The organism is Cycloclasticus pugetii PS-1, assembly GCF_000384415.1.
Classification (GTDB): Bacteria; Pseudomonadota; Gammaproteobacteria; order Methylococcales; family Cycloclasticaceae; genus Cycloclasticus; species Cycloclasticus pugetii.
The window spans coordinates 574630-632300 of record NZ_ARVU01000001.1; the positions used below are offsets into that span (position 1 = coordinate 574630).

The 57671-nt window shown below is 43.3% G+C and carries 54 protein-coding genes and 1 other RNA gene (2 of these 55 only partly in view); 36 read left to right on the forward strand and 19 right to left on the reverse strand.

Going from position 1 to position 57671, the window contains the following annotated elements:
* On the forward strand, positions 1-1597 hold the 3' portion of the coding sequence (locus CYCPU_RS0102895; protein ID WP_020161876.1) for a DUF1631 family protein. Its footprint begins 620 nt before the window's first position; the window shows 1597 of its 2217 coding nt (coding positions 621-2217); its start codon lies beyond the left edge, outside the window; it ends in the stop codon at positions 1595-1597.
* 83 nt (positions 1598-1680) lie between these two features.
* Positions 1681-2517, forward strand: a complete 837-nt coding sequence (nadC, locus tag CYCPU_RS0102900) for a carboxylating nicotinate-nucleotide diphosphorylase (protein ID WP_015005383.1) — start codon at positions 1681-1683, stop codon at positions 2515-2517.
* A 1-nt stretch (position 2518) separates the two neighbouring features.
* Here the strand turns inward: nadC and CYCPU_RS0102905 are convergent, their stop codons facing one another.
* The 6 genes from CYCPU_RS0102905 to CYCPU_RS0102930 all read right to left on the reverse strand — a co-directional run bounded on the left by CYCPU_RS0102905 (position 2519) and on the right by CYCPU_RS0102930 (position 7903).
* Positions 2519-2965 carry a universal stress protein gene (locus tag CYCPU_RS0102905; protein WP_015005384.1) on the reverse strand — a complete coding sequence of 149 codons (447 nt, stop codon included), beginning with the start codon at positions 2963-2965 and terminating at the stop codon, positions 2519-2521.
* A 68-nt stretch (positions 2966-3033) separates the two neighbouring features.
* Entirely contained in the window at positions 3034-4416 is a 1383-nt protein-coding gene (locus CYCPU_RS0102910) for an FAD-binding oxidoreductase (protein WP_016389783.1), read from the reverse strand.
* Positions 4416-5003 carry a BON domain-containing protein gene (locus CYCPU_RS0102915; protein WP_020161877.1) on the reverse strand — a complete coding sequence of 196 codons (588 nt, stop codon included), beginning with the start codon at positions 5001-5003 and terminating at the stop codon, positions 4416-4418. The genes CYCPU_RS0102910 and CYCPU_RS0102915 overlap by 1 nt, the downstream gene beginning before the upstream one ends.
* Before the next feature lie 5 nt (positions 5004-5008).
* Positions 5009-5599, reverse strand: coding sequence for a phosphoheptose isomerase (locus CYCPU_RS0102920; RefSeq protein WP_015005387.1), 591 nt, complete (start codon positions 5597-5599; stop codon positions 5009-5011).
* Between the two features lies 1 nt (position 5600).
* A complete protein-coding gene (locus tag CYCPU_RS0102925) occupies positions 5601-5960 on the reverse strand; it encodes a YraN family protein (RefSeq protein ID WP_016389780.1) in 360 nt (119 codons plus the stop codon).
* A complete protein-coding gene (locus tag CYCPU_RS0102930; protein ID WP_020161879.1) occupies positions 5960-7903 on the reverse strand; it encodes a penicillin-binding protein activator in 1944 nt (647 codons plus the stop codon). Before CYCPU_RS0102930 ends, CYCPU_RS0102925 begins: the two co-directional genes overlap by 1 nt.
* Positions 7904-7973: 70 nt before the next feature.
* Here CYCPU_RS0102930 and rsmI point away from each other — a divergent pair, with 70 nt between their 5' ends.
* The 7 genes from rsmI to CYCPU_RS0102960 all read left to right on the forward strand — a co-directional run bounded on the left by rsmI (position 7974) and on the right by CYCPU_RS0102960 (position 16272).
* On the forward strand, positions 7974-8831 hold the full coding sequence (gene rsmI / locus CYCPU_RS0102935) for a 16S rRNA (cytidine(1402)-2'-O)-methyltransferase (protein WP_020161880.1): 858 nt from the start codon (positions 7974-7976) through the stop codon (positions 8829-8831).
* Positions 8832-9073: 242 nt separating this feature from the next.
* Positions 9074-9435: RNase P RNA component class A (gene rnpB, locus CYCPU_RS11865), an RNA gene on the forward strand.
* 141 nt (positions 9436-9576) lie between these two features.
* Entirely contained in the window at positions 9577-10209 is a 633-nt protein-coding gene (locus tag CYCPU_RS0102940) for a TetR/AcrR family transcriptional regulator (protein ID WP_015005392.1), read from the forward strand.
* Positions 10206-11294 (forward strand): efflux RND transporter periplasmic adaptor subunit, encoded by a 1089-nt coding sequence (locus CYCPU_RS0102945; protein ID WP_020161881.1) that lies wholly within the window; start codon positions 10206-10208, stop codon positions 11292-11294. Before CYCPU_RS0102940 ends, CYCPU_RS0102945 begins: the two co-directional genes overlap by 4 nt.
* Entirely contained in the window at positions 11287-14562 is a 3276-nt protein-coding gene (locus CYCPU_RS0102950) for an efflux RND transporter permease subunit (RefSeq protein ID WP_020161882.1), read from the forward strand. The genes CYCPU_RS0102945 and CYCPU_RS0102950 overlap by 8 nt, the downstream gene beginning before the upstream one ends.
* Positions 14562-15851 carry a TolC family protein gene (locus CYCPU_RS0102955; protein WP_020161883.1) on the forward strand — a complete coding sequence of 430 codons (1290 nt, stop codon included), beginning with the start codon at positions 14562-14564 and terminating at the stop codon, positions 15849-15851. Before CYCPU_RS0102950 ends, CYCPU_RS0102955 begins: the two co-directional genes overlap by 1 nt.
* 37 nt (positions 15852-15888) lie before the next feature.
* Positions 15889-16272, forward strand: coding sequence for a DUF2721 domain-containing protein (locus CYCPU_RS0102960; RefSeq protein ID WP_015005396.1), 384 nt, complete (start codon positions 15889-15891; stop codon positions 16270-16272).
* Positions 16273-16301: 29 nt separating this feature from the next.
* Here CYCPU_RS0102960 and can read toward each other — a convergent pair whose 3' ends face one another.
* Positions 16302-16904, reverse strand: coding sequence for a carbonate dehydratase (gene can / locus CYCPU_RS0102965; protein WP_015005397.1), 603 nt, complete (start codon positions 16902-16904; stop codon positions 16302-16304).
* A 159-nt stretch (positions 16905-17063) separates the two neighbouring features.
* Between can and CYCPU_RS0102970 the strand changes: the two genes are divergently transcribed.
* The 4 genes from CYCPU_RS0102970 to CYCPU_RS0102985 are packed head-to-tail and all read left to right on the forward strand — an operon-like array spanning position 17064 to position 18941.
* Positions 17064-17273 (forward strand): dodecin, encoded by a 210-nt coding sequence (locus CYCPU_RS0102970; protein WP_015005398.1) that lies wholly within the window; start codon positions 17064-17066, stop codon positions 17271-17273.
* Between the two features lie 20 nt (positions 17274-17293).
* Positions 17294-18241 carry a DnaJ C-terminal domain-containing protein gene (locus tag CYCPU_RS0102975; RefSeq protein WP_020161884.1) on the forward strand — a complete coding sequence of 316 codons (948 nt, stop codon included), beginning with the start codon at positions 17294-17296 and terminating at the stop codon, positions 18239-18241.
* Positions 18242-18246: 5 nt separating this feature from the next.
* Positions 18247-18561 carry a chaperone modulator CbpM gene (locus tag CYCPU_RS0102980; RefSeq protein WP_020932907.1) on the forward strand — a complete coding sequence of 105 codons (315 nt, stop codon included), beginning with the start codon at positions 18247-18249 and terminating at the stop codon, positions 18559-18561.
* Positions 18558-18941 carry a thiol-disulfide oxidoreductase DCC family protein gene (locus CYCPU_RS0102985; protein ID WP_020161885.1) on the forward strand — a complete coding sequence of 128 codons (384 nt, stop codon included), beginning with the start codon at positions 18558-18560 and terminating at the stop codon, positions 18939-18941. The genes CYCPU_RS0102980 and CYCPU_RS0102985 overlap by 4 nt, the downstream gene beginning before the upstream one ends.
* Positions 18942-19006: 65 nt before the next feature.
* Here CYCPU_RS0102985 and CYCPU_RS0102990 read toward each other — a convergent pair whose 3' ends face one another.
* Together CYCPU_RS0102990 and CYCPU_RS0102995 are read right to left on the reverse strand one after the other, a co-directional pair.
* A complete protein-coding gene (locus tag CYCPU_RS0102990; RefSeq protein WP_020161886.1) occupies positions 19007-19483 on the reverse strand; it encodes a LabA-like NYN domain-containing protein in 477 nt (158 codons plus the stop codon).
* A 253-nt stretch (positions 19484-19736) separates the two neighbouring features.
* Entirely contained in the window at positions 19737-20345 is a 609-nt protein-coding gene (locus tag CYCPU_RS0102995; RefSeq protein WP_026362573.1) for an arylesterase, read from the reverse strand.
* Here CYCPU_RS0102995 and CYCPU_RS0103000 point away from each other — a divergent pair.
* The 4 genes from CYCPU_RS0103000 to CYCPU_RS0103015 are packed head-to-tail and all read left to right on the forward strand — an operon-like array spanning position 20281 to position 24632.
* Positions 20281-21021, forward strand: coding sequence for an ABC transporter ATP-binding protein (locus tag CYCPU_RS0103000; protein ID WP_015005404.1), 741 nt, complete (start codon positions 20281-20283; stop codon positions 21019-21021). The two genes, CYCPU_RS0102995 and CYCPU_RS0103000, sit on opposite strands and share 65 nt — an antisense overlap.
* The gene (locus CYCPU_RS0103005; protein ID WP_020161887.1) at positions 21018-23498 is read left to right on the forward strand and encodes an ABC transporter permease; all 2481 of its coding nucleotides are present in this window, start codon (positions 21018-21020) and stop codon (positions 23496-23498) included. Before CYCPU_RS0103000 ends, CYCPU_RS0103005 begins: the two co-directional genes overlap by 4 nt.
* Before the next feature lie 46 nt (positions 23499-23544).
* Positions 23545-24084: a DUF2058 domain-containing protein gene (locus CYCPU_RS0103010; protein WP_015005406.1), complete on the forward strand. Its 540-nt coding sequence runs from the start codon at positions 23545-23547 to the stop codon at positions 24082-24084.
* Positions 24078-24632, forward strand: a complete 555-nt coding sequence (locus CYCPU_RS0103015) for a DUF1415 domain-containing protein (protein WP_020161888.1) — start codon at positions 24078-24080, stop codon at positions 24630-24632. The genes CYCPU_RS0103010 and CYCPU_RS0103015 overlap by 7 nt, the downstream gene beginning before the upstream one ends.
* A 54-nt stretch (positions 24633-24686) precedes the next feature.
* On the opposite strand, the gene CYCPU_RS0103020 is transcribed toward CYCPU_RS0103015, so the two are convergent.
* Positions 24687-26297 (reverse strand): ABC-F family ATPase, encoded by a 1611-nt coding sequence (locus tag CYCPU_RS0103020; RefSeq protein ID WP_015005408.1) that lies wholly within the window; start codon positions 26295-26297, stop codon positions 24687-24689.
* A gap of 39 nt (positions 26298-26336) precedes the next feature.
* Positions 26337-27665, reverse strand: coding sequence for a DEAD/DEAH box helicase (locus CYCPU_RS0103025; protein WP_016389754.1), 1329 nt, complete (start codon positions 27663-27665; stop codon positions 26337-26339).
* A gap of 334 nt (positions 27666-27999) precedes the next feature.
* Here CYCPU_RS0103025 and cspE point away from each other — a divergent pair, with 334 nt between their 5' ends.
* Both cspE and CYCPU_RS0103035 read left to right on the forward strand, forming a co-directional pair.
* Complete coding sequence (gene cspE, locus CYCPU_RS0103030) at positions 28000-28200, forward strand: transcription antiterminator/RNA stability regulator CspE (protein ID WP_015005410.1); 201 nt, start codon at positions 28000-28002, stop codon at positions 28198-28200.
* A 113-nt stretch (positions 28201-28313) separates the two neighbouring features.
* Positions 28314-29264: an AEC family transporter gene (locus tag CYCPU_RS0103035; RefSeq protein ID WP_020161889.1), complete on the forward strand. Its 951-nt coding sequence runs from the start codon at positions 28314-28316 to the stop codon at positions 29262-29264.
* Here CYCPU_RS0103035 and tatB read toward each other — a convergent pair.
* Complete coding sequence (gene tatB / locus CYCPU_RS11830; protein WP_020161890.1) at positions 29233-29562, reverse strand: Sec-independent protein translocase protein TatB; 330 nt, start codon at positions 29560-29562, stop codon at positions 29233-29235. The two genes, CYCPU_RS0103035 and tatB, sit on opposite strands and share 32 nt — an antisense overlap.
* A gap of 290 nt (positions 29563-29852) precedes the next feature.
* Here tatB and iscA point away from each other — a divergent pair, with 290 nt between their 5' ends.
* The 8 genes from iscA to der all read left to right on the forward strand — a co-directional run bounded on the left by iscA (position 29853) and on the right by der (position 37268).
* Positions 29853-30182 carry an iron-sulfur cluster assembly protein IscA gene (gene iscA / locus CYCPU_RS0103045; protein WP_015005413.1) on the forward strand — a complete coding sequence of 110 codons (330 nt, stop codon included), beginning with the start codon at positions 29853-29855 and terminating at the stop codon, positions 30180-30182.
* Positions 30183-30359: 177 nt separating this feature from the next.
* Complete coding sequence (ndk, locus tag CYCPU_RS0103050) at positions 30360-30791, forward strand: nucleoside-diphosphate kinase (protein WP_015005414.1); 432 nt, start codon at positions 30360-30362, stop codon at positions 30789-30791.
* A 6-nt stretch (positions 30792-30797) separates the two neighbouring features.
* On the forward strand, positions 30798-31877 hold the full coding sequence (locus tag CYCPU_RS0103055; protein ID WP_015005415.1) for a dual-specificity RNA methyltransferase RlmN: 1080 nt from the start codon (positions 30798-30800) through the stop codon (positions 31875-31877).
* The gene (gene pilW, locus CYCPU_RS0103060) at positions 31874-32653 is read left to right on the forward strand and encodes a type IV pilus biogenesis/stability protein PilW (protein WP_020161891.1); all 780 of its coding nucleotides are present in this window, start codon (positions 31874-31876) and stop codon (positions 32651-32653) included. The genes CYCPU_RS0103055 and pilW overlap by 4 nt, the downstream gene beginning before the upstream one ends.
* Positions 32654-32669: 16 nt before the next feature.
* Positions 32670-33935 carry a histidine--tRNA ligase gene (hisS, locus tag CYCPU_RS0103065; RefSeq protein WP_020161892.1) on the forward strand — a complete coding sequence of 422 codons (1266 nt, stop codon included), beginning with the start codon at positions 32670-32672 and terminating at the stop codon, positions 33933-33935.
* 10 nt (positions 33936-33945) lie between these two features.
* A complete protein-coding gene (locus CYCPU_RS0103070) occupies positions 33946-34635 on the forward strand; it encodes a YfgM family protein (RefSeq protein WP_232228556.1) in 690 nt (229 codons plus the stop codon).
* On the forward strand, positions 34632-35858 hold the full coding sequence (bamB, locus tag CYCPU_RS0103075) for an outer membrane protein assembly factor BamB (RefSeq protein ID WP_015005419.1): 1227 nt from the start codon (positions 34632-34634) through the stop codon (positions 35856-35858). The genes CYCPU_RS0103070 and bamB overlap by 4 nt, the downstream gene beginning before the upstream one ends.
* A 3-nt stretch (positions 35859-35861) precedes the next feature.
* Positions 35862-37268: a ribosome biogenesis GTPase Der gene (gene der, locus CYCPU_RS0103080; protein WP_015005420.1), complete on the forward strand. Its 1407-nt coding sequence runs from the start codon at positions 35862-35864 to the stop codon at positions 37266-37268.
* Between the two features lie 280 nt (positions 37269-37548).
* Here der and CYCPU_RS0103090 read toward each other — a convergent pair whose 3' ends face one another.
* Together CYCPU_RS0103090 and xseA are read right to left on the reverse strand one after the other, a co-directional pair.
* Positions 37549-38391: a peptidoglycan DD-metalloendopeptidase family protein gene (locus CYCPU_RS0103090; protein ID WP_016389745.1), complete on the reverse strand. Its 843-nt coding sequence runs from the start codon at positions 38389-38391 to the stop codon at positions 37549-37551.
* On the reverse strand, positions 38378-39724 hold the full coding sequence (gene xseA, locus CYCPU_RS0103095; RefSeq protein WP_020161893.1) for an exodeoxyribonuclease VII large subunit: 1347 nt from the start codon (positions 39722-39724) through the stop codon (positions 38378-38380). The genes CYCPU_RS0103090 and xseA overlap by 14 nt, the downstream gene beginning before the upstream one ends.
* An 85-nt stretch (positions 39725-39809) precedes the next feature.
* Here xseA and guaB point away from each other — a divergent pair, with 85 nt between their 5' ends.
* The 8 genes from guaB to CYCPU_RS0103135 all read left to right on the forward strand — a co-directional run bounded on the left by guaB (position 39810) and on the right by CYCPU_RS0103135 (position 51284).
* A complete protein-coding gene (guaB, locus tag CYCPU_RS0103100; protein WP_015005424.1) occupies positions 39810-41276 on the forward strand; it encodes an IMP dehydrogenase in 1467 nt (488 codons plus the stop codon).
* A gap of 14 nt (positions 41277-41290) precedes the next feature.
* Positions 41291-42880 (forward strand): glutamine-hydrolyzing GMP synthase, encoded by a 1590-nt coding sequence (gene guaA, locus CYCPU_RS0103105; protein ID WP_015005425.1) that lies wholly within the window; start codon positions 41291-41293, stop codon positions 42878-42880.
* Between the two features lie 371 nt (positions 42881-43251).
* Complete coding sequence (locus tag CYCPU_RS0103110) at positions 43252-44355, forward strand: HlyD family secretion protein (RefSeq protein ID WP_015005426.1); 1104 nt, start codon at positions 43252-43254, stop codon at positions 44353-44355.
* Positions 44352-47141: a ribosome-associated ATPase/putative transporter RbbA gene (gene rbbA, locus CYCPU_RS0103115; protein WP_020161894.1), complete on the forward strand. Its 2790-nt coding sequence runs from the start codon at positions 44352-44354 to the stop codon at positions 47139-47141. Before CYCPU_RS0103110 ends, rbbA begins: the two co-directional genes overlap by 4 nt.
* Positions 47142-47144: 3 nt before the next feature.
* Complete coding sequence (locus CYCPU_RS0103120) at positions 47145-48266, forward strand: ABC transporter permease (RefSeq protein ID WP_020161895.1); 1122 nt, start codon at positions 47145-47147, stop codon at positions 48264-48266.
* Between the two features lie 111 nt (positions 48267-48377).
* Positions 48378-49889 carry a diguanylate cyclase domain-containing protein gene (locus CYCPU_RS0103125; protein ID WP_020161896.1) on the forward strand — a complete coding sequence of 504 codons (1512 nt, stop codon included), beginning with the start codon at positions 48378-48380 and terminating at the stop codon, positions 49887-49889.
* A 3-nt stretch (positions 49890-49892) separates the two neighbouring features.
* Entirely contained in the window at positions 49893-50348 is a 456-nt protein-coding gene (tadA, locus tag CYCPU_RS0103130) for a tRNA adenosine(34) deaminase TadA (RefSeq protein WP_015005430.1), read from the forward strand.
* Between the two features lie 93 nt (positions 50349-50441).
* A complete protein-coding gene (locus tag CYCPU_RS0103135; RefSeq protein ID WP_015005431.1) occupies positions 50442-51284 on the forward strand; it encodes an alpha/beta hydrolase in 843 nt (280 codons plus the stop codon).
* Here the strand turns inward: CYCPU_RS0103135 and mltF are convergent.
* The 5 genes from mltF to pyrF all read right to left on the reverse strand — a co-directional run bounded on the left by mltF (position 51270) and on the right by pyrF (position 55776).
* Positions 51270-52691, reverse strand: coding sequence for a membrane-bound lytic murein transglycosylase MltF (gene mltF / locus CYCPU_RS0103140; protein WP_020161897.1), 1422 nt, complete (start codon positions 52689-52691; stop codon positions 51270-51272). The genes CYCPU_RS0103135 and mltF overlap by 15 nt on opposite strands.
* 282 nt (positions 52692-52973) lie before the next feature.
* Positions 52974-54038 (reverse strand): class II fructose-bisphosphate aldolase, encoded by a 1065-nt coding sequence (fba, locus tag CYCPU_RS0103145; protein WP_015005433.1) that lies wholly within the window; start codon positions 54036-54038, stop codon positions 52974-52976.
* A 166-nt stretch (positions 54039-54204) separates the two neighbouring features.
* The gene (locus tag CYCPU_RS0103150; RefSeq protein ID WP_016389738.1) at positions 54205-54528 is read right to left on the reverse strand and encodes a phasin family protein; all 324 of its coding nucleotides are present in this window, start codon (positions 54526-54528) and stop codon (positions 54205-54207) included.
* Positions 54529-54692: 164 nt separating this feature from the next.
* A complete protein-coding gene (locus CYCPU_RS0103155; protein WP_015005434.1) occupies positions 54693-55037 on the reverse strand; it encodes a phasin family protein in 345 nt (114 codons plus the stop codon).
* Complete coding sequence (gene pyrF / locus CYCPU_RS0103160; RefSeq protein WP_020161898.1) at positions 55030-55776, reverse strand: orotidine-5'-phosphate decarboxylase; 747 nt, start codon at positions 55774-55776, stop codon at positions 55030-55032. Before pyrF ends, CYCPU_RS0103155 begins: the two co-directional genes overlap by 8 nt.
* Before the next feature lie 213 nt (positions 55777-55989).
* Here pyrF and CYCPU_RS0103165 point away from each other — a divergent pair, with 213 nt between their 5' ends.
* On the forward strand, positions 55990-57671 hold the 5' portion of the coding sequence (locus CYCPU_RS0103165; RefSeq protein ID WP_020161899.1) for an EAL domain-containing protein. It continues 2746 nt past the right edge of the window; only the first 1682 of its 4428 coding nucleotides appear in the window; it begins with the start codon at positions 55990-55992; the stop codon falls past the right edge of the window.

The following is a 57671-nucleotide window of genomic DNA, read 5'->3' on the forward strand; positions in this document are numbered from 1 at the left end:
GCCAACATTACCGAAACCAAAAATCAAAAATACTAATGCAGCCGTTAAGCGGGCAGCACAATCATTTACTAATGAAAAAGTAGCACATACGAACCACGAGCAGGCGCCGGTCACGGAGCAGCCTATCACGACAGCAAAAGTATCGATGGCTGAAATTGACCCTGCGCTATATACGGGCTTGGTTGAAATGGCGCAGGTGTATCGTTCTCAGCAGGGTGATAGCATGGTGTCCGATGGGTTGACAGTGTCTGGACAGCAACTACCGACAACGGAGCTTGTTGATACACTGACTCATCTTCAAAAAGAAGGCGCAGTGGAGGGTATTGATATAGCTGAAAGTGTTCGCCTAAAAATTGGGGAAAGAATTCAAGTTGATGGTCAGCGCCAACCATATGCAGAACAAGATGACACATTAATTGATGTGGTTGCGATGTTTTTTGATGTGATTTTGCAAGATCGTCAATTGCCCGATACGGTTCGGGCGATGATTGCTCAATTGCAAATTCCTATTTTAAAAGTGGCAATGATAGATAAGGAGTTTTTCGCCAAAAAAAGTCACCCAGCAAGAAAATTTCTAAATGCCATGTCACAAGCAGGCTTGGGTGTGAGCGAAAAGAACCGACAAATTAGAAGTGCTGTGTTTGAAAAAATGGAAGAGTTAGTCGAGCGAGTACTGATGGAGTTCGATAATGACGTGGAGATATTTGCTGAACTTAATGAAGAATTTGATGTATTTATGGAGCAGCAGCAGCGTCAAATAGACGTGATAGAGGAACGCTCTCGCAAAGTGACTAAAAGTACCGAACAGCTTGAGTTAACAAAGCGTCAAGCTGCCTATGAAATTGCTTTGCGACTAAATGGTAAGTCAGTGCCTGAGTTCATTCAGTTATTTTTAGACGACGCATGGAAAGACGTGCTTGTATTAGCCTTATTAAGGCGCGAAAGGGAGCCACAAGAAACGCAGAAATGTATTGAGGTAATTGATAGGCTAGTGGTCAGTGTTGTTGAGCCAGCGGATGACGCGGCTAGAGAATTGATTATAGAGGGGCTGGCTAGGTTGTTGAAAGACATTAAAGTTGGACTGGAAAATATCTCATATGATTTTCATCAATCCGTTCCATTTTTTAAAGAGCTGGAGTCCTGGCATAAACAGTTATTGGTTATGAGGGTCGGCGAACAAGACAATATTCCAGTGGCTGAGAAGGTAGTTATGGTTGAGGTTAACGAAGACTTATGTGACAACCTCGAAGAGGATTTATTGCAAGAGCTTGAAAGCAAAAAAGCACAAATGCCAAACGATAAATTCAGCAAGTTGGCATCTAAAATAGATGTTGGTGATTGGGTTGAGTATACGGGGGAAGATGGTGGTGTTTTACGTGCCAAATTGTCTTGGAAAAGTTCGGTTACTATGCAATGTCTTTTTGTGAATGATTGCGGCGTTAAAGCAATGGATATTAGTCTGGATGATTTAGCAGAAGCGTTTAGGCAAAAACGAATGACTATTATTGGTCAAGAAAGGGCGCCGCTAGTAGACAGGGTGTTAGCGGGAATGAAGAGCCTAATGACATCAAAAAGTGCTGAACCTGGCTTGGCATGAGATTCTTATTAGCATTAAATTATGTGATAATAAAGAGCCTCTAACAAAGAGGCTTTTTTTATTTTTCAGGTGAATGGATTTTTATGCTCGACCCCAAAATAATAGACGAAGATGTTTGTCGGTTTTTAGCAGAAGATGTTGGTAGTGGTGATTTAACCGCACTGGTCATTCCAGAAGAGAAATTAGCTAAAGCAACTATTCTAACGCGTGAAGCCATGTTGGTATGTGGCCAAGCATGGGTGAATGCGGTTTTTAAAAAGCTGGATGAAAAGGTTGTCATCGATTGGCAGTTTAAAGAAGGCGAGCAGGCATATGCTGGTGATACCTTGTGTTACCTATCAGGCTCTGCACGGGCTTTATTAACAGGAGAACGCGCAGCGTTAAATATGTTGCAGACCTTATCGGCAACAGCGTCACTTGCTAAGCAATTTGCGAAAGCAGTTGAAGGTACGTCAGCGACCGTATTAGATACGCGTAAAACAATCCCTGGCTTACGGTTGGCGCAAAAGTATGCAGTTCGCTGTGGCGGAGCGTCTAATCATAGGGTTGGCTTGTACGATGGTATGTTGATAAAGGAAAATCATATTATGGCGGCTGGTTCAATTGCAAAAGCGGTCGCTGCTGCTCGTCTAAGCAGTTCGCTGGTTGATGTTGAGGTAGAGGTTGAAAACTTAGACGAGGTGAAACAAGCACTTGAAGCGAAAGCGGACATCTTGTTATTAGACAACTTCACTTTAGAGCAATTGCGTGAAGCGGTTGAGCTTAATAAAGGCGTTGCGAAACTAGAGGCGTCGGGTAATGTTAATTTATCGACTATCCGAGATATTGCTAAAACAGGTGTGGATTTTATTTCGGTAGGCGCGTTAACAAAAAATATTCAAGCTGTCGACTTATCAATGCGCGTGGACTTAGAAGCCTAAGCTAGTCATTAACCCTAGCGGCTAATACATCACAGGTTGCACCGTGTAGGACGGCATTAGCGGTAGAGCCGAGTAATAAACTAAGTCCACGTCGTCCATGACTTCCCACCACAATAAGGTCGCATGGCAGGTCTTTGCTGAGCTGATGAATCGTATCAGCGGGGCGGCCAATTTGGATTAATTGGTTTTCTTCTGCTAGGTCGATGGAAGCGGCGAGTTTACTGAGTTTCTTTTTTGCTGACGCTTCAATCTCATCTTGAACCGGTAATAAATCAGTTGAGATAGTCCCATCAAATGCCAAATGTGAGGACTCTACAAGGGGTTCAATAACATGAATAGCTGATAATTTGGCGTGGTTTTGTTGAGCAAGCTCGTGCGCTTTTTTTAAAACAAATAAGGAATGTTCGCTGAGGTCTAGGGCTACTAAAATATGTTGGTAAGTCGTCATGGTAATTCCTTACTGTTTGCTTCCTTACTGTAAGAATAAGGGTTAGTCATCTGGTTTGGCAAGCCATTTTATGCGTCTATTGGAAATACCTTATCCGGATTTAATAGATTTTTGGGGTCAAATTGAGCCTTAATTTTTTTCATAATGCCGATAGCTGTGGCTTCTAGTTCTAAATTAATATAATCACGTTTTTCAAGCCCGATACCGTGCTCGCCAGATAGGCTGCCATTAAGTTGTATGACTAATTCAAATACCTCGGCTAAACATTCTTTTGCTCTATCTAGCTGCTCAAGCTGAACGAGAAGATTAACATGAATGTTTCCATTTCCTGCATGACCAAAATTAACAATAGGGATTTGATAATGTTTAGATAGTGCCTGAAGGCCATTAATTAACTTAGGAATATAGCTAACGGGAACAACCACGTCTTCATTTATTTTTTTTGGAGCGACTTTTCGAAGAGATGGAGAAAGGGCTTTTCTAGCAGACCAAAGCTGTTTAACTTGTTCAGCTGTATGGGCAATATGAATGTCGATGAGGCCATCGACCGATGCACTCGCTGCGACTTTATCTGCAATGGCATCCAGCCCAAATTGATCACCATCAACCTCTATCATTAGTAAGGCTTGTGCATTATCAGGTAAATCTAATTGGGCGTCTTCTTTAACCAGTGAAATTGCGGTTCCATCCATAAACTCCAAGGCGCAAGGGGTGATTGGTTGTGCCATGATGCGTGCAATGGCATTAGCCGCGGCTTGAATAGAATCGTAAGTAGCTTGAAGTGTGCGTTTGCTTTCAGCCAAAGGTGTTAGTTTTAGGGTTGCTTGGCTAATAATGGCTAAGGTACCTTCAGAGCCAATAATGAGTCGAGTTAAGTCGTAGCCGACGACGCTTTTTGTGGTGTTTGCGCCGGTTTTTAAGGTTTCTCCACTGCCGGTAATACAGGTTAACCCTAATGTGTTCTCGCGTGGTGTGCCGTATTTCACAGCCCGTGGGCCAGCTGAGTTATAAGCAAGGTTTCCACCAACGGTGCAAATGCTTGCGCTGGTTGGGTCGGGAGGCCAAAAGAAACCATGTTCTGCCGCCGCTTGTTGAATGGCCTGATTAGTTACACCGGGTTCAACAATCATCATGCGGTTATCAGGGTCTATGCTGATGATATTATCCATTTTCTCGGTGGATAAGATAATTGCACCATTCGATGGTACGCTAGCACCTGTTGTGCCGGTTCCGCTGCCACGTGCAGTGATGGCTATATTATGTGTGTTACATAATAGGACGGTATCAATTATTTGTTGATGAGAGCTAGGGAAAACAACAGCAAGGGGTTCTTTGTGTCGTCGGCTGTTATCATAGCCGTAACTCCAACAGTCAGCGGGGTCTAAGAAAAGTGATTTTTCGTGATAAAGCCCGGTTAACTGCTGTAAAAAGTCGTCATTTTTTTTTCTCATTAGTCAGTAATTTCAAACAACTTCACTACACGTTGAACACCGCCTACCCGCCGAACTGTTTCAATGACAGGGGTTACTTCGTGCTGTTTTAGAATACCTAATAAATAAACGACACCGTTTTCAGAAACAATTTTGACGCGAGTGGGATCAAACCCTTTTATTTTATTAAGGCTAAATAAAGCAACTTTAGCTTTGCTGGTAATCAGGCCGTCACTGCTACGAGAGACTAAGGAACTTGGCGCAGCGATTAGAATTTCATTATGTACTTTTCGGACTTTTGGTATTTTGCGCAATCTATTTGCAATATCGTTGCGCAGGCTTTCTGTTGGTGCTTCACCGGTTAGCAATAAGATACCGTTATAGCAAGTAGCATTAACGTGTGTGTTTATACGAATATTATCTACGCCATATAAGACACCCAACGCTTTAAGTTCAATGGTTTGATCATCAATGACGGTGCCAGTGGTGCGTCTGTCATGAACAACGGCAGCGCCTGTAGTGGCGGTTCCAACAGCAACAGCTGCACAGCCTGATAATAAAACGATGGACAGTAAAGCGGGTACTATAAAAGCTTTTTTAAAAAACATGTTGTTTATCCGAATAATTGAAAGTCGATCAGGTCACAAAGACAATGGGTGATTAAAAGATGGACTTCTTGAATACGGGCCGTTGAGTTAGACGGTACCCTTAATTCAATGTCGCTATCTTGTAATAAATCATTAGCGGCTATCGTGCCGCCATCTTTACCAGTAATGACGATCACCAACATTTCTCGGTCATGCGCAGCACTGATGGCTGATACGATGTTCTTGGAGTTTCCGCTTGTTGTGTAGGCTAATAAAATATCGCCCGCTTGCCCCAGTGCACGTATTTGCTTAGAAAACACCTCGTCGTACGAATAATCGTTTGCAATGGAGGTTAGCGTTGAGGTGTCTGTGCTAAGTGCAATAGCTGGTAGGCTAGGGCGCTCACGTTCAAAACGATTAAGCATTTCAGAAGAAAAATGTTGCGCGTCCCCTGCCGACCCACCGTTACCGCAGGTTAGAACTTTGCCATTGTTAAGTAAGCTCTGGACAATAGCTTGGCCGGCTAATTCAATGGAGTTGGGAAGCGACTCTAAAGCGTCGTGTTTTGTTTGAATGCTATCGGTAAAGTGTTGATAGATTCTTTCTTGTAAACTCATGTTAGAACTCATCAAATGCGTTGGTAACCCATTGTATCTCATGCTGGCTAGAGGAGGGTGAAATTGCGATTACATCAAATCGAAAGTTTTGCTGGCCTGATGTGTTGGCAATGTAGTGTTGAGCACACTTTATAAGTTTAGCTTGTTTGCGTCGATCGACAGACAGTAAAGCGCCGCCAAATTTCGTTGAGGAACGGTAACGAACCTCAATAAAAACGGTGTAGTCATTGTCTTTCATAATTAAGTCAATTTCACCCAAGCGAGTACGATAGTTTCTTTGTATAAGAACAAGACCTTTTTGACGTAAAAAGGTAAGTGCTAAGTCCTCGTTTTGTTGACCAAGAGCATTAGATGAGTCCATTAAAGGGGGGCAGTATTAACTTGTTCGGTGTGTTGAGGAGAAGGCACTACTGATTGCATATTCATCGTGCGCTCAAGGTGAGGTGCCAGTCCTAATGATTTGACTTGACCGCGCTGGAATTGGCCGCAACTCAATTGCCTGTTAATGACGTTATTATTCATTGAAAGAATACCGGTTTTGCCATCAAGGCGAGCAAAATGGTTGGATTTCAAGTGTTCTAAATGTGGAATAAGTTGATACGCATCGTAACCAAAGGCAGTTAATCGACGGTGTAACCCACGAGTATTGGGCCATTGTTTTAGTGCCTGGTTGAGAGAGCCATTTTGTTGCTTATTAGGTTCGATAAGCCAGGGCATGTCACAGAAAAAAACGTCATCTAAATCACGGTTTGCCCCTTTGTTTTGCTCACCCTCGTAAATTTTGGAAGTACTAAAAATAGCAATGTCGGCAGCGCGGTGGAAACGTAATTGTGGCTTGATTAAGCGGCCTTCACGAGGGCTTGCCAATAAAAAGATAAAGTCTGCATCGTGACGACGTCTTTCTTCGAATTTGATGTTCAGGTTAAGGCGCTGACGAAGTTGTTTAAAGCGGTAAACACTGTCGTCAATTTGTAACAGGCTTTTAATGGCAGTGGAGTAGTCTGCTTGATTAGCTTCGTATGTTTGTACATCTAGAACTTGTCCACCAAGTTTTTGCCAAAGCGATGAAAAATGACCGGCTAATCGTTCGCCACTGTTTGATTGAGGCGTTAAAATTAATGCTTTTTGGTGCCCTTTTAGCCAAGCAAAACTGAGTATTTGCGTAATATCTTCTTCGGGTGACAACGAGAACTCAACGTAATGAGGGCTATGATGACTACCATTTTTATTGAGCCCAATAACAGGGATGGGTAAATCAGGTAATAAGGCTATTTTACTAAGGTTTATTTTGTCCAGTGGGCCAATAATGATGTTAACGCCATCGCTTATGGCTTGTTGATAAAGCGTTTCAACGGGTGCAGATGAGGTGTCGTAAAAATGAATATTCAGCGGCCATTTGTTGGCCATGGAGTATGCAGCAGCGGTGATGCCTTTACGAACACTAAAAGCAGCCTGTGAGAAAGGGCCTTGGCTTGGAAGGAAAACGCCTACTTTATTGGGTGCTATGAAGTTTTCTTGGGACTGTTTGGCCATGGTTAGAAGAAATGAACCATTCGCGGCGTGTGTGGGGTATTGTTGTTTCCACGATTCAACATCAGAACTGTTTGGAATAAAGGTGACTTGTTGTTTTTTTATAATGGCAAGGTCTACCCAGCCAGCCATATTGTTGTCAGCTGTTGGTAATAAAGCACGTAGAGCGTGCTCGGACAATAAAGATAAAACATTCACTAAGTCCAATTGATTATTGAGCTTGCTAGTGGGCTCATTTATGAGTGCATCTAATATAATGCGTTCGCGGGCACTTTCGATTAAATTACCAGCTTGGAAGAAAGCAGAGCTAGTCAGTGTGTGAAGATCAATGCGTTGTTCGTTGTTTAAATTAAGCTCACTTACGCTCATTAATACGCTAATAGCGTCTTCGGCTTTACCTTGCTCAAGTAAGAGTGTTGCGAGGGATAGTTTATTATCACTGGTAAGCTGTGATGAACGTGTCAGTAAAGAGTCAATGAGCGAGTCAGCATTTGCTAGGTCGCCAGCATTAAAATAGGCCTCAATAGCAGATATTAGATATTGGTTTTTGAGAGGGGCCTGACTGTTTTTTGCCAGTTGTTTGAACAGCATTGCCGCACGAGAAAATTGTTGTTGAGACAAAGCTTCTTGGGCTTGAATTGCCAATGGGTTAGACTGTTCGACCGTGGGCGTTTCTATCGGTTCAAGAGCGCTACAATTTGCTAAAAGCAGTACGATAAACGCTATAACTACTAGTTTGAAAGGCGTAATTAAACTCTTTTTGTATGGACTCATAAACGAACGACTTAAACCGCAAAATTAAAAATGATCAAACCAGTGCTTAGTATCTTTTTCAGGGTCAACGATGTCAAACGATAAAGGCATACTTTATATTGTAGCCACACCTATTGGGAATTTATCAGATATCAGTTTACGTGCTTTAGAAGTGCTTAAGGCGGTTGATGTGATTGCCGCCGAGGACACGCGTAATAGCAAAGTCTTGTTGAATAACTACTCGATAAACACAGCGATGACGGCCTACCATGAGCATAACGAAAACAATAAGCGTCAGTTTTTATTAGAAAAGTTGAGCGCTGGCGAATCAATCGCGTTGATATCGGATGCGGGCACACCACTTATTAATGACCCAGGTTACTCCTTAGTTGAAGGGGTCAAGCAGGCTGGTTTTGAGGTGGTGCCGGTTCCCGGTGCTTGTGCGTTAATTGCGGCGCTTAGCGCATCTGGATTAGCAACAGATAGGTTTAGTTTCGAAGGCTTCTTGCCGCGAACATCGGCAGCGCGAAAAGCAATTTTTGAGATATATAAGGGTCGTCAAGGTACGCTCGTATTTTATGAATCGAGCCATCGCATTATTAAATGCATGGACGATATATTCGCTACGTATGACCCAACGCATAAGATATCGATTGCCCGTGAATTGACTAAAACATATGAAACAATTGCAACAGGGTCGGTTGCAGATATTTATCAATTACTTCAAGCAGATAGTAATATGCAGCGTGGTGAGTTTGTCGTATTGATAGAAGGCGTCAACAAAAAGCAGCATAAAAAGGATGAGCTGTCCGATGAAGACGTTAAGACCCTAGAAACTTTATTGCTAGAGTGTTCACTAAAAACGGCTGTTAAATTGGCAGTTCAATTGACCGGTCAGCCAAAGAAAGCGCTGTATAAAAGAGCACTTGAAATACAAGCTGATGATTAAAAAAAGGACAAAAACTAGGGTGAGTTTGGTCTGCTTTAATCAGGCTTCAAAACTTAATTTGCGTTGTTGCTTTAACAGAATGTTTTTATAAGGTTGCCTGGAGGTAGTGTTGAGCTTGCATGAGTAGAATGCTTGCCGTGTTAAGTAAAACTGTGTCAGTTGCCTTTTTACATTAACAATAGCAATTAATTTTTATTGTTAATAAAATTGATCGAAGAGGTATTAGTTTGTACACTGCACGCGGAGTTGGCCAGGCAGTCGCTCTGCGCAAGCAGGGAGGAAAGTCCGGGCTTCATAGGGTAAAGTGCCAGGTAACGCCTGGGGGGCGTGAGCCTACGGATAGTGCAGCAGAAAGGAAACCGCCTAAGTCTACTGGTAGACCGGTAAGGGTGAAACGGTGCGGTAAGAGCGCACCGCGTGTACGGTAACGTATCACGGCGATGGTAAACCCCACTTGAAGCAAGACCAAATAGAGAAGTAGCAACGTAAGTTGCAACGTGTGGCCCACACGGCTTCTGGGTAGGTCGCTCGAGGTGCATAGTGATATGCATCCCAGATGAATGACTGTCCTCGACAGAACCCGGCTTATCGGCCAACTCCACTTACTTTTATAACGATTCTAACGCCTAAAAACAGCTCGCTTAAGTGCTAAAGGCATTGTTTTTTCATTGTTTGGCCTATGTTGCGTCGCGGTATTTTATGTAGTAAAATTCGCCTTAACGAACGTTAAGTAACCAGTTGGTAGATGAACGCACAAAGCAAAGAAATAAATACACGCATTAACATACTGGATAAGGCCACACCGTTATTTGCCGCTAAAGGCTATAACGGCGTTTCTATGCGTGAATTATCTAAATTGGTTGGCTTGAGTACCGCCGCAATTTACCATCACTTTCCCGATAAACACGCGCTATATTTTGAAGTGCTGAAACACTCATTTGTTGATAAGGCGACTGCCATAGCAGGCTCTGTTTCAAACACAGGGGCACCGCTAGAGCGACTTGAAAGTTTTATCGAGCGCTTTGCCTTGATGGTTAATGACGATCAAAACGTTAGGGCGTTAGTCATGTGGGAGTTGCTGGATGGGGATGAGGCGAGGTTGAAGTTAGTGGCTGAAGAAGTGCTATTAGAGCCCTTTAAAATGGTTCTAGCCTTGGTTCAGGATATTGCCCCTGAGGCTGACCATTACATGTTAACCGTCTCCAGTATTTGGTTGGTGCTATCGCACTCAGCTACCAGACCTATGTGTCAATACTTACCGGGATGGAAGACATCTTATAGTGACCCAAGTGTTATTTCGTCACACGTTATACAACTATTGAAAAACAATATTAATACCATCAATACAGTGGCCGATGAGAGGGGCCCTAATACATGAGTTTTTTGAAAAAACAATTAACACTTATGCTGTCAATAGGTTTGCTGGTTAACCTATTAGGGTGTTCTGAGCAGCCTAAGGCTGAAAAAGCAGTGAAAGAACCTTGGGCACTGCAAACAGCACAGGTGCAAGTTGAGAGTCTACCAATAGTTTATCGAACAACAGGCTCTATTGTTTCAGATCATCGTGTTGATGTTGCCTCTAGAAGCACGGGCTATATTAAGAAAATCTTGGTGCGTGAAGGTGATTCGGTGACGACCGGACAAACATTAGTGGTATTGGATGGTGCGGATGTTGAAGGTGCTATTCGGCAAGTCACCGCGTCGGTGGATAAAGCAAAATCGGCATTAAAAGATGCGCAAACCGATCTGGAAAGCTTCCAAGCATTATTTGAGCGTGGCAGCGTGTCTGAAAACAAACTCAGAAAAGTACGGTTGCAGCGGGATATCGCGCAAGACACATTACGCGAAGCTAAAGCAGCGCTACAAACAACTCAGGCGCAGCGTCAATATACTCAAATTACAAGCCCAGTTAGTGGTGTGGTAGTGGGGCGGCATAAACGTGAAGGAGATTTGGCAGCACCTGCTATACCTTTACTAACAGTTGAGTCAGCTGACGGTTTGTTATTTGAAACGTATATTGGCGAGGGACAGTTAAAAAATATCAGTCGAGGAGAAACTGTTGAGCTGGTTATTGATGCGCTTGATGAATCGCTTCATGGCGTTATTGCTCGAGTTGTTCCATCGGCTGATCCGTTAACGCGTAAATCACAAGTAAAAGTCTCGTTACCGGATAACAGTAAGCTACGGCCAGGGATGTTTGGGCGAGCTCATTTTAAAGTAGGCGTTAAATCCTCGCCGGTTATTCGTGTTGAGTCCTTGATAAGCAGGGCGGGCTTAACCGGGGTATATATAGTTGACGAACAACAGCGCATTCATTTTCGCTGGCTACGCTTAGGGAAAACAACCCGCGGAAAAATTGAAGTATTAGTCGGTTTAACGGGTGGCGAGCAAATTGTATCAGCCCCTACTGAGCGGTTGCGAGAGGGTGACTCTATTCAAGCAAGGGATGTAGTGGGTGGATAATAAGCGATTAAATCCGGCGGGATGGGTTGCGCATGCTTTCGTTACCTCCAAGTTAACCGTGTTATTTATGCTCAGCTGTGTATTGCTGGGTATTATCGCTATTTTGTTAACGCCTCGTGAGGAAAACCCGCAAATTGTGGTGCCGGGCGCCGAAATTTTTGTCAGCATGCCGGGTGCAACACCAAGCGAAATAGAAGAACTGGTGATCAATCCATTAGAAGGCATTATTCGAGAAATACCTGGTGTTGATCATACCTATGCAACCGCACTGAACTCTATGGGTGTGGTGAGTGTTCAGTTTAAAGTAGGGCTTGATAAGGAAGAATCGCTCGTGAAGCTTTACGACCGAGTTCTAGGAAAACAAGACCAATTACCTGCTGATGCTTCAGTTCCTTTAATTAGAAGTGTTGATGTTGATGATGTGCCAATTCTAACGGTTACCCTAGCCTCAGAAAAATATGATGATTACGCTTTAAAACGCCTAGCAGACCATATGGTAGACCGTTTACGTAGTTTGAATGAAGTGTCGGTTGCCTACGTTAAAGGAGGGCGAGACAGAGAGGTTCGGGTCGAACTTGATCCTGAAAGGTTGTTGGGTTTTGGTATTACGCTAGACCAAATGCAGGCAGCATTGCAAGCTGGTAATGTATCGGCCCCGGTTGGCACACAAGCAATTCAAGGAAAGGTTAGTAACCTCTACTTAGATGGGTTTTTAACGTCTGCTGAACAAGTCAAAAAACTAATAATAGGTAGCTTTAATCAACAAGCTATTTACATGGAAGATGTTGCAGACATCATTGATGGTCCTCGAGAAGAACGAGACAAACTTTCACGATTTGCTTATGGCCCAGCAGACCCAAGATTTGGTTCCACCGCTACGGTAGAAATCCCCGCGGTTTCTATTGCCGTTGCAAAAAAAACCGGGACCAATGCGGTCTTCGTAGCGGATGATGTGCTAGATAGAATTGAGCGGATGAAAAACAGTTTTATTCCCGCCGGAGTAGAGGTCATTATTACGCGTAATGATGGCAAAAAGGCTGATGATGCGGTTAATAATTTGATTGAGCATCTGGGTATCGCTATCATTTCTGTTTTTGTTGTTATTGTGCTTTTTCTTGGGTTTAAAGAAGCGCTCATCGTTGGGATTAGTGTGCCTTTTATTTTGGCTTTAACACTGGGTTCTGACTATATATTTGGAATCACCATCAATAGAGTCACTTTGTTCGGTTTAATTCTCTCTTTAGGGTTATTAGTGGATTCTTCAATTGTGGTGATTGAGAATATTCATAGGCATTATAAAAGCTTATGGTTAAAGGATAAGGTGGATGTCACCGTTGAGGCCACTAACGAAATTGGGAACCCAACCAATTTAGCGACGTTTGCCGTTATGTTGGTGTTTGGTTCGTTGGTGGTGGTGACAGACATGGCAGGGCAATATTTTTTCCCCATCGCATTTAATGTGCCAATGGCCATGTTTGCGTCATTATTAGTGGCTTATATTGTTACACCTTGGGCTGCTAACCGTTGGCTCAAACCGGGTGAAGGGGAAGATTTAGAAACGCCCCATGACAATGATAAATTACATCAGTTTTACTACAACATTATTACGCCCTTATTAGCTCGTCGGCGTTATCGCTACATTACAATAGGCGTTATTGTCTTAGCTATTGTGTTATCCATGTTGCAACCAGCTTGGCAATTTATTCGCCCTGCGGGTGTGGGTGGCCCAGTGTCAGCGGGCGGTATTCCTTTAGTCTTTTTGCCGAAGGATAATAAAAACACCTTTAACATTACGATCGACATGCCTGAATTCACGCCGATAGAAGTGACCGATCAGATCACTCGCGAAGTGGGTGCTCTATTGCGTGAGCGTGATAACGTGCTTAATTATCAAAGTTGGGTTGGGCAAACGGGCGTTATTGATTTTAATGGCTTGTTAAAGGGAGCGGGTAATAAAAAAGGTTCATTTGTTGCTGAAGTGAGAGTGAATTTAACGGATAAAAAAACGCGAGATATGAGTTCTATTGATTTAGTTGCTCAGCTGCGTCCTGCAATGGAAAAAATTCAGCAACGTTACCCTGGCAGTGTTATTCAATTAGCAGAAGACTTACCCGGCCCGCCTTTACGGGCGACGGTTTTAGCTGAAATTTATGGTAAAGATCCGGAAAAGCTTCGTGAAATATCAGCCAAGGTGAGCAAGGTGTTTAAAGAGACTTACGGCGTTGTTGAGGTGCATGACTCTGAAGTGGCTGATGTGCCACAGTTTAGAGTGATTGTAGATAAAGAAAAAGCCGCTTTATCGGGTGTTTCAGTAGCGCAGGTTGTACAAGCATTGAGGCAAATGGTCAGTGGGACTGAGATGGGCCGTTTACATATTGCGTCAGAAAAAAAGATTGTGCCAATACGCTTACATATTCCTTATCAATACCAGATAGACCCAACGCTTTTATCGAGTATTTATTTAACGAACAGACAAGGGCAAAGAATACCGCTATCTGAATTGACTCGAGTGGTTAACGATATTCAAGACCGGCCAATTTTGCATAAGGATTATGAGCGCGTGACATTTGTAGGTGCAGAACTGAGCGATACCACACCGGTGTATGCAGTGATGGATATAGATCAACGATTAGACAATCTGTCATTGGGTGAAGGAGAGGTGTTAACAACGGGTAATTTACAATTACAATCGGTTACCCCTGACACGATTGATGGATACCAATTGCTATGGGATGGCGAGATTCGTTTAACCTTAGATGTTTTTCGCGACATGTTAGGTGCGCTTGGTATTGCATTGGTTTTTATCTATCTATTATTGGTCGGTTATTATGCCTCGTTTAAAATACCACTGATAGCCATGTCGGCTATTCCACTTGGGCTGATTGGTGTGTTTCCTGGGCACTGGATAGTTGGTGAACCTTTCACCTCAACGTCGATGATTGGAGTAATAGCATTAGCGGGTGTGGTGGTTCGTAACTCATTGTTAATTATTGATTTTGTAGTGGACTATATGAAAAAAGGTATGTCTGCACATGAAGCGGTTAGAGAGGCAGGGGCTGTTCGGTTACGGCCAATTTTATTGACAGCATTGGCGATTGTTTTGGGCTCTGCGGTGATGTTATCTGACCCTGTTTTTGGTGGGCTGGCGATCTCATTAATCTTCGGTACGATTGTGTCAACGGCGTTGACACTGGTTGTGGTACCGATGTTGCTGTATTCAATGTTAACACGTCAGTCGCTTCATACTGGTTCAACAGGAGAAGACTAATGTTGTTTAAAAAGAACCAACTTTTTGCTCTTGTACTTTTGTTTGGCTGCGTGCTTCCCATGGCTTTAGAAGCAGAAACACTCGAGCAGGCATGGGATATTGCCATCAAGTATGACCATAGTCTTCAAGCGGTGCGTGAAAATACACAAGCTAGTCAATACCAGCTAGAGGCAGCAAAGGCAGCCCGTTTGCCTAATGTCACTGTTGGGGCAGGGTATAGCATGATGGAGAATGACCCAGAAGCAAAAGTAGATTTTGCGGGTGTATCAACACAATTCCCATTGGCTGAACGAGAAAGTTATTCGTACAAAGCGATGACGGTATTACCTATTTACACCGGTGGAAAAATTAGTCGTGGTATCGATGCGGCAACCTCTTCGTTAGAAGCTTCAAAAAAGTTTGAGGCGGGTAAAGTGCTAGACTTGAAGCTGAAAGTGGCTGAAGCCTACATCGCGGTGTTGCGATTAAGTAAAGCACTTGAGGTGGCAAATAGTCATGTGGTCAGCCTATCCTCGCATAAGGCAGATGTTGAAAACCTATATCAGCAGGGGATGGTATCAAGAAATGATTTATTAGCCGCGAAAGTTGCTTTGGCCGATGCAGTGCAGTCATCTATGCAGGTTGAAAATAGGCTTGATATTAGTCAATCTGCCTATAATCGTTTACTGGGGCGAGATTTTCAAACAGCGGTCTTATTGAAAGAATTAGAGCCGCAAAGAGTAGACCTTTCGTTGGATATGTTATTGGCTCAAGCGATTAAGCAACGTTACGAATTGCGTGTTTTAAAAGAACAAGCCGACGCACTTAAATCCAAAGCAAAGGCTGTTCGAGCAGGTAATGCGCCACAAGTTGCTTTAACGGGCGGTTATGATTTTCAAGAAAACGAGTATCAGGCACATGAGGGTCAATGGTTAGTAGGTGTCGGTGTGAAATGGACGTTGTTCGATGCAGGCCTAATTCGTCATCAATCGTCAGCAATGGCTCGTCAAGCGCGTTCACTTGAAAAACAATATGATGAAGTATTAAGCCTTGTTAAACTGCAAGTAAGGCAATATTGGCTAGACGTACAAGAAACACGTAAACGTCTTGGCGTAACCGAGCAATCTATTGATCAGGCAGAAGAAAACCTAAAGGTTAATCGTGATCGGTATGAGCATGGCTTATCAACCAATACCGATGTGCTTAGTGCCGAAGCACTACGGAAAAACAGCCAGAATAACCATGCAAATGCTGTTTATGATGCGGTCTTAGCAAGCATTAGGTTAAAAAGGGCTATCAGTGATTTATAAGCGCTCTATCAACTTACATAAAGAATTTTAATCAAGTATGGAACTATCGACCCCCGCCTTATTATTTCCCGCTATTTCATTGTTACTACTTGCCTATACGAATCGCTTTTTGGGCTTGGCAAACGTTATCCGCGGTTTACATCAGCAAATTAATGAGACGAATAAGCAGCTTATTGCACGTCAGATTATCAGTTTGCAGTTGCGTATAAAGTTAATCATCTGGATGCAAATTTTGGGGGTACTAAGCATTAGTTTTTGCGTAGCTGCGATGTTCCTATTATTTTTAGCGGCTGGTGATTTCGGTCAATGGGCTTTTACTATCAGTTTAGTACTCATGATGCTGTCGCTGGTTGTTTCACTATACGAGCTGATTATTTCAGGCCATGCACTTAATATAGAACTTGAAGATATCGATTGTTAGCCAATAAATGGTAGTCAGTAATACGACTGTTACCCGTGAGTGATAGGCGTATTAGTAATATCTTTTAGAATACCGTTCTTAATATTGTAAACCCAGCCGTGTACCGATAAGTCAGCACCACTTTTCCAAGCATTCTTGACGATAGTGGTGTCACAAACATTAGCTACTTGCTCAATCACGTTTAATTCACATAAACGGTGTTCCATTTCTTCCTGATCAGTAATTGCATTTAACTCAGTTGCGTGAAGGCGATGTACATCTTTAATGTGCCCAAGCCAATTATCAATAAGCCCATGGTCAACGTCCTCCAGTGAGGCTTTGATACCGCCGCAACCATAATGGCCGCAAACGATAATATGCTTAACTTTAAGTACTTCAATGGCAAACTGCATAACCGACAAGCAGTTTAGATCACTGTGGATAACCATATTAGCAATGTTACGATGAACAAAGACCTCACCTGGGGCAAGATTCAGTAGCTGATTGGACGGTACTCGGCTATCAGAGCAGCCAATCCAAAGGTACTCGGGTGATTGCAGTTTAGATAAATTTTTAAAAAAGTTTGGGTCTTCGTCTGTAATGGACTGAGCCCACTCTTTATTTTGTTTAAAAAGATGTTCCAGCTTTTTCATATTCATTTGCCACGATGATTTTTAATGGTGATTAAATTTTACATGAATTTGGGTCACTATCTCACCGATCTTTAGGTCAAATGAATCGATTGCTAAATAATTGTCGGTTCCGACTTAAAGGTATATGCTAAAAGTACCAACAAATGATAGGAGGATAAGATGAGTCATCATACCTATAAATATATTGAGCTAACGGGTAGTTCAGAAGTCAGCTCGGACGATGCAATAAAAAATGCCATTGAAGCTGCGGCTAAAACAACCCGTAATATGGATTGGTTTGAAGTGATAGAAACGCGCGGTCACCTAGCCCAAGGGCAAATTAAACATTGGCAAGTAACCGTTAAAATAGGCTTCCGGTTAGAAGACTAAGGAGTAAAGCGGGGTAGCAGATGGATTATAAAGATTATTACACCATTATGGGTGTTGAGCGCGATGCTAAACAAGATGAGATAAAACGCGCGTATAAGAAGTTAGCACGTAAATACCACCCTGATGTAAATATAGCCGAGGATGCAGAAGCCCGTTTTAAAGAGCTTGGTGAAGCCTACGATGTACTAAAAGACCCAGAAAAGCGTGCGGCCTACGATCAGTTGGGTGCTAATTGGAAAGCTGGTCAAGACTTTAACCCACCACCAAATTGGGACGAGGGTTATGAATTTAGTGGTGGTTACAGCGATGGCGATGGTGCGGATTATAGTGATTTTTTTGAATCTTTATTTGGCCAGCAGTTTAACCAAGGGCGGTCAACTCGTCAGCAAACCGGTTTTAATGCGCGAGGGCAAGATCATCATGCCAAAGTAAGCATAGAACTCATGGATGCCTACCAAGGTGCCACGCATAGTATTACCCTTAACGCTGCAGAGTTGGACGCTAACGGGCAAGTAGTTACTAAACAGCGAACCTTAAAGGTAAGAATTCCTAAAGGGGTTAAAAAAGGCCAGCGTATCCGTTTGGCTGGGCAGGGCTCAGCGGGTATGGGGCAAGGCGGCAAAGGTGATTTATATCTAGAAATTGATTTTAAAGCACACCCTTTTTACCGTGTTGATGGGCATGATGTGTATCTAGATTTACCCATTACTCCATGGGAGGCAGCCTTAGGCGCGAGCATTAAAGTACCAACGCCCGATGGGCCGGTCGATATGAAAATACCAGCGGGCACAAAAGGTGGCGGAAAAATGCGATTAAAAGGGCGGGGTATACCTAGCACACCACCGGGCGATTTATACGTAGTACCACAAATTACCCTGCCAGCAGCGGATACTGAAGAGGCAAAAGCGTTGTACCAGCAAATGGAACAAACTTTAGGTTATAACCCACGTAGTAAATTGGGAGTGTAATGACGATGAACGATAAAATACTTAAAGGACTCCTGCTAGATGAAGCAACGGTACTGTCTTTAGATGACTTATGCCAAGCGTGTTCAAGCAGTAATGAATGGGTAATTGAATTGGTGCAGGAGGGTATATTGGAACCTCAGGGGCAGCGGCAAACGCAGTGGCAGTTTAGTGCTCGTTGTCTGCAAAAAGCACACGCAGCCATGCGCTTGCAGCGTGACCTAGATATCAATCTATCCGGTATTGCCTTGGCGTTGGATTTACTCGATGAAATTGACAGCCTAAAATCACGCCTATTGCAGTTAGAGCAAGCGGCAAAATGACTAAAGCATCGGTTGTTGATCGCGCTCAAATCACCGTTTTTTATGATCAATCCTGTCCCAGCTGCGTTAAAGATCGTGCGTTATTTGAGCGGCTAGCCGGTCAGCGGTCGGCTTTATTTAGTTGGTTTGATATCACCAGTCAAGACCAAGCCTTGAGGCAACGTGGGATAGACCCGTTCAAAGCCTTGCGTGAATTACACATAGAAGATGCTCATGGGGTTATCCATTCAGAAATGGATGCCTACAGCATTATGATGAAGCAAGTGCCACTATTAATGCCACTGGGTGTGCTTATCTGCTTGCCGGGTATCAAACCCGTACTCAGCTATTTTTACCGACGCATGGTTGATAAGCGTTTGGCTTGCGAAGGCCGCTTATAAGTTGGGTAACCATTTGCAAACAAGTTGAGCCGCTTTGTATTGGTGCTAAGTTAATGGTGAACTCGCTACAGCAACAAATCCTCATCAATCGGGTGAAAAACGCTAGCCGCATCAATCAGAGACTTTGCCGTTAACGCCGGTACACCATAAACTTCCGTTCTTACGCCATACTGCAGGTTTATTTTCTCCAGCAATAGATCAAAATCTCCATCACCCGACAGTAAAATTACACGATCCACCTCTTTGGCTGCGTCTAGCACGTCAATTGTAATGCCTACGTCCCAGTCGCCTTTAGCGCTGCCATCAATACGTTGAATAAATGGCTTCAGCTTAACGCTAAAGCCCATGTGTTTAAGTGCCGATTGAAACTTATGCTGGCCATCGTCATCGTCACGCTGGGTGGCATACGCAGTAGCCTGTGTAATCGTGCCTTGCTGACTAATAATTTGCCATAACTTACGGTAATTAAACTGGCGACCATAGGCCTGCCGAGTGGTGTAGTAGATGTTTTGTACATCAACAAAAAGAGCTATTTTATCCATAAGACAGTCTCAGTAGGGCCGGTTTGGTTAAGCTTGAAAATGAGTGCGTTAGGCTAGCATATGTAGTGCTTAAAGCGTGTAAAGGGTTGAAGAAAACAGAAATAGTAAATTATTGGGGAAGGCATTTTTGTCATCAGCTAGTTAATGAAATTTTAGCGCATATGACTCGCGCTTATTTTTTTGATTTAATGGCTTGGCTAAAATACCGACGTGAATAAAGTCTTTTATTACCCCTGAGCGCATCAGGGGTTATTTAATTAGTCTGTAAAATGGGTTCCAAGTGGTCCCAAATCTTTTGTGCAATAATTGGCTGGGCTTTTTCATTTGGATGTAATTGATCGGCTTGCATCATGTCGGGTTCGAGTGCGACATCCTCTAAAATAAACGGTACAAAAGGAACGTCCATTTCTTCGGCCAACTCTGGGTAGTTGTTGTAGAACATTTCGGTGTAGCGTTGCCCATAATTTGATGGAATACGCATGCTAAGCAAGAGGGTTTGCGCACCGTTGGCTTTGATTCGTTTGACGAGTTCTCGTAAATTTTTCTTGATTAAGGTGGGAGGCATTCCACGCAAGCCATCATTTGCACCTAATTCTAATAGAACTATTTCGGGTGTATGTTGTTCTAAGGCTTGGTCAATTCGGGCAAGCCCGCCTGCGGTGGTGTCACCACTAATACTTTTATTTATAAGTGTGTAGGGCTTGTTTTGTTCGTTAAGTGTTTGTTGTAATAGGTTAACCCAGCCTTTTTCTATAGGCATTCCGTAGCCTGCACTTATACTATCGCCCAGGACCACGATGGTCTTAGCGAAAGGTGCGGACGAAAACAATGCAAAAACTAACAGTAAATATATTCTAATCATGTTGAAAACCAGTAATCCTATTATTGAAACAAAAAATCTAAATAAAACTGTACCTGTTGCCGATGGTGACTTGACTATTTTATCAGCCGTAAACTTAACTGTTGATGAAGGAGAAAGTATAGCGATTGTAGGAGCATCTGGCTCAGGTAAATCGACGCTGTTGGGGTTGCTGGCAGGTTTAGATAGCCCAACTGGCGGTACTGTCATACTAAATGGCGAAGAATTAACGGCGTTAGACGAGGATGGTCGAGCGGGTATACGAAATAAGTTGGTGGGATTTGTTTTTCAGTCGTTTCAATTGATGCCGCGTTTGAGTGCCTTAGAAAACGTCATGCTGCCTTTGGAATTACGTGGCGATAAACAAGCAAAAAAAACTGCAACGGCTTTATTGAAACGAGTTGGGTTAGGTCATCGTTTAGAGCATACGCCAATGAAACTATCAGGCGGAGAGCAGCAACGAGTGGCGTTGGCACGTGCTTTTGTGACGAGGCCGGCAATTTTATTTGCTGATGAGCCTACGGGCAATTTAGACAGTAAAACGGGCGATCAGATTATTGAGCTGTTGTTTGAATTAAATCAAGAGCAAAAGACAACGCTGGTGCTAGTGACTCATGATATGGCGTTGGCTTCTCGATGTCAGCGTAGTGTGCATATTGAAGCGGGGCAAGTTATATGAACCGATTGAGTTTAGCCTTTCGTTTGTTAAGCCGAGATTTTCGTAGTGGTGAATTAACATTATTAGCGTTGGCTTTGGTGATTGCTGTGACAAGCTCTACGGCCATTAGTTTATTTGCTGATCGCTTACATCGTACGATGAACTCACAAGCAGCAGAATTTTTGGCGGCTGATTTGGTGGTCAGTAGCTCTGATATCATCCCCAATACATGGTTAGATGAAGCAAAGCGGCTAGGATTAAAGCAAGCAAGAACGACTGAGTTTTCGACGGTCGTCATCGAAAATGATGAGCTGCTGTTGGTGGGGGTAAAGGCGGTTAGTAACGCCTATCCGTTACGAGGGCACTTAAAAACAAGGGCAATGCTTGATGCGGTAGAAACCGTTCATAAGCAAGGGCCAGAGGCTGGTAATGTTTGGGTTGATAGCCGTGTTTTGTCTACCTTAAAACTACAAGTGGGTGATGTTTTAACCGTTGGGGATCAGTCTTTGACGGTCAGTCATGTGCTTAGTTATGAGCCCGATAAGCGGGGTGATATTTATAGTTTATCACCAAGGGTTATGATGAATCAGTTAGACCTACAGGCCACCAATGTTATACAGCCGGGTAGTCGTGTCCATTATTTCTTTCAGTTTAGTGGAGAAGCTAATGCGATTAAACGCTTTAATGCGTGGGTAAAGCCTTTGTTATCGGCTTCACAAAGATTAATGGACGTGCAAGATGACCGGCCCGAACTAGGAAATGCGTTGTCTCGAGCTGAGCGTTATTTGGGGCTCTCGAGTATTTTGGTTATTTTAATTGCTGGTGTTGCTATTGCCATGTCTAGTCGCCGATATAGTGAGCGACATTTTAATTCTACCGCGGTGCTGCGTTGCTTGGGGTGTAAGCAGAATGATATTTTGTTGATATTCCTATATCAGTTTTTTTTAATAGGTGCCGTGGCTTGTTCGGCTGGACTATTATTTGGCTGGTTGACACAAGAAGCACTGTTTCATCTATTGCGTAATTTATTACCCGCTATGGTGTCAGATCCAAGCCTTATTGCTGTGATGTTTGGTTTTATGACGGGGTTTGCCATTTTGATTGGTTTTGCCTTGCCACCTTTGCTAAGGCTCAAACGGGTTTCGCCCTTACGGGTTTTACGCCGAGAGCTCGAACCGTTGAATAGTAGCGCCTGGTTGGTTTATGGTTTAGCGCTTACTTTGATTAGTGGGCTTATTTATCGATACACCGATGATTTAATGCTGTTGTTTTCAATAATGGGTGGCGGCTTATTGGCGGTAATTTTTTCAGCAGGCTTGTTGTACGTGCTTTTATTGCAAGGTCGCAAGTTATTACCGCATGTTGGCTTAGCTGGACGCTTGGGTTTGCAAGGCGTGTTAAGAGACCCCAAGGCCAGTGTGACCCAAGTCTTAGCGTTTAGCATCACGATTTTGGCTATGTTACTGAGTTTTACGGTGAGGAATGATTTGTTAACCGATTGGCAACAGCAAATACCTGATGAGGCACCGAATTATTTTGCGATTAATATTTTTCCTGACCAAGTGGCTAACTTCGATAATATATTGAGTCGCCAGGGTGTTCCCGCTGCTAGTTTTCACCCAGTTGTACGTGGACGTTTAGTGGCTATTAATGGAACGCCGGTGCAAAAAATTGTTAGCAAAGACTCCCAAGGAGAGCGTGCAACACATCGTGATTTAAGCCTGACATGGAATAAGGAGCTGCCGCTAGATAATAAAACTCTAGCTGGACACTGGAGCGGGACGAAAAAAGGCGAAGTGTCTATTGAAAGTAAGTTGGCTGAAAGTTTGCAGGTGAAGCTAGGCGATCAGCTGACCTTTAGTATTGGTAGTGAGCAAATTAACGCCAAAATAACGCACCTGCGGAGCGTGCAATGGGACACGATGAAACCTAATTTTTACATGGTGTTTTCTGAAGAAACCTTGGCTAACTTTCCAACCACATACATCACGAGTTTTTATTTATCAGAAAATAATAAAACGCTCTTAAATGATCTGGTCAGGCAATTTCCAGCGATGACCTTGTTGGAAGTGGATGCCATGTTGAAACAAATAAAACTGATTTTATCGCAACTCACTAGTGCGATTAATTACTTATTATATTTTGCTTTGTTAGCTGGTTTTACCGTACTGCTGTCGTCGATATATTCAACATTGGATACTCGAATTTCAGAAGGTGCTTTGATGCGAACATTGGGTGCTCATCGCAGGCTATTACGCAATGCCCATTTGATTGAGTTTGCTGCAATTGGGGTCATGTCGGGGTTAGTTGCGGTGTTTATTTTCAACTGGGTGTTGTTTGGTTTATATCGCTATGTGCTTCACTTGGATTTTTATTTTAATTGGGTATTGTGTCTTGTAGTACCCATTATTAGTGCTGGCTGCGTTGTCTTGGCTGGTTTCTGGGGTGTTAAAGATGTGGTTAATAAGTCACCTGTGCATATGCTTCGAGGGACGTAAGCAACGTGTATTATTTGTATGAACGATAAAGGTTAAAATATATATTATGAAAAATATTTCCCTACAAGACCAATTGCTAAAGGCTGGCTTGACCAGTAAGTCGAAAGCGCATAAAGCTAAAACGCAAAAGCATAAACAAATTAAACAGAAACAAAAAAATAAAATTCAGGTGGTTGATCAAGCGGCCGTGTTGGCTGAGGAAGCTAAGCTAAAACAGCAAGAAAAGGATCGTTTGCTTAATGAGAAACGCAATCAACAAGCTGAGCAGAAACAAATTGCCGGACAAATTAACCAACTTATCTCGCTTAATAAATTAGATAAAGACGAAGAGGGTGCCCCGTTTAATTTTACTCACGATAATAAAGTAAAAGCCATTTATATAGATGAAGCTTTGCGACAACGTATTGTTGCAGGCACGGCGGTGATTGTTCAGCTAGGTAAAACCTACGAAGTCGTGCCTATTGGGGTTGCTGAAAAAATTGCACAGCGCGATAAAGAGCGTGTGATTTATTTAGAAGATGTTTCACCTATTTCATCGGATGATGCCTATGCTGATTACGCTGTGCCGGATGATTTGATGTGGTAAGGGCAGCTGACGAAAGGGTCATAGAGAGTTGTCGCCAATGGGTTGAGACAGTTATTATTGCGTTGAATTTTTGCCCGTTTGCAAAACCTGTTGTTAATGCGGGGCGCGTTGACTACAAGGTGATTAATGAGCGCGGTGTTGAGCAAGGTTTAATGGCGCTTAGTGATCAGCTCAGTTACCTTGCCAACAACGATCATGTCGAAACGAGCTTATTGATTTACCCACAGGGCTTAGAATCATTCGATGACTATCTTGATTTTGCTGCGATAGCCGATGATTTATTGCTTGAGGAGGGATATGAAGGTGTATTTCAAATAGCTACGTTTCACCCAGACTATTGTTTTGAAGGCCAGCAGCAAGATGATGCATCTAATTATACAAATCGTTCGCCATATCCAATATTACATATTTTACGAGAAGCAAGCATAGAAGCAGCGTTAGAGGGTGTATCAAGCCCCGATAAAATACCAAGCAGAAATATTGAGTTGGCCAGAGCAAAAGGTTTGGAAGGCATGCAAGCGTTGCTGACGGCGTGCCAATCAACATAAAAAAGCCCGCTTTAGTATTCAAGCGGGCTTTTTTGTAACGATATGACGGTGTCTTTAACGGGTGCCCGTTTTGACGTTTTCAATATCTTGGCTTTTAAGATATTCATCATAGGTGCCATGGAAATCAACAATGCCATTAGGTGTTATTTCAACAATGCGGTTGGCAAGTGAAGAGACGAATTCGCGGTCATGACTTACAAAAATTAATGTGCCATCATAATTATCCAAAGCTAAGTTTAAGGCTTCGATAGACTCCATATCTAAATGGTTTGTTGGTTCGTCCATTAACATGACATTGGTTTCGCCCAAGGTTAGTTTGCCAAACAGTAGACGGTTTTTCTCACCACCGGAACACACAGCAACTTTTTTATTAAAATCATCGGATGAAAAGAGCAAACGCCCCAAGGTCATGCGGACTACTTGGTCATTATGACTTGGTTTTCGCCACTGACTCATCCAGTCGAATAAGGTCATGTCGACATTAAAATCGTCGCTAGCATCTTGCGGGCAATAGCCAAGAGTGGCATTTTCTGCCCATTGAATAGTACCCTTGTTAGGACTTATTTCATTCATGAGGCAACGCAAGAAAGTCGTTTTACCGGCACCATTTTCGCCAATAACAGCTAAGCGTGTACCGGCTTGTAAAATCATGCTGGTGTTTGTAAATAAAGTTTCATCAAAACCATGCTCAAGGTTTTCAATGGTGACGGCTTCACGATGAAGTTTTTTAATTTGATTGAAGCGGATAAATGGGCTCACACGTGATGAGGGTTTAATATCGGCCAGTTCAATTTTTTCTAATTTCTTAGCTCGTGATGTTGCTTGTTTGGCTTTAGACGCATTGGCAGAAAAGCGACTAACAAATTGTTGCAGTTCAGCCATTTGAGTTTTCTTCTTGGCATTCTCTGATTGAAGTAACTCGCGCGCTTGGGTTGATGCGATCATGAAATCATCGTAGTTGCCCGGGTATATACGCAGTTCGCCGTAGTCAATATCTGCCATGTGCGTGCAAACGGCATTTAAGAAATGTCGATCATGCGAGATGATGATCATGGTGCTTTTTGACTGATTGATAATCCCTTCAAGCCAGCGAATCGTATTAATGTCCAAGTTGTTGGTGGGCTCATCGAGAAGTAATACGTCAGGCTCTGAAAAGAGTGCTTGGGCTAATAAAACACGCAGTTTCCAGCCCGGAGCAACGTTACTCATTAGGCCGTAATGGAATTCTTGTTCAATCCCCGCACTCATGAGTAGTTCTTCTGCACGACTTTCAGCGCTGTAGCCATCCATTTCAGCAAACTCAACTTCTAATTCGGCAACCCGCATGCCTTCTTCTTCGGTCATTTCAGCTAATGAATAGATACGTTCACGTTCTTGTTTTACCTTCCAGAGTTCATCGTGTCCCATGATGACGGTATCAACAACGGTGTGTTCTTCAAAGGCAAATTGGTCTTGGCCTAATTTACCGATACGTTCTCCTGGGTCTTTTGATACGTTGCCGGATGTAGGCTCTAAATCGCCTCCTAATATTTTCATATAGGTTGATTTGCCACAACCGTTTGCGCCGATAAGCCCGTAACGGTTGCCGTTGCCAAACTTGGCTGAAACGTTTTCAAAAAGTGGCTTAGAGCCAAACTGCATGGTGATGTTTGCGCTAATTAACATAGTGATTGCTCGTTATAAATGTGTTGTTTAAAAGTGTGGTTACCGATTTCCAAAATTATCAGGTCGGTTGGTAGGTTTATTTTGAGTATTGCGCTTTTTTGCACGAGTGGAGCCATTCGGTTTAGCACCGGTGTTTGTTTTAGGTTTGGCAGGTGAATGGTTTTTGGGTGTTGATTTTCTAGGGCGTTGATTATTACGGCCATTTTGAATCGGTTCTGGTTTGATGCTTAGATCAGGTTCATAACCTTCAAAAGTAACTTTTTTGATATCGGTTTTAATCAGGCGCTCAATACCTTTTAGTAGTTTTAATTCATCAACACAAACTAGAGACATGGCTTCACCTTCGCTGCCTGCTCGGCCAGTACGACCGATGCGGTGTACATAATCTTCAGGCACATTAGGCAGTTCAAAATTAACCACATGGGGAAGCTGGTCAATGTCTAGGCCACGAGCGGCGATGTCTGTGGCGACCAGTACACGAATATCGTTGGATTTAAAGTTTGCTAATGCTTTAGTGCGAGCCCCTTGGCTTTTATTACCATGAATAGCGGCTGCAGTAATACCATCTTTATTGAGTTGCTCGGATAATTTGTTGGCGCCATGTTTAGTGCGTGTAAACACCAGGACTTGTTTCCAGTCATTTGAGCCAATAAGAAAAGATAATAATTCACGTTTGCGTTTTTTATCAACAGGGTGAACGACTTGGGAGATCAGCTCCGATGCAGAATTCTCTTTGGCGACTTCTACTAACGCAGGGTTATGTAACAGGCTGCTCGTTAGTTTCTTAATTTCGTTTGAGAAGGTGGCTGAAAACAGTAGTGTTTGTTTTTGCTGAGGTAGTAAAGCTAAAACCTTTCTAATGTCTCGAATAAAGCCCATATCAAGCATACGATCGGCCTCATCGAGTACGAGGATTTCGACGGATGATAGGTCAACAGTATTTTGGCTGACATGATCGAGAAGACGGCCTGGCGTTGCGACTAAAATATCAACACCCTTACGCAATTTTTGCTTTTGTGGATTAATGTTTACACCACCAAATATAACAAACGATGATAAGGGTAAATGTTGACCATAATCTCTGACGCTCTCAGCAACTTGTGCCGCTAGTTCGCGCGTTGGTGTTAATACTAAGGCGCGAACTTTGCCCGCCTTTGGTTTCGCGTCGCCAGATTCCATAAGGCGTTGTAAAACAGGTAACGTGAAACTGGCTGTTTTTCCGGTGCCAGTTTGTGCGCCGCCCATTAGGTCTCGTCCTTCTAGGATGAGTGGAATGGATTGGGCTTGGATTGAGGTGGGTTCGGTGTAGCCTTTTTTAGATACAGCGGTGATTAATTCAGCTCTGAGGCCGAGTGAGTCGAACGACATATAGTTTTCTCCGTGAGTCCATCCGCCATTTAATAAATGGCACGGTCGAGGTGGAAGCAATGTTTAGTTACGGCGGGCAGTATTTTAATATTGCCACGTTTTGAGGTGGGTGCAGACCGATCAGCACAACCATTTTGAGGGGCTTATTGTACCTGATCGCTAAAGAATATAGTGATATATGTCAGTAAAGGTTGAGAAAAAGCTGTTTTTCTAAAGAAAGTACGTTAGAATTAATCTCGCTACATTCTCTACTGGTTTTTGTAAGATCTGCTCTTGTTAATTTCCTTGTAAGATTTGTAACATTTTTTAATTTTAATTTTATTGAGGTATTATCATGGCAACAGGAACAGTTAAGTGGTTCAACGAATCTAAAGGCTTCGGCTTTATTACTCCAGAAGATGGCAGCAAAGATGTATTCGTACATTTCTCAGCTATCGCTAGCGAAGGTTTTCGTACGTTAAACGAAGGTCAGCAAGTGAACTTCGACGTAGAGAATGGCCCTAAAGGCCCACAAGCTGTAAACGTAACAGCTTAAGTTTCTATTCGTATGAAAAAGCCTCGCTTAATGCGGGGCTTTTTTTTGTCTACACACTTTGTAGGTGTTTTTTAAGGTATGATTGATTTGAGGTATATTAAGGGTTAGAGGTAATGGCTGAGATATTTGATCAAGTTAATGCGGCACTGCTACCAAGTGCATTTATTATATTAATGGGTGTTTTGCTGAGGTATTGGGAGCCTGCGGGTCTTACATTACATGAAACTCGGCGTGTCATCAGTACCTTGGTGATTAATCTGTTTTACCCGGCACTTATTTTTTCTGTTATTCCTAATGTGACCCTATCGGGAGACATTTTTAGTGCTCCGATGGTATCAAATGTAGGTATTGTTGTTGGCATGCTTGCGTGTTGGGTTTTCTACCCTTGGTTAAAACGTCAAGGTTTGGGTAAACCTGAACTGGGCGCGTTAATGTTGGTTTGTGGTTTAGGGAATATTATTTCTCTGGGAGTGCCGTTACTACAGGCGATGCAAGGTGACGAGGCCGCAAGGTTCGCTATTTATGTCGATATTATGGCCATTACACCAATGTTGTGGATTGTTGGTTTGTGGATAGCGATAGAATGGGGTGATAATAACGAGCAAAAGCAAACTCCGTTAAGGTTTATTAAATCATTATTAAGCCTGCCGCCCATATGGGCCTTTGTTGTTGCAATTTTGATGAATATTTATGACATTAGTTTGCCGCTGTTTCTTCAAAAGGGCACCACGATGCTGGGAAATATTACGATGTCGGGTATGTTGTTGGTCGTGGGGATGTCGCTCTCATTTGGTAGCCTAAGGAAGCACAAAGGCATTGCTATTTTGGCGTCAGCAGTAAAGCTACTTGTCGTCCCAGCGGTCGTTTACTTTACAGCAAATGCAACCATGACAGATGTTAAAACAATACATGCGACGGTCTTGGTAGCAGCTACGCCGTCGATGATGGCAACAATGATTTTAAGCGAGCGTTATGGTTTGAATACGGAGCTATTGTCTACTGTATTAGTGGCAAGTACGGCATTATTTTTTATTACTTTGCCGATTTGGTTGGTGGTGCTGTAGGTTTTTTTTCGCTAGGGTCTTTGAGTTGATTTTGTAATTCATCCAGAGATGATTCAACCTCTTTAATGGGGGCGGAAATACTGTTATCGAGGGTGTTTTTAGCACGTTCCACGGATTGTTTTAATTCTTCGACACGAATTTGTTCGTCAATTTCATATTTAACTGTTTTTACCATACCGCGTGCCTTACCGAGCCATAAGCCTGTGGTACGTGCTACACGTGGAAGCTTCTCTGGGCCTATGACCAGTAGTGCGATAATACCAATGAGGCAGATTTCAAAAAAACCGATATCAAACATGCTTTTTAGTGTTAAGAGTGGCTGTTTATTAGAAGAGTTATAGGGGCAGTATAAGATAAACAACAGAGGTTAACCAAGAGTCATCAATCTTAGGTGATAGATTTCCCTTAAAAAAATGATCATGTAGAATGCTGTCTAATGAAAGAATTAGCTTTAATGGGCTTATTGATAGGTTGCTATATAGTGTAAGCCGTATCGTTGAATGCCTTATTATGAGTTGTCGGTAAAGGAACCTATTTGTAGTTATAAACTCAAAGGGGTGGTAAGTATTTATTAATATTGAGGAAAATATGTCTGTTACATTAACTGAAAACGCTGCAATGCAAGTGCAGGATCAATTGAATAAACGGGGTAAAGGGTTGGGCTTACGATTGGGTGTTCGTGAGTCTGGTTGCTCGGGTTACTCTTATGTCATTGATTTTGCAGATGAAGTTGAGTCTAAGGATACTGTTTTCGAAATGCATGGTGTTAAAGTCATCATCAATGAAGACTCGTTGAGTTTTTTAGATGGGATGGAGTTGGATTTTGCAAGAGAAGGTATTAATTCTGCCTTCAAGTTCAATAACCCAAATGTGAAAGATGCGTGTGGCTGCGGTGAAAGTTTTACCGTTGAGCCATAATTTTTTTCCTGTGCATAATTTAGTCTTCGTGATAGTTTTTACGGCTTATTAGCTGATTGCTAGAAAGGGCCGTAATCTGTAGACTACACACATTGTGACAGTTCGCTGTCAGATAACCTAATACCGTGAATTTACACGGGTTTTTCTAAAATTAATTTTTATTGTTGGAGTAATACTATGGCGCTTGAGCGTACTTTTTCTATTGTAAAACCGGATGCAGTTGCAAAAAATGTAATTGGACAAATTTATGCTCGCTTTGAAGAAGCGGGATTAAAAATTGTAGCGTCTAAAATGTTGCAACTTTCTCGTGAGCAAGCAGAAGGCTTCTATGCTGTGCATAAAGAGCGTCCTTTTTATAATGACTTGGTTTCATTTATGATCTCTGGCCCTGTCATGGTTCAAGTGCTTGAGGGTGAAAATGCTATTTTGAAAAACCGTGAAGTGATGGGTGCAACAAACCCAGCTGAAGCCGAAGCAGGTACTATTCGTAAAGACTTTGCAGATAGCATTGATGAAAATGCAGTTCATGGCTCAGATGCGCCTGAAACAGCGGCTGAAGAAATTAAGTTCTTCTTTAATGATGATGAACTGTGCGAACGTCTTCGTTAAACACTGATGAACTCAAAACAAAACTTGTTGAATTTAGATCGTAAGGGTCTGGAAACATTTTTTACTGAAATAGGTGAAAAACCATTTCGTGCGAAACAAGTTTTGAAATGGATTCATCAAGAAGGCATTTCTGATTTTGAGCTAATGACGAATATCAGCAAGGGGTTGCGAACACACCTTGCTGATATTGCTGAGGTACGCGTACCTGAGATAGTCTTCGAACAAAAATCTGATGATGGAACCTATAAATGGGTGCTTGAGTTAGATGGGCAAAACCGTATCGAAACAGTTTTTATTCCTGAAGAAGGTCGCGGTACCTTATGCGTGTCATCACAAGTAGGTTGTGCGCTTGAGTGCACTTTTTGCTCTACGGCGACACAAGGTTTCAATCGTAACTTATCTGTTGCTGAAATTATTGGGCAGGTATGGGTGGCGGTTAAGGCGCTAAAAGGTAAAGCCAATCTAACAAATGTTGTGATGATGGGAATGGGCGAGCCGCTACTTAACTTCAACAATACCGTTACGGCCTTAAACTTAATGATGGACGATTTTGCATACGGCTTAGCCAAACGTCGTGTCACAGTCAGCACCTCTGGTGTTGTGCCAGCGATGTATCGTTTGGCCGAAGTAAGTGATGCGAGCCTGGCAGTTTCTCTTCATGCGCCGAACGACGAATTAAGAAACGAATTAGTACCAATTAATAAAAAATATCCAATTGCTGAGTTGTTAGAAGCCTGTAAGTATTATATTAAAGGCGAAAAACGCCGAAAAATAACCTTTGAATACGTGATGTTAAGCGGCGTAAATGATTCGGTTGAGCAAGCGCATGAATTAAAGCGCTTATTGGCTGATGTGCCGTCCAAAGTGAATTTGATTCCTTTTAACCCCTTTCCTAATACACACTACAAACGCTCTAGTAATAATGCGATCCACCGGTTTACCAATGTCTTGAAAGAGGCTGGACTGATAACAACAACACGTAAAACACGTGGAGACGATATTGATGCTGCTTGTGGGCAATTGGTTGGCAAGGTGAAAGATAAAACAAAACGACAGCTAAAGAACCAGAGGGTAACCGCGGTATGAATAAATGGATTATTCAAATAATAATGCTGTGTTTTTTGGCTACCCTTGTAGCTTGCCAGCCGCAACACGTTAAAGAAAATAGCGCCTCATCTATCCAAGGCACAGAAAAAAGCCCTGCTGATGTTTATGTATCCCTTGGTGTGGAATATATGAAAAGAGGGATGAATGAAGTGGCGTTAGAAAAACTAAAGAAGGCAATAGATGTTGACCCTTTTTCCAGTAACGCACATAACGTTCTAGCCGTACTCTACGACCGCTTAGGCGAAAAATCATTAGCCGGTGAACATTATAAAAAAGCAGTGACTCTAAGCCCAAGGAACTCAAGTGCACAAAATAATTATGCACGCTATCTATGTAGCATGAATGAATTTGAGTTGGCAGATCAACACTTTAATATAGCAGTTAAAAACCCATTGTATCGGTCTGCGGTGGCGGCGTTAACGAACGCAGGAACGTGTGCATGGAAAGCGGGGCAATTAGATAAAGCGGAAAGCTATTATCGTACGGCCTTACAGCGAAATAACCGTTCGGCTGTGACATTATTACAAATGGCCAAATTAAAATTTGAAATGCAGAACTACTTATCCGTACGGGCTTATCTGCAGCGCTTTAAAGAAGTAAGCAAGCATACACCAGCCTCTTTATGGTTAGGTATTCAAGCAGAAGATAAGCTGGGTGATAGCGATAGTGTTGCCAGTTATATTCTTCAATTAAAACGACTTTATCCAGACTCGCACGAAATGGGCTTGTTAGAAAAAAGTAAGTTCAACCGTTAACAATAACACAAGGCCAATGAGTAAAAAGTTACAAGCCATTCGTGGTATGCATGATATTTTGCCCGATAAAACACCATTGTGGCAGCGATTAGAAAAAGCGATGTCAACAGTGTGTCAACAATACGGTTATTCAGAAATACGCATGCCGTTAGTTGAAAGTACGGATTTGTTTTGTCGCTCGATCGGTGAAGTGACCGATATCGTTGAAAAAGAAATGTACACATTCGATGATCGCAATGGAGACTCACTGAGCTTGCGGCCAGAAGGAACAGCAAGTTGCGTAAGAGCTGGTTTAGAGCATGGTTTGTTTTATAACCAAATTCAACGTTTATGGTATCAAGGCCCTATGTTTCGTCATGAACGTCCGCAAAAAGGGCGTTATCGACAGTTTCATCAAATTGGTATTGAATGTTTTGGTATGTCGGGCGCAGAGATTGAAGCTGAAGTCATTCTTATGTCGTATAGACTCTGGAAAAACCTTGGTTTAGCAAGCGAATTAACCTTAGAGATTAATACATTGGGTACGCTCGAAGAGCGGACAGCCTATAAAGATATTTTGGTGGCGTACTTTAAGCAACATTTAGAACAATTAGATGAAGATAGCACACGTCGATTAGCCACGAACCCACTGCGTATATTGGACAGCAAAAACCCAGCCATGCAAACATTAATCGAATCAGCGCCACAATTAATAGATTCTTTAGGTGAGCAGTCCACGCAACATTTTGAAACGTTGCAAGGCTATTTGATGGATGCAGGTATTCGATTTAAACATAACCCACGGTTGGTTCGAGGTTTAGATTATTATTCACACACGGTGTTTGAATGGACCACTACATCACTAGGTGCACAAGGAACTGTTTGTGCTGGTGGTCGTTACGACGGTTTGATCGACCAACTGGGTGGTAAGCAAACCCCTGCTGTTGGTTTGGCAATGGGCGTTGAACGTTTGGTACTGCTGTTGGAGCAGCGTGAATGGCCTGAAGCAACACCCTTGGCTTATATCGTTTATCAAGGTGAGCCGGCTAGAAAAGAAGCGATACAATTGGCTGAACGTTTACGGGATCAATTGCCAGAAGAAGGCATTGTTCTTCATTGTGGCAATGGTAGCTTAAAAAGTCAGTTTAAAAAGGCAGACAAGGTTGGTGCCAAGTTCGCGCTCATTCTAGGTGAAGCAGAAATTGAAGAAAATAAAGTGAGTATTAAGTTTTTACGTGACAGACAAGAACAACAACAAGTGCCGAATAATCAAATAGACGCATTTTTAAAAAATAACAGTTAAAACGGAAAAGATGATGGACACTTATCAAACAGAAGAAGAACAGGTTGAACGGATCAAAAAATGGTGGGCAGATAACTCTCGTTCACTTATTGCTGGAGTCGTGTTGGGTTTAATAGGCCTTTTTGGTTGGCAAAGTTGGCAGGGCCAGCAGCAAAACCATGCGCTGGAAGCTTCAGATGCCTACCAGCAATTGGCCCAATCAATGGAAAGTTCAACGTTTGAAGCGGCAATTGTCTTGGCTGAAGAAATTGATAAAACCTATAGCGATACACCTTATGCAGCGTTGGCTGGCTTGCAAAAAGCCAAAGCACAACTTGAAACTGGTGATCGTAAAGCGGCAGTTGAATCACTAGAAAAAGTGGCTGATTTGGATGGCAATAAAGCCCTTCAACATATTGCGCGTATACGTGCGTTTAGAATTAGACTGGCTGATGGTGATGCGAATGGCGTTGTGAGTGATCTTGAATCAGTGATTTCGGGAGAAAACGGGATTAACCCAGGACAATTTATTGGCCAATACGAGGCATTAAAAGGTGATGCATATCGCCAGTTGGGTAATGTAGAAAAAGCTAGATCTGGCTATATGGCAGCATTGAGAGACGCAACATTAGATAGCCAGTTGATCCAGTTAAAACTGGATGATCTAGGACCGCCGACTATTGTTGACGGTACAGAAACTGTACAAGAGATAGAAAAATGAGTCGGTTAAGCCTAGTTATTTTGCTGCTTTTTTTAGCAGGTTGTGCGGGAATCGTAGAAAAAACCAAATCGGCCGGTAAGAGCTTGGAAAGTGGCATTATCGATATGATGAGCACATCCGAAGAAGATGAGTCTGCACCTCCACGTGAATTGGCTGAAATTGTTGAGGAAGTTAGCCTTACACCTGTCTGGCAGCAAAAAGCAAGTGAAGGCAAAGGCTCTAAATACCTGAAGCTTGAAATGGTCGTGTCAGATGGCAAGCTTTTCGTAGCGGATTTAAAAGGCAAGGTCCTTGCAATAGATCAAATGACGGGTGAACTAATATGGGAAGTCAAAACTGAACTTCCGATCTCAGGTGGCTTAGAGGTGGGTTATGAACATGTCTTCTTTGGCACCACAGATGCTGATGTTGTTGCACTAAAATTAAATGATGGTGATACAGCATGGACTTCACAAGTCTCTAGTGAAGTATTGTCAACACCGAGGTTTTCAGATGGGCTTCTTGTGGTTCGTAGTGTTGATGGCGCAGTGAATACACTGGATGCTGCAAACGGTGAAGAGCGTTGGTCGTATATTCGCGATGTACCAGCATTAAGTTTACGTGGTACCAGTTCTCCGGTTGTTAAAAGTGGAGGTGTTATCTGTGGCTATGCTAATGGTAAATTGGTGGTGTTGCGATTAAAAGATGGTCTGCAGATCTGGGAAACAAGTGTTGCCGTAGCGAGAGGCCGTGGTGCACTATCACGGATGGTAGATGTGGATTCAGATCCATTAGCAGGAGAGCGTTATATTTATGCAGCCACCTTCAATGGCGGGGTTGTAGCCGTTGATGTAAGGTCTGGCCAAATTGTGTGGCGTCGCTCAGAAATGTCGTCATATAAGAAAATGATTGCAGACTGGGTGTCCATTTATGTTGTTGATGTGAATAACCACCTATGGTCTGCTGACCAAAATGATGGCAGCATTAATTGGCTACAGGATAGTTTAGAGCACCGCCAATTAACACCCCTTACTCAAGCTGGAGATTATTTGTTAACGGCTGATTACGAAGGCTATCTTCATGTGATAAATAGCACGGATGGCGCGTTGGTTGGACGTTTAAGAGTGAGTGATGTCGCGATTTCTACAGCGCCTATTATTGATGATGGCTTGATTTATGTGCAAGACATAGAAGGTGTTATAACGGCCTTACGAATGGACACTCTGTCGGTCACGGAAGAGTAAACGATGCTACCTGTTATTGCCTTAGTTGGCCGACCTAATGTCGGTAAATCAACATTATTTAATTACTTAACGCGTACACGTGATGCATTAGTTGCTGATTACCCAGGGCTTACCCGTGATCGACAATATGGGTTAGTAAAACGTGCAGATATCAAATCTCTAGTGGTTGATACGGGTGGAATTACGGCAACTGCAGACGGCATTGATGGCGTTGCTGTAGAGCAGGTCGAGCGAGCACTTGAAGAAGCTGATGTGGTTTTATTTTTGGTTGATACGCGCCATGGTATTCACCCTATTGATGAAGAAATAGGGCAAAATTTACGAAAACTTGGCAAACAAATCGTACTTGTTGCAAATAAAACTGATGGTTTAGATGCTAATACACATATCGCAGAATTTCATAAAATGGGCTTCGATAAACCATGGCCGATTGCAGCAACACATGGGCGAGGTGTGGTTGAGCTCTTAAGGCATGTATCAAACATTTTGCCGAAAATAGAGTCATTTGATGACACATTGGCAGGAGAAGGAATCAGGGTTGCTGTCATTGGGCGACCTAATGTAGGCAAATCGACACTGATTAATCGCTTGCTGGGTGAGGAGCGGGTCGTCGTTTTTGATCAGCCCGGCACTACGCGTGATAGTGTTTTTATCCCTTTTGAACGTGATGGCAAACAATATACATTGATTGATACGGCTGGTGTTCGTCGTCGTTCAAAAGTATCAGAAGCCGTTGAGAAATTTAGCATTGTGCAAACACTACGTGCAATTGATGACACGCACGTGGTCATTTACATGATTGATGCGAGTGAAGGGGTGACCGATCAGGATGCGAGTTTGCTCGGAATGGTACTGGAATCAGGACGAGCATTGGTTATTGGTTTAAATAAATGGGATGGCTTGTCGGAAGATCAACGAGAAAAAGTGAAGCGTCAAATTGATGTGAAATTAAGTTTTCTTGAGTATGCGGAACGTTACTTTATTTCTGCGTTGCATGGCAGTGGTGTCGGTAAGTTATTTGAATCAATTGGGGCGTTATATCGATCTGCGATGATTGATATGTCAACACCACGGTTAACCGAAATTCTTGAAAATGCGATCAAAGCTCACCAACCCCCATTGGTAGGTGGTCGTCGGATTAAACTTAAATTTGCACACCAAGGTGGGCAAAACCCACCTGTCATCATCATTCATGGTAACCAAACGGTGTCGGTTCCTGGTAGTTATAAGCGATATTTAATGAATGCCTTTAGAGAAAAGCTAGGGTTAGTGGGAACACCGGTAAGGATAGAGTTTAAATCGCCGGATAATCCTTATGCTAAAAAAACAAGGAAGTCGGCGACAAATATCGAAAAAGGCAAAGTCAGTAAATTAAAAGAGAAAAGAAAAAGCAAACCTAAACATCGATAACTAAACCCTTCTTAGGCCGTAGGGTCACTCGCTTTTTCCTGAATTTTAATACCCTGGCCTTCGTGTTTGAGGTTTAAAAGCTCAGGATATTTTTTAGTACGTTTCTTTAAGCTGTGCCGAATTGAACGAATGAGGTACCTGGTGTTAGTGTCCCAAGGTAAGTCAAATTCATTTTTACAGTGTGTGCAGGTAAAAGTGGCTGTTTCACCATCATGGATAATAGTGGTGATTGTCCAATGGTCGCATTTAGTGCAAAGGTCTTTGATATGCATAGTGATGATTACTTGTTTTTGCTAAGTTTGTGTATATGGTCGCTAATAAAAAATGCAGGGTCAACCTTGCTTTTATTAAGATAAATATTCCAATGCAAGTGAGCACCTGTTACTCGACCGGTGGTGCCAATTTCGGCTATTTTTTGCCCTTGTTTAACAGTGTCTCCTGTGCTGACAAAGGTTTTGTTTAAATGGAAGTAGCCGCTAATCAACCCCTGTCCATGATCAACCAATACTGTGTTGCCGTTAAAAAAATAATCCCCGACGTCTAGAATAGTGCCTGCAGCTGGTGAGGTAACAGGGGTGCCCGTAGGCGCTGCGATATCTAAGCCGCTATGTGGTTTTCTCGGTTGATTATTAAAAAAACGTTTTAAGCCAAACGGACTGCTGAGTCGGCCATGCGTTGGTAAGCTAAACTCAACTTGTGGGGTCGTGTCAGACCAAGTAGATAAAGCTTTAGAGAGTGTTTTTTTCTCGCGATTGATACGCTCCATATCCATTTTATTTGGGTTGATCATGCGTTTATTTTTAGGCGTTTTTTTTAAAGTAATGTATTGAGCTGGGTAGGTTTTATCGCTAACTTCAAATGTCGTGACTTGAGCCGTTTGTTGATCTAGCAATTTATGAGTGCCAGATTTTGCTGACAAGGGAATTCCAACAATAGCCACCCATTGATTATTTTTAAGTAGGGTTAACACTTTATTATTTTGATAATAGAGGGCCGGCTGTGTTTGAGACTTCAGTGGAATAACGGCAATACCACCGGGTACGGGATGATGTTGAGGGAAAGCGTGAGCCGTTTGCATAAACAAAAGGCTAATAGCGAGTACATAAGCGTTAAGTGTTTTCATGGATACTTTCTATATTGGTTTTCAATACCCCATTCGTTAATTGAATATTGATTTTTTCACCTAAAACAACCTGATGAATATTTTTCACGATTGTACCATCAGCCTCACGCTTGCTGATGCTATAGCCTCGCGCTAAAGTAGCTAAGGGGCTGAGTGTCTCAAGCCCTTTGTTACAGTCGGTAAAACGTAAGCGTGCTTGTTGTAAGTTCAGTTGTATTGGTTTAGGTAAGCGTTGTTGAAGACGTATTAGCCGTTGTTCTAAAGCGTGTGCCTGATGACTAGGGTTATTGTTTAAGAGGCGGGCGCTTAGTTCGGATAGGCGGAGTTTTCGCTGTTGTAAAACACGTTGAGGTGTTTGCATTAAACGAGCATGGTAATCATCTAAGCGCTGGGCATGAGCTTGCAATTGTGCGCCTGGGTGGGAACGCTTTAATCGGTGGTGGAGGTGATTTAAGGTTTGTTTTTTATCTGATAAATGACTCGATAATGTATTTGTTAACTGCTTAGCTAAATAATTAAAATGACTCAGCCATTGGTGTTGGTCAGGGCTGACCCGTTCGGCTGCTGCGGAGGGTGTGGCGGCGCGATGATCCGCAACAAAGTCAGCGATGGTAAAGTCTACTTCATGACCAATGGCGCTAATAATCGGTATAGATGAGTGATAAATTGCTCGTGCAACAATTTCTTCATTAAAGGCCCATAAATCCTCTAATGAACCACCGCCACGAGCGAGAATAAGAACGTCACAATCTTTACGCTCATTAGCCAACTTGATGGCACTTACAATTTCGTTTTTAGCACCATCGCCTTGCACGGTAACGGGGTAAATCAGCACAGGTAAGGCGGGGAAACGGTTATTTAATACGGTTAAAATATCATGAATAGCCGCCCCGCTGGATGAGGTGATAACGCCGACTTTTTTGGCTAATTCAGGCAGTGGTTTTTTATGTTGCTCATCATAAAGCCCTTCGAGTGACAGTTTGTTTTTTAACATCTCAAACTGTTGTCGAAGAGCGCCTTCGCCAGCAGCTTCCATGTGTTCAGCAATTAACTGGAAATTGCCACGAGCCTCATAAAGGCTAACCCGAGCTTTTAAGGTAATGCGCATGCCGTTGTCTGGTTTGAAACCTACTTTGCGAAGTTGGGCGCGAAACATGGCACATTGCACTTGGGCTTTATCGTCTTTTAAGGTGAAGTAAATATGCCCGGACACAGGACGAGATAAGTTAGATATTTCACCTTCGATGCAGAGTGTTAAAAATGTTCCCTCAAGCAAAATTCGTGTTTCCCGACACAACTCGGAGACGGTATAAATGTGTGTATTGTCGCGCATAATGTCGGAAAGCTATCTATTAGATGATTATTAACGGAGCATACCTTATAATGAGCTGCTTTTTCTACGACAAGCCCGAGATAATATGCGATTCGAACAAGAAGCTTTAACATTTGATGATGTTTTGTTGGTGCCAGCTCATTCTACGGTACTTCCTCGTGATGTCAGCCTGACAACACAGCTTACACGTGGCATTTCTCTAAATATTCCTATTCTATCTGCCGCGATGGATACAGTAACTGAGGCTCGTTTAGCCATTGCGTTGGCTCAAGAAGGCGGCATCGGCATTATTCATAAAAACATGACGGTTAAGCAGCAAGCGCTAGAGGTAATGAAGGTGAAGCGTTTTGAAAGTGGTGTTGTTAAAGACCCGATTACTGTTACGTCCGATACGACCATTCGAGATGTTATTGCAATAACCCGTCAACACAATATTTCAGGTGTTCCAGTTGTTAATGGCACAGATCTTGTGGGTATTGTAACCAGCCGTGATTTACGTTTTGAAACGCACCTAGATGGCTTAATTGAATCAGCGATGACGCCTAAAGAAAAGCTGGTTACTGTTCAAGAAGGGGCGAGTAAAGAAGAGGTCATTGGTCTGTTGCATAAACACCGTATTGAAAAAGTGTTGGTGGTGAATAAAAACTTCAAACTTTGCGGCATGATTACCGTTAAGGATATTCAAAAAGCTAAGGACTATCCGAAAGCATGTAAGGATAACCAAGAACGTCTTCGCGTTGGGGCAGCCGTTGGAACGGGGCATGGAACAGAAGAACGCATTGAAGCTCTAGTTGATGCTGGGGTTGATGTGGTTATTGTTGATACTGCCCATGGGCATTCTCAGGGCGTTTTAGATCGTGTTTCGTGGGTAAAAAAGAATTACCCCGATTTGCAAGTTATTGGTGGCAACATTGCTACCGCTGATGCAGCCTTAGCATTGGCAGATGCGGGTGCCGATGCGGTTAAAGTAGGTATTGGTCCAGGGTCTATTTGTACCACACGTATCGTTGCCGGTGTTGGTGTGCCACAAATTACAGCAGTTGATAATGCTGTTCAGGCATTGAAAGGAATGGGTATTCCCGTTATATCTGATGGAGGCGTACGCTACTCTGGCGATGTGGCAAAAATTATTGCTGCTGGCGCCAGCTCGGTAATGTTAGGTAGCCTACTTGCAGGTACAGAAGAAGCACCGGGCGAAGTGGAGTTATTTCAAGGCCGTTCCTACAAAAGCTATCGCGGTATGGGCTCATTAGGTGCGATGTCTCAACAAGAAGGGTCAAGTGATCGTTATTTCCAAGAAAGTAGTGATACTGAAAAGCTAGTGCCAGAAGGTATTGAAGGTCGCGTGGCTTATAAAGGCAGCATGGTCAGTATTGTGCATCAGCTTATTGGCGGCTTACGCTCTAGTATGGGGTATACCGGCTGTGAAAGCATTGAAGAGATGCGGCATAAAGCAAAATTTGTTCGAGTTACCAGTGCTGGCATGCGTGAAAGCCATGTCCACGATGTGACGATTACCAAAGAAGCACCAAATTATCGTGTTGAACGATAATAAAGAGGTTTAGTTTGAATACACAGCAACACGAAGATATCCATTCTCATAAAATTCTAATTTTAGATTTTGGTTCGCAATACACACAGTTAATTGCTCGACGCATACGCGAAATAGGCGTGTATTGTGAAATTTATCCATACGATGTTGAATCGCAATCGATTAGCGATTTTAAGGCGAATGGCATCATTTTGTCGGGTGGCCCCGAAACTGTTACAAATGGTGATGCGCCCCAAGCGCCCAGCATTGTTTTTGAATTATCTGTGCCTGTCTTAGGTATTTGTTATGGCATGCAGACAATGGCGGCTCAAATGGGTGGTCGTGTTGAAGCATCTGAGGTTAAAGAATTCGGTTATGCCAGTATTCGAGCACGTGGACATACAGAGTTATTAAGAGATATTGAAGACCATACCACGCCAGAGGGTTATGGCATGTTGGATGTGTGGATGAGCCACGGCGACAAAGTGGTTGAGCTGCCTGAAGGTTTCAAATTGATGGCAAGCACCGAAAGCGCTCCTATCGCAGGTATGGCTGATGAGGATAAACATTTTTACGGCCTACAGTTTCACCCGGAAGTAACGCATACAAAACAAGGAGGGCGAATTTTAAGTCGCTTTGTTTTGGATATTTGTCAGTGTGAGGCATTGTGGACGTCAAAAAACATTATTGACAGTAGTATTGAATCTGTTCGCGAACAAGTTGGTAACGAACAAGTGGTGTTAGGTTTATCGGGTGGTGTTGACTCTTCTGTTGTTGCTGCGTTATTGCATAAGGCGATTGGTCAACAGCTGATCTGTGTATTTGTTGATACGGGTTTGCTTCGTTTAAACGAAGGGGATCAAGTAATGGCCATGTTTGCTGAACACATGGGGGTTAATGTTATACGTGTTAATGCCGAACAACGCTACCTTGATAAATTAAAAGGTGTTTCTGACCCTGAAGAGAAAAGAATTATTATTGGTAATCTATTTGTTGAAATTTTTGATGAAGAATCAGCAAAGTTAACCAATGCAAAATGGTTGGCCCAAGGCACCATTTACCCGGATGTTATTGAGTCAGCAGGGGCTAAAACAGGTAAGGCGCATCTTATCAAGTCACACCATAATGTAGGTGGCTTACCAAAAGACATGAAGTTAAAGCTGGTTGAACCTTTACGTGAGCTTTTTAAAGATGAAGTTCGGCAAATTGGGGTGGAGCTTGGCTTACCATCGGATATGGTCTATCGTCACCCGTTTCCCGGTCCAGGCCTTGGCGTAAGAATATTAGGTGAAGTAAAAAAAGAATACGCAGATTTATTGCGTCTGGCCGATGACATCTTTATTAGCGAATTATATAAACACGACTTGTATCATAAAACTAGTCAGGCATTTGCTGTGTTTTTACCGGTTAAATCAGTGGGTGTTACTGGTGATGGTCGGCGCTATGAATATGTTATTGCATTACGTGCAGTTGAAACGATCGACTTTATGACAGCGCGTTGGGCGCAGCTTCCTTATGACTTTTTAGGACATGTGTCGAACCGTATTATTAATGAAATATCAGGTATTTCCCGTGTTACCTACGATATTTCAGGAAAGCCACCTGCCACGATAGAGTGGGAATAACTCCAGAAAATAGGTAACAGGCTGAATGAGTTTAAAATATTCAGCTTGTTACCTTTACTTCTTGTGCTATTAAGCTGTGTTAGGCAAATTCTTTCAACACTATAATTCGTGATACTCTTGTCCTTAAGTTAGGGGGTGAATAATGCCTATGCCGTGTCAAAAGTGCTATACAGGGCACAAAAAATCGACAACTCCCTAATATTATTTAAAGCGTGTGGCAAAAAAATGCTATTTTGACCATAGCTACACCCTCATTGTATTGAACAGCACTACATAAGCGAGGGTTGGCAGAAAGCTTTATATATGCAGGCCTTTATGGAAGCTATGTGAAGTAACACCAACATGCCACAAGATCAGCAGGAGTTTTAAAGATGAGTAATAAGGCCAGCCATAAACCAAGCTTGAAATGGCCCGTAAGAGTAAGAATTTTGCAGGCCCTTGTTGTTACGGTTGTTATTGGCCTAGCTGCTTGGCTGTGGTGGCTTGCACAAGCAAAGGGTTTGCCAGAAGGTTTTGCTGCAGGTAATGGGCGGATCGAAGCGGTAGAGATAGACGTTGCGGCTAAGACCGCAGGTCGGGTCAAGGATATTTTGGCTAACGAAGGTGATTTTGTCCAAGCTGGGCAGCAACTGGCAAGGATGGATGTGGCGGTTCTAGAGGCGCAACTGCGCGAGGAAGAAGCGCAACTGAGACGTGCACTTATCGGCATTGAAACCGCACAAAGCCACGTAACCCAGCGTGAAGCTGAGAAGCGGGCAAACGAAGCATTGATTGCTCAGAGGAAGGCTGAGCTTGATGCCGCGAAGAAACGCCTTATCCGTTCGCAAGAGTTAGTATTGAAAGGGGCTGGGCCTGTATCACAGCAAGATGATGACCGCGCCGCTTTTCAGGCCGCGAAGGCCGCCGTAAGTGCTGCTGAGGCTCAGGCGGCTGCCGCACAAGCTGCTATAGGACGAGCTAAATCTGATGTTATTGGAGCAGAAGCTTCTGTGGAAGCGGTACGAGCGGGCATCCAGCGCATTCAAGCAGATATCGAAGACAGCGTCCTGAAGTCGCCGCGTGATGGCCGTATCCAATACCGTGTTGCACAGCCGGGCGAGGTGCTTTCTCCGGGGGGCGTGGTGCTGAACATGGTCGATCTAGCAGATGTTTATATGACTTTCTTTTTACCGACCGAGCAAGCTGGACGTGTCGCTTTAGGTGCCGAGGCTAGGCTCGTACTAGATGCAGCTTTGCAATATGTTGTTCCAGCCAAGATTTCCTTTGTTGCCGATGTGGCGCAGTTCACTCCCAAGGCAGTAGAAACGGAAGAAGAGCGTCAGAAGCTAATGTTCAGAATTAAGGCGCAGATTGACCCGCAACTGCTCAGGAAACATCTTTACCAAGTCAAAACCGGCCTTCCCGGTATGGCTTATGTACGGCTCGATTCGCAGGCAGGCTGGCCCCCTGAGCTGCAAGTCAAGCTGCCAAAATGAATCAAAATAACAGCGAAAAGACGAATAAGCACGATCAGTTAGCTATGCCGGTTGCCCGCTTGCAAGCCGTCACCTTACGATACAAGAAGGCGCATGCGCTTGACGGCATTAACCTTGATATTCCAGCCGGTTGTATGGCTGGGTTGATTGGCCCAGATGGAGTTGGTAAATCGAGCTTGTTGGCGCAGATTGCCGGCGCTCGCGCAGTTCAAGATGGTAAGGTCGAGGTACTTAGCGGTGATATGGCGAATGCGCGCCACCGACGCAGCGTGGGGCCGCGGGTTGCTTATATGCCACAGGGCCTAGGGCGCAACCTCTATGCGACACTGTCAGTACGTGAGAACCTCGACTTCTTTGGTCGTCTGTTTGGGCATGACGGTGACGAAAGGGCGCGTCGAATCGAGGCGTTAACCGAAGCCACAGGGTTAAAGTCGTTTCTCGATAGAGCGGCAGGTAAACTTTCAGGTGGAATGAAGCAGAAGTTAGGCCTTTGTTGTGCATTGATTCACGACCCAGATCTCCTGATTCTTGACGAGCCGACTACCGGTGTCGATCCGCTCTCACGACGCCAGTTCTGGGAGTTGATTGACAGAATCCGTTTCTCTCGCCCCGGCATGAGTGTGCTAGTGGCAACCGCCTATATGGAGGAGGCAGCTCGCTTCGACTGGCTAGCCGCGATGTATGGTGGCCAGGTATTGGCTTGTGATAGCCCCGAAGGCTTGTTACAGGGTCAAGGAGTGGATTCGTTAGAGGCGGCCTTTATCCAGTTGTTGCCAGAAGACAAACGACGAAACTATCGTGCTGTGGACATACCTCCGCGACTGAAAGATGGTGCGGATACTGCGATTGAGGCGCAAGATTTGACCATGCGATTTGGTGACTTTAATGCGGTAGACCATGTCAACCTGCGTGTCCCACGAGGTGAGATTTTCGGCTTCCTAGGTTCGAATGGTTGCGGCAAGACCACGACCATGAAGATGTTGACAGGTCTTTTACCGCCGAGCGAAGGCCGGGCTTGGCTGTTTGGACAGGAGGTGGACCCACACGATCTTGCAACGCGCCGCCGCGTTGGTTATATGTCACAGTTCTTTTCGCTGTACACGGAGCTGACGGTACGACAGAACTTAGCGCTGCATGCCCGGCTGTTTCATGTGCCCGCCGCTGATATTTCGCGACGTGTGGAAGACATGATTGAGCGTTTTGACCTAGCCACCGTAGTGGATAGTTTGCCGGGTGGATTGCCTGTTGGTCTTAGGCAACGTTTATCGCTAGCGGTGGCGATGATCCACAAGCCAGAAATGTTAATCCTCGATGAGCCGACTTCGGGCGTCGACCCAGTTGCGCGCGATGCTTTTTGGCGTATGTTGGTTGAGCTGTCGCGTGATGATGGTGTGACTATTTTTATTTCTACCCATTTTATGAACGAAGCTGAACGTTGTGACCGTATTTCGCTGATGCATGCAGGTCAGGTGCTGGTAACTGACACGCCTGATGCTTTGATCAGGCAGCGGGGAGTGGAGACATTGGAAGAGGCGTTTGTGGCGCATTTAGAAGAAGCATCGGAGACAGGAATTGCTGAAAAACAAGCAGATGAGAGAGCGTCGCTCGATTCAATAAATGCCTCGACAGCTCACGTTGAGTCGAAGGGTTGGCGGCGCTGGTTCGACTCTCGACGGATGATCAGTTATGCCCGACGAGAAGGGTTGGAGCTGCGCCGTGATCCGATACGGCTGACCTTAGCATTGGTCGGTAGCGTGATATTAATGTTCGTGATGGGCTACGGCATCAGCCTAGACGTGGAGGACCTTACGTTTGCGGTGCTAGATCGAGACCAGACGACCATGAGTCGCGACTATACACTTAATCTTGCCGGCTCACGCTACTTCATTGAGCAAGCCCCCATTACCAATGTTGCCGATTTGGATCGGCGAATGCGCGAAGGCGATATCAGTTTGGCCATTGAAATTCCGCAGGGCTTCGCGCGCGACATCGCCAGGGGGCGACAGGTCGAGATTGGTGCCTGGATTGATGGCGCGATGCCATCACGAGGTGAGACTACTCGAGGTTATGTGCAAGGGATTCATGCCCAGTGGCTCGCGACCAAGGCGCGTGAAGCCGGCTACGCTGAGGCTTTGGCAGGTCTCGTTAATATTGAGACTCGGTTCCGTTATAACCCAGATGTTAAAAGCCTAGTTGCTATGGTGCCGGCTGTTATTCCGCTTTTGTTGATGTTGATTCCGGCGATGCTCGCGGCGCTCAGCGTGGTCCGGGAGAAGGAGCTTGGCTCGATTACCAATTTTTATGTTACCCCAACAACGCGGCTCGAATTTCTGCTGGGTAAGCAGCTGCCTTATGTGATGCTATCTTTTTTGAGTTTTTTATTGCTGACACTGCTTGCGGTGACTGTTTTCGGTGTGCCGCTGAAGGGTAGCTTTCTGACCTTAGCAATAGGGGCATTGCTTTATGTTGGTTGCGCAACTGCGGTGGGTTTGCTGATCTCTACTTTCATGCGCAGCCAGATTGCGGCAATCTTCGGTACTGCGGTATTGACGATCCTGCCAGCAGCCAATTTCTCGGGCATGATTGATCCAGTGTCGTCTTTAGAAGGAATGGGGCGGATGATTGGTGAGGTTTACCCAACGACTCATTTTTTAACAATCGCACGGGGTACTTTCTCAAAGGCGTTGAACTTTTCCGACCTGCATGCGTCTTTCCTTCCGTTGGTATTGGCTGTGCCGGTGTTGATCGGCTTGTCTGCCGTAATGCTTAAGAAGCAGGAGCGGTAGTCCATGCGTCTTGCTAATATTTTCCACATTGGTGTTAAGGAGTTGCGCAGTGTCGTGCGTGATCCGATTATGCTTGTGTTGATCGTTTATGCCTTTACCGTTTCAGTTTACACGGCCGCTACGGCCATGCCAGAGAGTCTCAACAAGGCGCCGATTGCGGTTGTAAACGAGGATCGCTCTCCGCTGTCATGGCGTATTGTTAGTGCTTTTTACCCACCGTATTTTGTTCCGCCTGACGTGATTGATCAAGCACAGATGGATGCTCGCATGGATGCTGGCCTTGACACCTTTGCACTGGATATTCCGCCGAACTTTCAACGTGATGTGCTAGCGGGGCGGCGGCCAACGATTCAGCTTAATGTTGATGCCACGCGGATGAGCCAAGCCTTTACCGGTAGCCGATATATACAAACTATCGTTGCTGACGAAGTGCAGACCTTTGCGCAGCGCTACCGTGAGGTTCCGGAGTTGCCGGTTGACTTGGCGCTACGGGCGCGATTCAATCCCCAGCTAAATAAGTCGTGGTTTGGTGCGATTATGCAGGTCATCAACAACGTGACGATGTTGTCTATTGTTCTTACTGGCGCGGCGCTGATTCGCGAACGCGAGCACGGCACCGTCGAGCACCTGCTGGTAATGCCGGTTACGCCTTTTGAGATTATGACCAGCAAGGTCTGGGCGATGGGGCTGGTTGTACTTGTTGCTACCGCCTTTGCATTAACCGCGGTTGTGCAAGGCTGGCTGTCGGTGCCGATTCAAGGCTCACTGGGGTTATTCCTAGTTGGCGCGGCGTTGCATTTGTTTGCGACTACCTCAATGGGTATTTTCCTCGGCACTGTCGCCCGTTCGATGCCACAGTTTGCTCTGCTACTGATGTTGGTGTTACTGCCGTTGCAGATGCTCTCCGGTGGCTCGACGCCGCGCGAGAGCATGCCGGAGCTCGTTCAATTGGTCATGTTTGCTGCACCGAATACACACTTTGTGATGCTTGCTCAGGCGATTCTCTATCGTGGCGCTGGTTTTGCCGCTGTCTGGCCGCAATTTCTTGCCATTACGGCGATCGGAGTCGTGCTGTTTTCACTTTCGCTATCACGCTTTCGGCGTACTATTAGTAGCATGGCATAAGAAGATTCTCTGGGCGATGAGTGAATGAGAGTAACGGCCTAACTGCTCGATTTACATAAAACTGGTAGCATTTATAGTGGTTATGTTAGTGATGTGGTAGGTTAGTTACATATGAATCAAACGCTCCTAAAGTACAAGTTAGTGTTGCTTCCATTAGTGTTGGTCATGCTTTTAGATTTTGCGTTGTTGGCGATTAACTACTATGTTACTGCTCAAATTGAAGTATCTGCTAAGAACATCAATATCGCGGGTCGACAGCGGATGTTATCGCAGAAAATTATAAAGTTAGCGTCCCTTATTCATAATTCATCGCAGCATCAGACAGTTCCTCTGGGTGATATGGATAAACTGGCTAAAGCAGTTGCCTTATTTGATGAAACATTAAATGCTTTTAGTGAAGGTGGTACGGCTACAGCAGCTTCAGGTGAGGTCATATTTATTGACAAGCTGGTTGATGAAGATGCTAGAGAACGCTTATTTGACGCTCAGTATATTTGGCGACCATTGCATGAGGAATTAAGCTATTTTCTATCATCTCAAGCAGTTTCAGCATCATTTTCCCACCAGATGATGAAGGACTTGGCTAAGCATGATGAAGAACTATTGAGCTTGATGAATGAACTAACCATTAGTTTAGAAGAAGAGGCTAAGGCTGAGACATTTTTTTTAAGAAGTATTCAAACAGCGACAGTTTTACTTATTTTTGTTTGCTTTTGTATTGCTACAATAAGACTTATTCGTAGAGAAGACTATTACGATAATCTGATGGAAAAAACGACAGATATTGTGATTGGGGTTGATGTTAAAACAGCGCTGACCACTTTTGTTAGTGGGTCTGTGGTTGAATTACTTGGCTTCAACCAACAACATTACCTTTTAAAGCCAGCGAGTTTGTTTTTTGTAAAAGAATCGAAAGCTGTTTTTTCGGAAATATTGGAGGCAGTTGATAAGACAGGCCGTTTACCTACTAGTCGGTGTGAGGTGCGATTGCTAAAAAGTGATGATAGTATTTTAGTCGCAGACATTGTGATGCAAACCGCGTTGAGTGAGAACGGCAAAAATGTAGAAGTTACGGCTGCCATTAGAGATATATCGGAAAGGAAAGCAGCTGAAGCCATTCTTATTGAGCAAGCACATAAAGACGAGTTAACGGGATTGCCCAATCGTATTGTGTTTTATGAGTTGGCGGAACATGCGCTTAGTATTGCGCAAAGAAATAAAACGAGACTGGCGATACTGTATATCGATTTAGATCAATTTAAACCTATTAACGATACCTATGGGCACGGTGTTGGCGATACGGTGTTGCAAACAACGGCGAATCGAATTGCTGCTTGCATTAGGAAATCTGACAGTGTTTTTCGTATTGGTGGCGATGAATTTATTGTGTTACTTGAAGGGCAAGTGGATGATGAGGGGGTAAGGAGTCTTGCCGAGAATATTATTCAATCAGTTTCTAACAGCATAATGGTCAACGGTGATAGTTGTCAGATTGGTGCCAGTATTGGCGTTGCATTTTATCCAGACGATGGCGCAGATATTGATGTGTTAACACAAAAGGCAGATAAAGCGATGTATACAGTGAAACATTCAGGACGAAACAATGTGGCCTTTGCTGAATAAATAATGCTTATGAATGATGAGGCTTGGATGCGCAGAGCGATCAATTTAGCGCATAAAGCAGAAGAAGTTGGTGAAGTACCTGTCGGTGCAATTATCGTCAAAGATAATGAGTGTATTTCTGAAGGTTATAACCTGCCTATAAAGAATAATGACCCAACTGCACATGCTGAAATAGTGGCTATTCGTGACGCTGGTCTGCAACTTGATAATTACCGCCTTGTTGATACAACCCTTTTTGTCACTCTTGAACCTTGCGTGATGTGTTTGGGGGCTATTCAACATGCGCGAATTAAACGCATTGTGTTTGGTGCGTTAGATGAAAAAAGGGGGGCTGTTTGTAGTGCGCTATCACTCACTAAAGCTAGTTATGCAAACCATCATGTTGAATGGACAGGGGGCGTGCTGGCGAAGGAGTGTTCTGAGTTATTAAGCGCTTTTTTTAAAAAAAGGCGTAAATGAAAGGGCTATAGGAAATGTTAAGGCAGTTATCAGCTTAATCAGGATGGCTTACTATGTTATTTCAACTGTGTTGATTATAGCGCAAGGAAAATAATGGCAAAATACAGTGAAAAGAGGTGGCTTGCTAACGATGGAATGCCTATGCATGCCGTTAGGTGGCAGCCTGATGTTGAGCCGATAATGACGGTGTGTTTAATTCATGGTTTGGGCGAGCATAGTGGTCGCTACAAAGACATGGTTGAATACTATACATCCTGTGGTGTTGAGATTGTTTCGTTTGATTTGCGAGGGCATGGAAAGTCTGGTGGTCAACGTGGTCATAGTGCTGATTTTCAACAAATGATACGGGATATTAAGTGTTTTATAGATGAAGTATCAAATATTGACGTTGCCAAGCCCTGGTTTATCTACGGTCACAGCTTGGGTGCAACACTGAGCATTCAATATGCGCTGTCACATCCAATTGGTTTCAAAGGCGTCGTGTTGAGTTCACCCTTGTTTAAACCTGCATTTGAGCCAGCTAAATGGAAATTACTATTGGGTCGACTTGTGCAAACAGGGTGGCCAACTTTATCGTTATCGAACGAGATAAACGAAGTCGCCTTATGTCGGGATAAAGAGATATTGAAAAGCCGAGCGGAAGATTCTTTAATTCATCACCGGATTTCAGCTAGATTAGGCATTCAAATGCTAAGTGAGGGCGAGCAACTGTTACGAAAAGCCTCAGAAGTGGACTTTCCAGTCTTGTTGATGCACGGTGATGCTGATGCGATCACAAGTCATACAGCGAGTACCATATTTTCTGAGCGCGTCGGTCAGCAATGCCGTTTGAAGATCTGGCAAGGTTTTTATCATGAACTTCATCATGAACCAGAGAAAGAAAAGGTTTTTGAGTACGGTTTAAATTGGATGAAAAGAGAGTTACAGCGCTTGTAACTCGATATTTAGTGTGGCGTCGGTATCAATTTTGTTTTGTTCATCACTTAATGAGTTAGGCTCAAGTTTTTTAAGCATTTTGATATATTGGCGAACATTATCAATATAGGTGACGGGTTCTTTACCACGTGCGTAGCCGTATTTTGTTTTTTGATACCACTCCTTTTCAGCAAGTAGTGGTAGTCGCTGTTTTACATCAATCCATTTGTCTGGGTCGCCGCCTTGTTGTTGGGTCAATATGCGCGCATCTTCTAAGTGGCCAAAACCAATATTATAAGCGGCCAAGGCCATCCATGTTCTGTCGGGTTCTTCGATCCGTTTAGGGATTTTTTTTATTCGAGTTGATAAATAATGTGCGCCGCCTTCAATGCTTTGCTCGGGGTCTAATCGATTAGTTACGTTCATTTGTTTGGCAGTGGCTTTCGTCAGCATCATAATGCCGCGAACACCCGTTGGCGAAACAGCGTGTTTGTTCCAGTGAGACTCTTGATAGGCAACAGCCGCTAGTAATTTCCAGTCAAGATTATATTTTTTTGCAGCTAAATGAAAAGACTTAATGAGCTTAGGGAGCCGAGTGTCAGCATGGTGCCAGAAGGTACAAATTCCAACGTAATCTAATTGTTTAGAATAGCCGAAGTGCTTGTCTTGTAGCTGCTCTAAGACACCGGTGGATTTAAGTTCTGCGAGAAATTTAACCGCTTCATTATATAAGCTGTGGTCTTCACCAAGAGGAAAAGCCCACGCTATTTTTTCAGGTTTTGAAATATCAAAAGCAACGTTTAAGTTGGGAAATTGACCGCGAATGAGTTGAAATTGATTGGAGTCGACGACGGTGTAGTCAAGTATATGATCGTTCACTAGAGAAACTAACTCTAGAACAGTTGAATCGGTGCTTTCTATCCAAGACAGGTTTTTATGTGTTTTTTGAATGCTACGTAAGTTTTCGGCATGACTGGTGTTGGCAATAACTTCTATAAAAGAACCGCTCAGTTTCGCCACGGACTTAGGGCGACGCGTTCGATAATGATATACAAGCTGTTGCGTGACTTCGTAATAAGGCGGCGTGAAATGTAAGCGTTTTTTTCTGTCTGGGGTGATACTTAGTCCAGCAGCTACAAAATCAGCCTCATCCTCAGTTGATAATTGCACCAATTGTTGAAATTCTTTTGCAATAATGAAGCGTATATTAACACCGAGCTTTTCCGCAAACAGTGATGTTAATTCATACTCAAAACCATGGGTTCCGGCTTCGTCAATGAGATACGTTGATGGATCTATTCGCGTCAGAACAACAAGCTCTCCACGGTTAAGTACTTTTTCTAATGATGAAGGCGCTGGTGTGCAGCCTGAAAGTACAGACACAGCAAGAAAAATAAAAACGTATTTTATGCGTGAGGGGCTAAGCATAACCGATAGGCTAAAGGGGATTGTACATAAACGTAATGAATAAATTCTGATAAAGTTTTAGTGTTAGGTAGCTAGATATTAGCAAAAGCAGGGTATTTTACATAACCCAATTGAAAGTAGGGGCGTTCTGAATGAATGCTATAACTGGGTTATTGGTGAGTAATAATTAAAAAAGTTACGACAACCAGATTAGCAAACACTGCCGTGGTGCTAACCTGGTTGTTTAATAAGCCGACGTGAAACTTATAATTAGAGCCTGCCTCCTGAGTCGAAAGGCTTTAATTACTTAACTACTTGGTTGAGTTCGCCAGAGTCGTAACGAAGTACCATTTCTTCTAGGTTAATGGGTTTAATACTGCTTGCCTGTCCAGATGTTCCAAACGCGTCCATACGATCTTCGCATATACGTTGCATTGCGTCGGTTGATACAGCTAGGAACTTTCTAGGGTCAAAGTTTTTGGGGTTTTCTGCTAAGTGCCGCCTGATAGAACCAGTACTAGCTAAGCGTAAATCGGTGTCGATATTCACTTTTCGTACACCATACTTGATGCCCTGTTGGATTTCATTAACTGGTACGCCATAGGTTTCACCAAGGTCGCCGCCAAAATCATTGACAATTTTTAGCCAATCTTGAGGAACCGATGAAGAACCATGCATTACAAGGTGAGTATTAGGCAGTCTTGCGTGGATCTCTTTTATGCGTTGAATAGCTAAAGTATCGCCAGTTGGGGGTTTGGTAAACTTATAGGCACCATGACTGGTGCCAATGGCGATAGCTAATGCATCAACCCCCGTTTTTTTAACAAAATCAGCAGCTTCCTCAGGGTCGGTTAGCATTTGTTCGTGTGTTAAAACGCCAGAGGCGCCAACTCCATCTTCTTCACCTGCTTCACCAGTTTCAAGAGAACCGAGACAACCGAGCTCACCTTCAACAGACACACCACAAGCGTGCGACATTTCAACTGTTTTCCTAGTAACCTCAACATTATATTCATAACTACTGGGTGTTTTGCCGTCAGCTTCTAAAGAACCATCCATCATGACAGAGGTAAAACCTAACTGAATAGACCGTTGGCAGATGGCAGGACTGGTGCCGTGATCTTGGTGAAAAACCACAGGAATGTGTGGGTACTGTTCAACCGCAGCGAGAATTAGGTGTTTTAGAAATGCTGAACCAGCATATTTTCTTGCCCCGGCAGAACCTTGAATAATAACAGGACTATTAGTTGCGTCTGCTGCTTGCATAACAGCATGAACCTGTTCCATGTTATTGGCATTAAAAGCTGGTACGCCGTAGTTGTTTTCAGCAGCGTGGTCGAGTAGTTGGCGTAGAGAAATTAAAGCCATTTGAAATCCCCTTATAGAATTAAGTTGTTTGGTGACGAATGAGTGTTATTCGTTGATAAGGCTAGTTTAACTTTTATGGCAGCGTGTTTCTATTTTAATAATGTTTCAACTATAAAAAAACCACTACCGAGTGGTAGTGGTTTCCAACATAGACTTAATTTGATGTTTATTTTTTTGGTGTTAGAGCCGCTGCGCTTTCTTTAACAATGTTAAGTACTTGCTCGTTATAAGCTTTCGTGTCTTCGAATAAAGATTTGCTATCAGCAACAAATTTTTCAAGGCTTGATTGAGCGAGTTCGACTTGCTCTTTGGCAAAAGCATTAAGTGCCTCAGGATTATTAATGTTAGTTGCTGCTTTGATGCGGGCTTCAGCTAATTCGGCATAGTTTTTAGCAGCTTCTTGTTGTGCCGCGGCCATTTTTTTGAAATGAGTTTTGTTTAATTCAATTAATTTAGTGATAGGGGCTGCAAAAGCATTAAAGTCGTTCATGAAATTTCTCCAAATAAGGTTGAGTAAATCTAATTTAAAACAAAGGTTAGAAAGGCCAGTTTAAAGTAAAATTTATTGCGGCGCAACATTTGTTTTGTGAGGTGCTTCAACCCTAATAAAAGGTAGCTAACAATAGTTAATTAAAGAAACAAAAAATAATCAGGCTATTTTTTTGTTTCTTTATCAATTTCTTTTTTTAGCTGAACGGTGCTTTCCTGAAAAAGTTTAATTACTTCAGCGTTATAGCCTGTCATGGTTTCAAACATAACACGGCTGTTATCTACCATTTTTTCATAGTTACTTTGGGCGAGTGCCATTTGATCGGTGACAAAACTAGCTAATGCAATAGGGTCTTTAATTTTTGTTGCAGTTTGCATGCGTTGCTGAACAAGTTTTTTATAATCTTCGGCTGCTTTTTTTTGAGCGTCCATGAGGGTGTCGAAGTGATGAGTATTTAATTCAACAAGTTTTGATATAGGTTGAGTGAAACTGTTTAAGTCCTTAATCATTATGATCTCCTGATAAATTTTCACTAAATACATGACGAATACTTTTTTGTATATCTAAGGCAGCCTGCTTGGGATCTCGAGCATCACGAATAGGTCGCCCAACTACAATATGGTCGGCTCCATTATAAAAGGCTTGTTCAACGCTGACGACTCGTTTTTGGTCGTCATCTGGCTTATTATCGACGGGTCGAATACCAGGCGAAACAACCAAGAAGTTTGGACCTAATGAGTCCCGTAGTCCTGGGGCTTCTAGTCCAGAAGAAATAACACCATCACAACCCAGTTCAATAGCTCGTTTGGCACGTGAGGTGACGAGTTCTTCAACATCGCATTTAAACCCTAAGTCATCTAGGTCGCCCCTATCTAAACTGGTTAAGACGGTAACAGCAAGAACTTTCAGTTGGCCTTTTTGCTCAGCGGCAGCCTGCATAATAGCGTTGTTACCGTGTATGGTGACAAAATCAACTTTCTTATCGCTAAGCTGTTTAACAGCACGACCAACTGTTGCAGGCACATCAAAAAATTTGAGGTCAACAAAGATGCGTTTATTTTGTTCATTGAGCCAGTCGATTAGCTCAAAATAATCACCAGACATGAATAACTCAAGTCCAATTTTGTAGAAAATAACGCTGTCGCCTAATAGCGTGACTAACGCTTTAGCCTGTGGAATATCAGGGACATCCAAAGCAACGATGAGTCGTTCATTAACAGGAATAGGTTTGTTAGAAAGCCATGACATGAGGCGCCGCTCCATAGTGTTTAAAGTATGATGGATATTATAACGCCCTGTCGCCCGCTTGCCGATGGAAATTTGTCATGGCATGGGTTAAGCAAATATTCAGCTTTTTGGTTATGATGTACGTTATTAATGATAAGACAATAGCTAGCATGGCGAAGTATTTAAACTAACATTATAGCTAGATAAGGAAGCCGTTAAATTAGGGTTTGGATTATGGGCATAAAAAAACATAAAAAGGGTTTAGGCCAGCAATTAAACCTTGCTTTGTTGATAGGAGCTATTTTTTTATCAGTCATCTCATCAGCTTTAATTTCATATAAAGCCTATGAGCAAGAGCGGGCCGATTATGTTCAACACGGTAAGAGAGTAGCTGAAGCTTTAATCGATCAGCTTTCAACTCCTTTTTCTGGCGGTATTGAAGAACTATTAGGCTATTTAGCGACCCCTTTTTTTAAACTTGAGGGTGTGCAAAGCATCATTATTTTTGATGCAGATTTCAAAGAAATATCATCAGTCAAAAAGAACACAGAGTATGAGTTAATAAGCGGCTGGCAAGATGTTGACTTGGAGGAAGCGAGGCTAGAGCGTGAGACGGAACAAGCCTTTTACTTTACCGCTCGGCTCAATAATAATGGGGAAATACCTGCTGCTTACTTAATGCTGATACTTGATAAGCCGTCCTTAATTCAGTATGCCCAGACACTATTTGTCGCCAACGTAGGCATTATTATTGCGGTTGCGTTGGTTTTATTAGTACTGATGAGCTTGCTAGTTCGGCGTTTAACAAGGCCGTTAAAAGACTTTTCATCGATCATGATTCAAGCAGCATCAGGTGAGATCGGGCTTAGAGCCGAACATGAGGTTGCTGCGGAACTTGGCCATATGTCTGAAGCGTTCAACCAGATGATGAAGGTGCTGGAAACGCGAAGTAGTGAACTTGAACAGTCGAGGGATCAAGCCGTACAAACAGCTAAAATTAAATCAGATTTTGCAGCGAACCTAAGCCATGAAATTAGAACGCCTCTTAATGGCATTTTGGGCATGGTTAATTTGCTCAAAGAAATGGGCTTGCCACAGCATCAGCATGAATACCTTGAGGTAGCCAGTAAATCAGGTGACTCCTTATTGCAAATGATCAATGATGTGTTGGACTTTAGTAAAATGGAATCGGGGAATTTTCAGCTGGCACTGGAGGATATTGATTTAAGGTTGTTGCTTGAACAGCTAGCGTTGTTATATGCAGAGAAAATACAAGTTAAAGATTTAGAGCTTTGTTTGGATTTGCCCACCGACAATGTAATGTTTGTTCGAGGTGATGCGGTAAGGATTCGACAAGTCATCAGTAATTTATTAAATAACGCGGTCAAATTCACAAGCCAGGGGCATATTACTTTATCAGCAAAAATTGTGTCATCCTCAAAGGGGCGTTCTTTGATTGAGATAGCAGTGACTGATACGGGTATTGGAATACCGGAAGGCGCATTAAGTGAAATTTTTAGGCCTTTTGGTCAGGTCAGTGCAGAAACAACCAATCAATATGGTGGAACCGGACTTGGATTGACGATCGTTAATCAAATGACAAAGTTAATGGGGGGTTCTGTATCGGTTACTAGTGAAGTCAATGAAGGGTCAAGCTTCAGAGTATTACTTCCAATGCAAACGCATAATATTTCCTTCGAAGAACCTGCCGATGAGGTTGAATTATTGAGTGGAAAACGGGTGATGTTAATTGAACCGTTTGAAGAAACTCAAAATTATCTTGAAGGGATGTTCGATGCGTGGGGGGTTGAATGTCAAATAGTTAACAGTTTAGATGAGGCCATTTTCATCCTAAAGGACGAGTTAAAGTCGGGCAGAGGGTTGGATAGCTGCCTGTTTAATGTTGATTATAGTTT

Coding starts and splice junctions, on each gene's coding strand:
- CYCPU_RS0102915 (WP_020161877.1), bottom strand. CDS start 5,003: ATGTTTTTTAAAAAAGCTTTTATAGTACCCGCTTTACTGTCCATCGTT.
- mltF (WP_020161897.1), bottom strand. CDS start 52,691: ATGCTTAGCCCCTCACGCATAAAATACGTTTTTATTTTTCTTGCTGTG.
- rbbA (WP_020161894.1), top strand. CDS start 44,352: ATGAATCAAAATAACAGCGAAAAGACGAATAAGCACGATCAGTTAGCT.
- CYCPU_RS0102925 (WP_016389780.1), bottom strand. CDS start 5,960: ATGGACTCATCTAATGCTCTTGGTCAACAAAACGAGGACTTAGCACTT.
- CYCPU_RS0103020 (WP_015005408.1), bottom strand. CDS start 26,297: ATGTTAATTAGCGCAAACATCACCATGCAGTTTGGCTCTAAGCCACTT.
- rsmI (WP_020161880.1), top strand. CDS start 7,974: ATGTCAAACGATAAAGGCATACTTTATATTGTAGCCACACCTATTGGG.
- can (WP_015005397.1), bottom strand. CDS start 16,904: ATGAAAAAGCTGGAACATCTTTTTAAACAAAATAAAGAGTGGGCTCAG.
- CYCPU_RS0103120 (WP_020161895.1), top strand. CDS start 47,145: ATGCGTCTTGCTAATATTTTCCACATTGGTGTTAAGGAGTTGCGCAGT.
- CYCPU_RS0102970 (WP_015005398.1), top strand. CDS start 17,064: ATGAGTCATCATACCTATAAATATATTGAGCTAACGGGTAGTTCAGAA.
- guaB (WP_015005424.1), top strand. CDS start 39,810: ATGCGATTCGAACAAGAAGCTTTAACATTTGATGATGTTTTGTTGGTG.
- CYCPU_RS0103010 (WP_015005406.1), top strand. CDS start 23,545: ATGAAAAATATTTCCCTACAAGACCAATTGCTAAAGGCTGGCTTGACC.
- iscA (WP_015005413.1), top strand. CDS start 29,853: ATGTCTGTTACATTAACTGAAAACGCTGCAATGCAAGTGCAGGATCAA.
- cspE (WP_015005410.1), top strand. CDS start 28,000: ATGGCAACAGGAACAGTTAAGTGGTTCAACGAATCTAAAGGCTTCGGC.
- CYCPU_RS0102990 (WP_020161886.1), bottom strand. CDS start 19,483: ATGGATAAAATAGCTCTTTTTGTTGATGTACAAAACATCTACTACACC.
- nadC (WP_015005383.1), top strand. CDS start 1,681: ATGCTCGACCCCAAAATAATAGACGAAGATGTTTGTCGGTTTTTAGCA.
- CYCPU_RS0102985 (WP_020161885.1), top strand. CDS start 18,558: ATGACTAAAGCATCGGTTGTTGATCGCGCTCAAATCACCGTTTTTTAT.
- hisS (WP_020161892.1), top strand. CDS start 32,670: ATGAGTAAAAAGTTACAAGCCATTCGTGGTATGCATGATATTTTGCCC.
- CYCPU_RS0103005 (WP_020161887.1), top strand. CDS start 21,018: ATGAACCGATTGAGTTTAGCCTTTCGTTTGTTAAGCCGAGATTTTCGT.
- CYCPU_RS0102930 (WP_020161879.1), bottom strand. CDS start 7,903: ATGAGTCCATACAAAAAGAGTTTAATTACGCCTTTCAAACTAGTAGTT.
- tadA (WP_015005430.1), top strand. CDS start 49,893: ATGCTTATGAATGATGAGGCTTGGATGCGCAGAGCGATCAATTTAGCG.
- CYCPU_RS0103150 (WP_016389738.1), bottom strand. CDS start 54,528: ATGAACGACTTTAATGCTTTTGCAGCCCCTATCACTAAATTAATTGAA.
- CYCPU_RS0102995 (WP_026362573.1), bottom strand. CDS start 20,345: ATGATTAGAATATATTTACTGTTAGTTTTTGCATTGTTTTCGTCCGCA.
- der (WP_015005420.1), top strand. CDS start 35,862: ATGCTACCTGTTATTGCCTTAGTTGGCCGACCTAATGTCGGTAAATCA.
- CYCPU_RS0102910 (WP_016389783.1), bottom strand. CDS start 4,416: ATGAGAAAAAAAAATGACGACTTTTTACAGCAGTTAACCGGGCTTTAT.
- bamB (WP_015005419.1), top strand. CDS start 34,632: ATGAGTCGGTTAAGCCTAGTTATTTTGCTGCTTTTTTTAGCAGGTTGT.
- CYCPU_RS0102955 (WP_020161883.1), top strand. CDS start 14,562: ATGTTGTTTAAAAAGAACCAACTTTTTGCTCTTGTACTTTTGTTTGGC.
- CYCPU_RS0103035 (WP_020161889.1), top strand. CDS start 28,314: ATGGCTGAGATATTTGATCAAGTTAATGCGGCACTGCTACCAAGTGCA.
- CYCPU_RS0103000 (WP_015005404.1), top strand. CDS start 20,281: ATGGTCTTAGCGAAAGGTGCGGACGAAAACAATGCAAAAACTAACAGT.
- CYCPU_RS0103055 (WP_015005415.1), top strand. CDS start 30,798: ATGAACTCAAAACAAAACTTGTTGAATTTAGATCGTAAGGGTCTGGAA.
- ndk (WP_015005414.1), top strand. CDS start 30,360: ATGGCGCTTGAGCGTACTTTTTCTATTGTAAAACCGGATGCAGTTGCA.
- CYCPU_RS0102960 (WP_015005396.1), top strand. CDS start 15,889: ATGGAACTATCGACCCCCGCCTTATTATTTCCCGCTATTTCATTGTTA.
- CYCPU_RS0102945 (WP_020161881.1), top strand. CDS start 10,206: ATGAGTTTTTTGAAAAAACAATTAACACTTATGCTGTCAATAGGTTTG.
- CYCPU_RS0102975 (WP_020161884.1), top strand. CDS start 17,294: ATGGATTATAAAGATTATTACACCATTATGGGTGTTGAGCGCGATGCT.
- CYCPU_RS0103135 (WP_015005431.1), top strand. CDS start 50,442: ATGGCAAAATACAGTGAAAAGAGGTGGCTTGCTAACGATGGAATGCCT.
- CYCPU_RS0102980 (WP_020932907.1), top strand. CDS start 18,247: ATGAACGATAAAATACTTAAAGGACTCCTGCTAGATGAAGCAACGGTA.
- CYCPU_RS0103025 (WP_016389754.1), bottom strand. CDS start 27,665: ATGTCGTTCGACTCACTCGGCCTCAGAGCTGAATTAATCACCGCTGTA.
- fba (WP_015005433.1), bottom strand. CDS start 54,038: ATGGCTTTAATTTCTCTACGCCAACTACTCGACCACGCTGCTGAAAAC.
- CYCPU_RS0102920 (WP_015005387.1), bottom strand. CDS start 5,599: ATGAGTTTACAAGAAAGAATCTATCAACACTTTACCGATAGCATTCAA.
- CYCPU_RS0103155 (WP_015005434.1), bottom strand. CDS start 55,037: ATGATTAAGGACTTAAACAGTTTCACTCAACCTATATCAAAACTTGTT.
- CYCPU_RS0103110 (WP_015005426.1), top strand. CDS start 43,252: ATGAGTAATAAGGCCAGCCATAAACCAAGCTTGAAATGGCCCGTAAGA.
- CYCPU_RS0103125 (WP_020161896.1), top strand. CDS start 48,378: ATGAATCAAACGCTCCTAAAGTACAAGTTAGTGTTGCTTCCATTAGTG.
- CYCPU_RS0103090 (WP_016389745.1), bottom strand. CDS start 38,391: ATGAAAACACTTAACGCTTATGTACTCGCTATTAGCCTTTTGTTTATG.
- tatB (WP_020161890.1), bottom strand. CDS start 29,562: ATGTTTGATATCGGTTTTTTTGAAATCTGCCTCATTGGTATTATCGCA.
- xseA (WP_020161893.1), bottom strand. CDS start 39,724: ATGCGCGACAATACACACATTTATACCGTCTCCGAGTTGTGTCGGGAA.
- CYCPU_RS0102940 (WP_015005392.1), top strand. CDS start 9,577: ATGAACGCACAAAGCAAAGAAATAAATACACGCATTAACATACTGGAT.
- CYCPU_RS0103070 (WP_232228556.1), top strand. CDS start 33,946: ATGATGGACACTTATCAAACAGAAGAAGAACAGGTTGAACGGATCAAA.
- CYCPU_RS0102905 (WP_015005384.1), bottom strand. CDS start 2,965: ATGACGACTTACCAACATATTTTAGTAGCCCTAGACCTCAGCGAACAT.
- pyrF (WP_020161898.1), bottom strand. CDS start 55,776: ATGTCATGGCTTTCTAACAAACCTATTCCTGTTAATGAACGACTCATC.
- pilW (WP_020161891.1), top strand. CDS start 31,874: ATGAATAAATGGATTATTCAAATAATAATGCTGTGTTTTTTGGCTACC.